Source organism: Leptospira tipperaryensis (assembly GCF_001729245.1).
Taxonomy (GTDB): Bacteria; Spirochaetota; Leptospiria; order Leptospirales; family Leptospiraceae; genus Leptospira; species Leptospira tipperaryensis.
Window position 1 is genome coordinate 1151030 of record NZ_CP015217.1, and the last position, 57671, is coordinate 1208700.

A 57671-nucleotide genomic window follows, 5' to 3' on the forward strand; every position below is an offset into this window, starting at 1 on the left:
ACAAGGTGTCGTCGCGGAAACTCTCAACCTGATGAACCTGGAAGGTTATACGACCGGAGGAAGTTTTCACGTTGTGGTAAACAACCAGATCGGATTTACTACCTTGCCGGACGAATCCAGATCCACGTTGTATGCAACCGATCTTGCCAAAGGATTTCAGATTCCGATCATTCACGTAAACGGAGACGATCCCGAAGCGGTTTATAGAGTTGTAAAACTCGGAATGGACTACCGTCAGACTTTCAAAAAAGACTTTATCATCGATCTCGTATGTTATAGAAGACTCGGCCACAACGAAACTGACGAGCCTGCATTCACACAACCTAAGATGTATTCCATCATTAAGAATCATCCTCCAACGGTAACTCTTTATGAAAAGAAACTTGTAGAAGAGGGAGAGATCGCCCAGGAAGATCTGGACTTTATCAAAAACGGTTCTATGCACGGATTGGAAGATTCTTTCCAGAGAGCAAAAGAACTAGACGTTAAGATCAGGGTCGATACGATGCAAGGTGTTTGGTCCAAGTTCTCCAAGGTTTCCTTGGATTCCGAACCTGCGACAAAACTTCTGAAAGAACAGATGCAGGGAATCGTGCAGGCATTGACTAACGTTCCACAAGGATTTACTCCCAATTCTAAACTCGTAAAACTTCTTCAGAGTAGAAGAGAGATGGCGGAAGGAAAAATTCCCGTTGACTGGGGTTTTGCGGAAGCTCTTTCTTTTGGTTCGATTTTGGAGAGTGGTTTTAGAATCCGTCTTTCCGGACAAGATTCTCAGAGAGGAACGTTTTCACACCGTCACGCCGTGCTCGTGGACACGAACACAAACGAGAAGTACATTCCTCTGAATCATATTTCCGCAAAACAAGCGAAGGCGGAGATTATCAATTCTTCCCTTTCCGAATTTTCGGTTTTGGGTTTTGAATACGGTTATTCTCTGGCGGATCCGAACGCACTCGTAATGTGGGAAGCTCAGTTCGGAGATTTTGCTAACAGCGCGCAGGTGATCTTCGATCAGTTTATTTCCAGCTCGGAAGTAAAATGGCAGAGACTTTCCGGACTTACGATGCTTCTTCCGCACGGATACGAAGGTCAGGGACCGGAACATTCTTCCGCAAGATTGGAAAGATTTCTGCAGCTCTGCGCGTTGAATAACATGCAGGTTTGTAATCTTACGACCGCGGCTCAGTATTTCCATTTACTCCGAAGACAGATGCTTAGAAATTACCGCAAACCTCTCGTGATCGTAACTCCGAAAAGTTTGCTCCGATTTCCGGCGTCTCTTTCTCCGGTGGAAGATATTCTTCAAGGCGCGTTTAGAGAAATTCTTGTGGATGATAGCGGTTCCAAGGCCGACAAAATCGATAAGGTGATTTTCTCCGCAGGTAAAGTATATTATGATTTAATGAAATACCGAGATGAGAATAAAATCAAAAACGTGGCTCTGGTTCGTGTAGAACAGATTTATCCTTTCGCCGGAAAAGAAATCGAGAACGCGGTCGTGAAAACTTTCAAAACCGCAAAACAATTCGTATGGTGTCAGGAAGAACCTAAAAACCAGGGCGCTTGGTTCTTTGTAAGAGAAAGAATCGAAGACCTGCTTCCTTCCGGTGTTCGTTTGACTTATGCGGGAAGACACGAATCCCCAAGCCCAGCGGCCGGACATATGAAACTACATTTGCAGGAACAAGACCAACTCGTTCTGGATGCGTTTCAAGCCTAAGAAAGAACCAAAATCGAAAGAAGAATTTCCGTGGTTCTTTGAAAAAGCCCGAGAGTAAAATCTTGGGCTTTTTCTTTTTAACGGCAAGCACTGTTTTGTCGTAGTTCCTACAATCCTCCGTAATACAAAAGCGCGCCCCTCCCTGATCTTGGGTGGAGGGGAGAGGTGGCGGGAAAAAGTGGGAAGTTCTCCTCTATCAGAAAATTATACTTTTTTCAAGTAAAATATTTCTCTTCGATTTTTGTAGGAACTCCGACAGACTTTGTTTTTTCAAAAATTTCATTTCAAAATACGTTTCTTGAGAATTTTGAATCGTATCTGAAGTTATTTTTTTCTTTACTGTAACCTTCCTTTGAATCTTTGGAATTCTATCATAAAGATTACGCGAAACGATCCTTAGATTCGAAGGCAGATACGATTTCGACAAAGAGGAACCGGTTACAAATGAAAATAAAACCGTACGAGGAAAAATTTCGAGCGCAGATGATTTCTCTCTGGGAGCGTTCGGTTCGAGATACTCACAAATTTGTTTCTCCGGATGATATAGAGTATTTTAAAACTTTGGTCGCAGGCATCGACTTTCGTTTGTTTCAAGTCTATTGTTGTGTCAACGAAGATGAAAATTTGATCGGATTTATCGGGGTGGCCGAAAATAAAATCGAAATGCTTTTTTTAGAACCGAGACAGATCGGAAAAGGAAACGGCAAAGTCCTCCTCGAATTTGCGATTCAAGATTTAGGGGCTACCGAAGTTGACGTAAACGAACAGAATGTGAATGCGGTTCGGTTCTATTCCAAATTCGGATTTAGAACCTATGATAGGACCGAACTCGATCCAGAAGGAAAAAAATATCCGATTCTGAAAATGAGACTTTCCCTTTCCTGAATTTAAGAACAAAAGAGGAGAAGCCCTGTTCTTCTTTACACTGAATTTGCGAAGTGTCTTCGATTAAAAAAACAATCGAATTTATTTGAGTTCTTTCGTTACCTTTTCTTCGTTTCCTGTAGAATCGTTTCCACAATTTCCGATCTATTCCCCAGGCTTTTGGCTTTTTTTGCATATCGAGCGGCGGAGGATGAATTCCTTAACTTCCAAAAAATTTCCGCGATGTTTGCCGGATAAATGGATTCTTCCGGCGACAACTTTTCGGCGTCCTGAAAGGAGCGGATCGATTCTTCCCATCTTCCCATTTCGTCTAACGCACATCCGACCAAATTGTGAAGTCGACTTCTACCTGCGTGATCGACTACGGCGGCAATGAGTAGATTTTTTTCCGCACGTTTCATTCCTTCTTCCGGTGAACCGGATTTCAACCAATGAAGTCTCGCATCCAAAAAGTGCGCCTCGGCGTCTCCGGGATAATCCAAGAAGATGGAAGCCAATATTTCCTCGACTTTCGAATATTCTTTTTTCTTAATGAGTTCCCAACCTTGAACCAGTCTCTCTACGATTTTTTTGTGTCTCGACTTGTGAATTTCACGATCCGAAAAGGTTCCACTCGGCATGGAAAGTATGAAGTTATCGATTTGGATAATCAGATTTGAAGCTAAGTCCATCGCTTTTCGGTTTTGTTTGAGCTTCGCTGCCAGCGGATCGTTGATGATCGTAAGAGCCCAATTCTTTGCGGTTTCGACGGAGTGTAATACTCCGATCGTATATTTTGGTATTTTAGAAATTTCTAAAATAGATTCCCATCGATTCGGATGATAGAGCAGGAGGGCGGAGATCAGACTTGCCCCGCCGGCATATTCCGGTTGTCTTTTATCCTTTTCCAGGAGATTCTGAAACGTTTTGAATCCGAAATCGGCCGAAACCCACGCGCAGATCTCCGCGGCTTCTCTTTCGTGATGAAAGGCGTTCTCGGGATAAAAATTTAGAATCCGTAGACATTTTTCTTTCCAGAGTTCTTCCTGGCTGGAATCCATTTTTCCCAGACGAAAATATACGTTTGCCAATGCGAAATAGGCATCATCCAGAGTGGAGACGTTAGGATGACGAAGGATTGTGGTCTCTTGTTGATTTAGGAATTCGTAAAGTCCTTCCTCTGAAATTTTTTCGACTCTTTTATCCAGGTCGTAAGGTATAAAATCAAAGGCATCCGAATATTCGTCCGGGCCTTCCAACGTCGAATATGCAATTTTATTTTTCCCTTCGTAACTTCCCCATTGCGCTTCGATAAAGGGGACTAAATCCGATTTCATACTCGTCCAAGTCTGATTCGGAAAAATATGGAGTTCGTCGTGACTGGAGTCCCAGGTTCCATAGAGTTGCAAACGGGGAAGCCAGACGAGTATTTCGGGATCTTCGTCATAAGCCTCGGAATTCTTGATAAGTCCGACTGAGTTTGTATAGTATTGACCTCTCTCTTCCTCTTTGAATGGTCCGATTTTTACGGAGCTAAAATGAAATTCCTCGACGGACGCGAGATCGAACCAACCTTGGGAATCGGTTTCGACTCTTCTTCCTACGCTCAAATCATCTACGAGATCTTGTGGAAGATTTAAAATATTCTGATTTTCTTTCATAGTTATTGTCTCCGATTCAATCGATCGGGTTCCTCTGTTTACCGAGTGTAATGAATCTTTTACGTTGATTCCAGTATAGAATCATCTGAGGAAAATTTCTTCTCCTATTATATTATGATATTCACAGATTCCCCGCGATAGCGATTGAAGCAGAAATTCATGCGGGTCGGACGGATGGTCGGCTTTAAAAGAGATTGAATCCCTTTCGTAAAATCTCGCGGCGTGAATTGGAGCGGAAAGCGCGGCCGCTCGCTTCCTTTGAAATGAATTTCCCGAGCGGATCGCCCAAATTATATTTCGATTTTTGTATATGCTAAAATTTTAAATTATCAGAACGGAATCCGAAGAGTCGTCGTAGTTCCGACAAGCTTTTCCGTGAAACTTGCGCGCCCCACCCTGATTGGGTGGAGGAGGCGGGATCGCGGGAGAAAATCGAGCGACTTTTCTCTATCACAAAATCATAATTCTATCAAGAATCTTTCGCGCCTTTGTTTTGTAGGAACTCCTACAAAACTAGCAGACTGTCATAAAATCGTTTAAAAGAATTTTTGAGAGGAAACGAGGGAGGTTTTGAAAATCAAACTCGCTCTAAAGATTAAGATCGCAATTCTTAGAACGAGTTTTTCGAAATTTTAGAGGATTCCGGTCTTTCTTGCGATCGCGTAAAAGTTTACGCCATATCCAAGGCCGAGAAAATTCTTTGGTGGAAAAAGGTCGTCCGTTTCAGGATTCCATACGTCTTTTACCAACGCTTCTACTGAGAAATCTTTCCCCACGGGGAGTCCTAAAATGCGATCGGGAAGTTGCGGAAATTCTGCCATGTCATACACCTTTTTTTGTAGTTTCAACGAGATCGTAAAATTTTTGAAAGAGATACCTGGAGTCGTTCGGTCCCGGCGCGCTTTCCGGGTGATACTGAACCGTTAGTAAAGGATAACCGGACTTTAATATTCCTTCCACAGTATTGTCGTTTAAATTGATAAACGAAACGGGCTCTTCGATCTTATGATCGTCGATCACCGCAAAACCGTGATTTTGCGATGTGATCTCGACTTTTCGAGTTGATAGATCCTGAACCGGTTGATTTCCACCTCTGTGTCCGAACTTCATCTTCTCGGTTTTTTTTCCGAGAGAAAGTCCTATGATCTGATGGCCGAGGCAGATTCCAAAAAGGGGATATCCTTTTTCCATAATCTTCTTCGTCGCGTCGATCGCGTAATCCAAGGGTGCGGGATCTCCGGGACCATTGGAAAGAAAGAATGCGTCAGTTCCTTCTTTCATAATTTCTTCGGCTGGAGTAAGAGCGGGATAAACCGTAACAGCAAATCCGGTCGTGTCGAGAAGGCGAAGAATGTTCGTCTTCACTCCGTAATCGTAAACCGCGAGTTTGTATTTTTTTCCGGTATTAGTTCCAAAGATATATTTGCTGGAAGTCGTCACAACCTTCGCGAGGTCCGCGTTGATGATTCCTGGAAAGGATTTCACCTTTTCTAAAAAGGAAGGAGAATATTCCGGAGCGATAAAAATCCCTCCGTTCGGCGATCCGTTGGTTCTGATAAAACGAGTCAGCTTTCGAGTGTCGATTCCCTGAATTCCTGGAATCTTATATTCTTTTAAAAATTGAGAGAGGGTTTTTTGGGATTTAAAGTTGGAAGGCCGATCCACGTATTCTTTTACGATCAACCCGCTTGCCTGGATCTTGGAGGACTCCATATTGTCCGGGTGAATCCCGTAGTTTCCGATCATCGGATAGGTCAGGGTGATGATCTGATTGCAATAGGAAGGATCCGTTAGGATCTCTTGATAGCCGGCCATGGATGTGTTGAAGACAACCTCTCCGACCGATTCCGCTTCATAACCGAAGGATTCTCCCTCGATGACCGTACCATTATCGAGAACTAAGAACGCTTTCATCTCATACAGCGTCGATAGGGGTTCGGGCATAGTCAAGGTTTTTCCCCCGCAAATGCAAATCGGTTGAAAAATATGTCCGATTTTCGCGAATGGAAAAGGGGGAAACCCCAATTTAGTTCCTGGAAAATAAAAAGAATGTATAGGCTGACACTGCCCGATCAATCCGTTAAGGAAATCGCCGAAGGTTCTACCTTCCGCGACTTCATCGAAAAAGAATTACCGTTTTTAAAAAACAAAGCGCTCGCTGTACGCCTTAACGGCACGGATATCCAGGACTTATCCCGAACGGTGACAACGGACGCAAAGATCGAAGTATTGACCTATTCCGAAAAAGACGGATGGGAAACCTTTCAACATTCTGCAGCGCATCTTTTAGGAATGGCTGTTCAGAATTTATATAAGAATGCCAATCTCACAGTCGGTCCCGTGATCGAAAATGGTCCCGGATATTTTTATTACGACATCGATTTTGCCGGAACCGTAATTTCACCGGAAGATCTTCCCAAGATCGAAGCCGAGATGGAAAAGATCGTAAAAGCGGATCATACGGTTTGGAGAAAGGTAGTTCCTAAAAAAGAAGCGATCGAGACGTTTCAAAAACTCGGTGAAAAATATAAGATAGAAATCATCGATCAGATTCCGGGCGAGGAAGTTTCCATCTACGGGATGGGAGAATGGTTCGATCTTTGTCGCGGGCCTCACGTTCCGAATTCTGGAATATTAAAATCTTTTAAACTAACCGCGATCTCGGGCGCTTATTGGAAGGCGAACAAAGACAACGCGATGCTCACTCGTATCTACGGAGTTGCGTTTCCTTCCAAAAAAGAATTGGATCAGTATCTCTTTCAAATCGAAGAAGCGAAGAAGAGAGATCACAGAAAGATCGGAAAAGAAATGGATCTTTTCTCTTTTCAAAAAGAAGGTCCCGGATTTCCATTCTGGCATCCGAAGGGAACCATTCTCTGGAACGCGCTTGCGGAATATCTCAGAGGAGAATGTAACAAAAGGGGTTATCAAGAAATCAAAACTCCCGCGGTGCTTTCTTCCGAACTCTGGAAAAAATCCGGTCACTGGGATAACTTTCACGAGAACATGTATTTCACGGACATCGACGAGGAAGACTATGCGTTAAAGCCGATGAATTGTCCGGGGTGTTCTCTCATCTACAAACACCATCTTCATTCTTATCGTGAGTTACCTTTGCGTTTTGCTGAATTCGGAAGTGTGCATCGTCACGAGTTACATGGGGTTCTTCACGGACTTTTTAGAGTGAGGGCTTTCACACAAGACGATTCTCATATCTACGCACCTCTCGAATTCTTAGAATCCGAAGTGATGGATATCATCGACTTTACGTTTACCGTATATAAGAAATTTGGATTTTCGGAATTTAAGACCTTCATCGCAACGAGACCGGAAAAATCTCAAGGAAGAGACGAGGACTGGGAATACGCTACCAACAGTCTCAAGGCTTCTCTGGAAAAAAGAGGAATCCCTTACGCGATCAAAGAAGGAGAGGGCGCTTTTTACGGACCAAAAATCGAATTCAACATCAAGGATTCTATCGGAAGACTCTGGCAGTGCGGAACCATCCAAGTGGATTTTTCCATGCCGGAAAGATTCGATCTGGATTATACGGATAGTGACGGTCAGAAAAAAAGACCGGTTATGATTCACAGAGCGATCTACGGTTCTTTAGAAAGATTCATCGGAATTTTGATCGAACACTACGAAGGAAAATTTCCGCTCTGGATTTCTCCAAACCAGGTAAGAATTTTGACGGTCACCGAAAAAGTAACCGACTACGCGAAAGAAGTCTATCGTGAGTTAGTCGATGCGGGGATCCGAGTGGAATTGGATACGAGAAACGAAAAGATCGGCGCGAAGATCCGGGATTCTATTCTGAAAAAGGCCAACTATCTTCTCGTCTTAGGGGAGAAAGAGCTGGAATCGGGGGCGATCGCGGTTCGAAAACTTGGTCAGGAAGAGACCAAAACCTTAACTCGTTCCGAATTCATTTTGAACCTTCAAGAAGAAATCAAGGCGAGCTGATTCTCAACAAGTTGTAAGGCAAGAAGGTAGGGAGGGGCGTTCACCTCTTGCTTTGTTATTCTTACTCAAAGCCGAGAAAGGTTTTTCGAATGAGAAGATTCTTAAGAGGAGTTTTTGTAAGAGTTCCTACTTTTCCAGACTTCGGTAATCATCTGCCTTCAAAAACTTCGTGTAGGAACTCCCATCTTCCTCGATTACAGAAAGACAATTCTCTGAAAGCTTGGAAAAGGGTAAAATTGAACATGCCAATCTTAAACTACACGGACTTCGAGCGAACTTCTCTAGGATATAGCAAGAATTGCCCTAAGAATGAGAGCTTCGGGAAAATCGGCTTGAAATAAAGCCCAATTCTCCCGAAATAGAGTCAAAAATCGCTTGAAAACAGGCCTAAGAATAAAATCTTGGAAATCTAGCCGGAGAATGAATGCAGAGGAAACCGAGTCAAAAGTCAGCAACTGATAAGCTTTTCAACCATAGGATTAATGAGAAGATCACTGGTGTATCCAGGGTCCGTTTGGTTTCGGATGACGGTGTTGAAATCGTCACTTTCGATGAAGCCCTTCGAAAAGCACGGGAAGAAAATTTAGATCTCGTGGAAGTCTCCGGAGATCAAGAAGTTCATGTTTGCAAGATCATCGACTACGGTAAGTATAAATTCGAGTTACTCAAAAAGAGTAAAGAAGCTAAGAAAAAACAACACGTAATCAACGTTAAAGAAATTAAGATCCGTCCTCGGATCGAAAGTCATGATTACGATATCAAAAAGAAACACGCACAAGAGTTTCTTAGCAAGGGAGACAAAGTAAAAGTAAGTCTCCGCTTCCGCGGTAGAGAGATGATGCACTCCGACCTCGGGATGAAAGTTGTTTATAGAATGGTAGAAGATCTGAAAGAATTCGGTGCCGCAGAAAGAGACCCGATTCAAGACGGAAAACAGATCGTTGTAATTATTAATCCGAAATAAGTTCCAAATAGGACCTAAAGGTAGAGAAGATGCCAAAGTTGAAAACGAACAGAGCCGCTGCAAAGCGTTTCAAGTTCACAAAGAACAACAAAATCAAACGCAAGAGTATGAATACCCGTCACATCTTGACCAAAAAAGGACCGAAGAGAAGAAGACGTCTTCGCGGTTTGACCCTGGTCAACAATTCTGACTGGAAATCAATCGTCAGATTAATGCCTTACGGAGTAAGATAATGCCTAGAGCAGTCAACGGAACAATCCACAAAAATAGAAGAAGAAGAGTCCTCAAGGACGCCAAAGGATTCCGCGGAGCTCGTTCTAAACTTTATAGAACGGCAAAAAGTGCGGTAATGAAAGCGGGCCAGTGGGCCTATCGCGACCGCAAAGCGAAGAAAAGAGATTTTCGTAAACTCTGGATCATCAGAATTAACGCGGCAGCAAGAGAAAATGGTTTGTCTTATTCCGTATTCATGAATTCCCTAAAGAAACTGGGAATTGACATGAATCGCAAGTCCCTTGCAGAGCTGGCTTTTAGCGACCGGGAAGTTTTCAACGCCCTCGTTGAGAAAATCAAAGTAGCCGGATAATCAATCCTGCTTGACCAGAATCGTCGGCCCTGTAAGTTTACAGGGCTTTTTCTGTTTTCAGAGAACGTTTTTTAAGGAGAATCAGGTATGCTCACTATGGAGACCATTGAAGAATTAGAAAGCAAGGTCATAAAAGCCCTAGAACTCATCAGTGACCTTCGCGCTGAGAATGGTCGCTTAGAATCTGAAAACGAAACTCTTCGCGCAGAAAATGACCAGATGAAACTGGCGATGGAAGAAAAGGAAAAAGAACTTTCCTCTCTCCGTGCACAACTTCAAAAAACTACTACCGAGCTCAACGAACTCAAAGAAAGAGAACAAAAACTCGAAGGAAAGATCAATCAGCTCTTGGGCAGATTGGATTCTATCCCTGCGAGCGGAGGAACTACCGCTTCTTCGGCTCCCTCTCCTTCTTCGAGCGCGGCTCCGATCGCCGCTGCGACTGCAGCCGCCGCAACCGTAGCTGCAGCGTCTAACGTGGACAAAGAAGGCGCTTCCGCAGAAGACGAGTTTGGCGAAGACGACGAAATCATTCTTTTGGACGAGGAAGACGACGATATTTCCCTCATCACCGAAGTCCCCGATAAGGACGAGGATATCATTGAAATTTCCGAAGACGACGAAGCGGTGGAAGACTTCTCCCCTCTTGCTTCCGGAGACGATGACGACGACATTATCATAGAAGATGACGACGACGCGATCAGCGTTTTTGACGCAGACGAAGACGATGATTTTCTGATCATCGAAGACGATCCTAAATCCTGAGTTGGTCGATGGAGCCCCGTAGGGTAAAAGTCAGAATCCTCGGTGAGGAATATACGATCCTCGGCGAAACGGGCGAAGACTATATCCAAAACCTTGCCGATCAAGTAGATCGGAAGCTCAGAGAGTTGGGGGCCGGTATGCCCGGCGCTTCCCGACAAAAATTAGCAATCCTAGCCGCGCTCAACTTTGCAGACGAACTCCAACAAGTGAAAGAAACCAAAAACGAACCTTCCTCCCCGACTACCACGGGAACAGGAGAAATCGAAGAAAAGACCCGCAAGCTGATTACGATGTTGGAAGAAGGAATCATTGGCGACCTTTGATTTTTCTCATTTTTGAAAATTGATCTCTTAGAAATTCTCCTTTGAAATTACAATCCCGAAACGCACTCAGAACGCTTCTTACTCTTTTGGAAGAAAGAGAACAGAAGGACCGCGAAATCCTTCGTATGTTAAAAGAAGTGACTGCGGACGCCAAGAAGATCATCGCCTATTCTCCCGATAAATGGGAAGTCAAGGTGGATCCGAACGTTCTCGGATGGAATTCTTCCGATAAGGAAATTTATTTCCCGAAGATGATGGATCAAAAGTTGGAGTTCCTATTACCCGAAGCATGGGAATCGGGACCTTTCGGAATTTCGGAGCCGGTGGGAACTAAGACATTGGATTTCCACGAAGCCGATTTGATTGTCGTACCTGCCTTAGGTTATGATGATCTTGGATATCGTCTTGGACGCGGCGCGGGCTTTTATGACAGAACTCTTTTCGATGTAAATCCGAGTAAATTAATCGGACTTACATACGAGGAACTCTTTCCGGCACACTTTGACAAAGAGAAGCACGACATAAGAGTGGGCCGAGTGATAACGGAGAAAAAAATCTATCAAATCGTCTGAAAAAGCGGTAAAATACTGTCTATTTCCAGATACGGTGAAGAATTTTTAGGTTTAGAGATTTCTTTCTTTCGAAATTTCTTGAAAAACAAATCGCACTCTGTTTTATATATTGATCCTGGATTTTGCATGGAGAACCATCTGGTAAATAATCATGGCCTCATTTGATAACCGACAATACCTCGAATCCTTGGAAGCGGATAAAACCACTGAGTCCCAAAAAGAATATTTAACGTTCAATGTGGAACAGGAGATTTTCGGAATCGATATTTTAAAGATTCACGAGATCTTAAAACCGGTTCCGATCACAAGAATTCCGAACGGTGACGATTATATTTTGGGAGTGATTAATCTTAGGGGAGAGATCATTCCGATATTAGATCTGAAACAAGTTTTCGGAATCGGTTACAGCGAAATCATTCCTTCCACTCGTATCATCGTCGTCGTGCACGAAGAAAAACGCGCGGGAATTCTCGTAGATACTGTGAAACAAGTAGTCAAGATTCAACACGATAAGATCAGTCAGGCGACGGACGACCTGACTCTCAATTATAGTTCTTTGATCGAATCCGTCAGCCAGGCGGACAACACTCTGATACTCAATTTGAATCTATCCGTCCTGATCCACTTTGAACAGGAGGCAAACTAATGGCTGGAATTCTCGGTGAATACACAGAACTCTTTTTAGAAGAATCCGAAGATCAGATCGAAGAGCTTAACGCAAATCTTCTCAGACTCGAAGCAGATCATAGAAATCTTTCGATCATCAACGATATCTTTCGCGCGGCTCACTCCTTAAAAAGTTCCGCTGCCTTCGTAGGTCTTTATAATCTCTCCGATCTATCTCATAAAATGGAGAATCTTCTTCAACTCGCAAGAGACGGAAAAATCGACGTCAAACTTCCTCTCGTAAATCTTCTCTTTCAGTGTTTTGATTTGATCAAGTTCGTGATTCGAAACGTTGCCGAAGGAAAAAAAATCGATACTCCGTTTACGGAGATGATTCAAAAATTAGACGTCTACGAAAAAGATCCCGCATCTTTTACCGGAGTTGCAAAAGCTCCCGCGACTCCCGCTTCCGTAGAAACAAAATCGGCTCCCGTTTCGGAAACTCCGGCTCAGCCGGTCGTAGCTCCGACTTCGGCACCCGCAAATGGAATAAAAGGAAATTCTTCCAACACTCTGGATGTTCAGTTGGAAGCGGAAGAAGCGAGAGAACTCGAAGAAGAAATTCGCAAGTCGGGAAAATGTCTGAAGATCTCAGTGACCTTGGGAAAAGATTCTCCGATGAAAGGGCTTCGTTTTTCTTTGATTCTCCAGAACTTAAAAAATCTCGGAGTGGTTTATAAATCCATTCCGGATCTTGAAGAATTGGAAAAGGGCGTCGACGTAACTTCGATCGCACTTTTATTCTTATCCTCCGAATCGACCGAGCAGATTCGTCAGGCGGCAAACGTGGACATGGTGGAATTTCTCGACGTCCAAGAATACGTTCCCGTCATTCAGGAAGAAACCGCAGTTTCGAGTTTCAAAATGGACGACGATATGGCCGCGTCCGAGTCCAGGGTTACATTAAAAAGTATTAAAGTATCTTCCGATAAACTGGATCAACTCATGAACAACGTGGGCGAGTTGATCATTACAAACTCCGGTTTTCAAAGAATCTACGACGACCTGGTTCGTATCTTCGGTGAAGATCAGTTGTTCAACGATCTCAAATCCAGAATCGATCTTATCAACCGCATTTCCAAAGAACTTCAATCGGGAATCATGAACATTCGTATGGTTCAGATTTCCACGGTCTTCCGAAGATTTTCGAGACTCGTTCGAGATCTTTCTCTGGAAACCGGTAAAAAAGTAAACTTAATCTTAAACGGAGAATCCACTGAGTTAGACAAGAAGGTCATCGACGCGTTAGGCGAGCCTTTGCTCCACCTTCTTCGTAACTCCGTCGATCATGGAATTGAAACTCCCGCGGAAAGAGCGGCCGCCGGTAAATCCGAAGTCGGAACCGTGGAACTCAATTCTTACCAAGGTGGTAGTAATATTATGGTCGAGATCCGCGACGACGGACGCGGTTTGGACTCGGACAAAATTCTTCGCAAGGCGATCGAGAAGGGACTGATCGGCGCGACGGAAGCCGGCAATCTCACGGAACAGGATATCTTTCAGTTTATATTCCAAGCCGGATTCTCCACCGCTGATAAGATCACGGATATCTCCGGTCGCGGCGTCGGTATGAACGTCGTCAACAATCTCATTCAAGAATTCAAAGGTAAGATTCTGATCAACAGTACGAAGGGGCAGGGAACTTCTTTCGTTCTTTCCTTTCCACAAGCGCTCGCGATCATTCCTTCCATCCTCGTTCTTATGGAAGAAGAAGTTTACGCGTTTCCTCTTTCCGAAGTCAACGAGACGATCAAAATTCATAACGACCAAATTACGACCCTCGAAGGAAACGAAATCATCAATCTCCGAGGAGAAGTCCTCCCGATCTACAGACTCAATCGTATCATCGGACTTCAAGACAAAACCGATCGCGAAGAATTCCCTGTGGTCATCGTTCAATACAAGGGAAGAAAGCTCGGCTTTATGGTCGACGAACTCGTCGGCAAACACGAGACCGTCATCAAATCCCTCGAGAAGAATTTTAAAAACGTCAACGGTCTTACCGGTGCTTCCATCATGGGAGATGGAACGATCATTATGGTCTTGGACATTCCAGGGATCGTGGAAATCGCTTCCGAACTCGAAGACTCCGATGCGGTCGTTCACTACCATCTCGAAACGATGCAAAGAATCAGTTCGATTCATTCTGCGGATCGGGAAGAAGAACTTTATATTCAAAAGACGACGAATCCTACAAACGTCTACAATCACAAACTTCACGAGATCACAAACCGCGAACGTCTGAAAAAGAAAAAAACGGAAAGATCTCGGGACACAAAACGGATCGGCGTAGAAAAAGAAGAAGTCCACCGAGAAGAAAAAGAATTGGCCGCGGCTCTCAGCGTCGAAATGAAAGCTCCGGTCGAAAGACAAATCCCTTCTTCCGAAATACCGGATTCTCCATTTACTCCGATCGCTCCTACGATCACTTCTTACTCCGATACGCCTTCTCCTTCCAAAAAACCGTTCGTTACTTCCGAAGAGGAATATCGTTCGCATATCACGGACATCGCCCTCGATCAGTCCGCGAGCGCCGAAGAACAAAAACGTGCGAAATCGATCATCGATAGTTTTTTAACTCAGAAAAAAGAAAGAACGATGTCCGTCGGTCCTTCCAAGGATTTCAAAGGCGCTCTTTCCAAAGAAGAACTCAAAAAACTGGAGAACGTAGTCAACACCGGAATGATGAACGCAGGTATGGTTCTTTCCCAACTTTTGAAAAAGAACATCGATCTTTTTATTCCTGAAATCAATCTGAACGATAGAGACGATCTCGCGGAAGAGATTCGTTTTTCGGAAGATCATTTCTACGGTTTGAAAATTCGGATGAACGGCGATCTCAACGGAAATCTTCTCATGATGTTCTCTCGTGAAAACGCGGGCAATCTCGCGCGGGAACTTCTTGGTTCGGAGCCGATTCCGGGAGAAGGTCTGAACGACGACGCTAAGTCCGTTTTGAGCGAAATCTCGAACATCGTTTGTTCTTCCGTCATGAACTCGATTTCAAACAAGGCGAAAGCTACCGTAATGCCTTCCGTTCCCGAATTTTTAGAAGGAACCTTTATGCAGGTTCTGGATGTTGTAAAACCGGAAAGAACGAAATTCTTAAGTATGCTTACCGAATTCAATCACGAAGGAAACGATCTTTTGGGAGTTCTTCTCTTCCTTCCGGATTTTGACGAACTGATCCAGTTGCTTCCGAGGTTCTGATTCAAATGTTATCCAGCCCGGTTCGCGCGGTCATTGTAGATGATTCTCTCTTGGTAAGAAATATCATCTCCGATCAGATCCAAAAAGATTCTAAAATTTCCATAGTCGCAACCGGTAAGACCGGAGTTGACTGCATAGAACTCGCGGAAAAATTACATCCCGATATCATCATTCTTGATGTGGAAATGCCCGTGATGGACGGACTTACCGCCTTGAGCGAACTTCAAAAAAAGAAGATGGGAATTCCCGTGATCATGCTTTCGGTTCTGACTCAGAACGGAGCCGAAGCCACGTTCAAAGCTCTTGAGTATGGTGCGATCGACTTTGTTCCGAAACCTTCGAGTGCGTTTCAATTCGATCCGGAAGAAATCGGAAATATTCTCAAAGCAAAAATTCTCGCGTATTTTGAAAGTAAGGTTCAAGTTCCTTCTCACGCGGGAATCAAAAAAGTTCCAGTCACCGTTTTGCCTTCCGGCGGAGTTGCGGGAAAAAAAACTCCGGTCCAAGCGATCTGTATCGGTACTTCCACCGGCGGTCCTCGTGCTCTTCAAGAAGTCTTTTCAAGAATTCCCGCCGATCTTTCTCTTCCGGTTCTTGTAGTTCAGCACATGCCCGCAGGTTTTACAAAAGCATTTGCGATGAGACTCAACGATCACTCAAAGATCAAAGTGAAAGAAGCGGAAGACGGAGAACCGATCGAGCCCGGAACCGGTTACGTCGCACCGGGAGACTCGCATCTTTCGATTCAATCTCGCGCTGGGAGGAAATGGATTGCCCTGAACAGGGAAGCTCCTGTAAATGGACACAGACCTTCCATTGAAGTTCTCCTAAACAGCGCGGTAGAAGAATATAAGAGCGGCATCATCGGTGTGATCATGACCGGGATGGGTAAAGACGGCTCGGCGGCGATGGTGAAAGTCCGAGAAGCCGGCGGTTCTACGATCGCGCAGGACGAACAAACTTCCGTAATTTATGGAATGAACCGTCAGGCCGTTGAAATGGGAGGCGTCGAATATATCGAGCCTGTTACTGAAATCATCAATAGGATCCAAATCATTTTGAAAGAGAGAGGAATTTAATATGGCCAGAATTCTCGTTGTGGATGATGCCAAATTCATGAGAACCATGGTAAAGGATGCGCTCACCCAAACAGGTCACGAGATCGTTGGGGAAGCTGAAAACGGAAATATTGCAGTCGAGCAGTATAAGTCTTTAAAACCGGATTTAGTAACGATGGACATTACCATGCGTGAAAAAGACGGAATCGAAGCTGCTCAAGAAATATTCAAGTTGGATGCGAAAGCGAGAATCATCATGGTTACCGCACTTGGACAAGAAGATCTTTTAGCCAAAGCCATTAAGATGGGAGTAAAAGACTTCGTTGTAAAACCGTTTTCACCCGAAAGACTTCAACAGGCGGCGGACAAAGCTCTCAATTCCTAAGGGTTGTCTTTGAATGGAGAATGAAGATTCCGGTAAGTCCTTTGTAGTTCAATGGAACAATTCCGAGGGAGGTTTGTCAGAGGGTCCTCTGTCAGTCCTTTGGAATTTGATCGAAAGTTACAAAGTAGACATCTTTGATGTTTCTCTCTCTCGCATCACCCGGGATTTTTTAAGCTTCTTACGAATCTCAGAGACCCTTACTTTAGAGCTGAGCGCGGAATACGCGCTGATGGCGGCCAATCTCATTTATCTCAAATCCAAGGCCCTTTTACCCGATCCTGGATTTGAAGAAGAAGACTACGAACCTCCGCTTCCCCCCGAACTTGTAGAAAAACTTTTAGAACATAAAAAATTCCAACTAACGGCCAAAAGACTTTCGGATATCGATATCACACAGGCCGGAGTTTTTAGAAGAGAATCAAACGTAACCCTGGACGACGACGAGAACTGGCTCGACGTTTCTCTTCTGGAATTGATTTCCGCATTCAACGAAATCTTAGAATCGAAAGTGGACGAGGCGGAAATTCCCGCGCTTTTGACTACACCTCACCGATTTACCGTTGAAGAAAAAATGGAAAAAATTCTCACTTCCCTTCGCGAAAAAAAGGAAGTCTCTTTCCCGGAATTATTCGAGAAGGAACATCCGGAAAAAGCAGAAATCGTTGCCACTTTTCTGGCATTGCTGGAACTAAGTAAGCAGAGGATTCTCCGGGCAAGGCAGCATAAGCTTTTCGGTGAAATCCGTTTATTTCTGATAGAGGGACAGTGGAACGGGACAGAGCAACACTCAAAGGATTGATTGAAGCATTACTTTTTGTTTCCGGTGAACCTTTAAAATTGGCGAGCGTAGCCAAGTCGACAGGAATCGAAAAGACGGAAGCCAGAGAAATCCTAGACGAACTCGTTTTGGATTATTCCGAAAAGAACGGCGGTTTTCTTTTAAAAGAAATCGGCGGCGCCTATCAGTTCGTCACCAACGAAAACTTTTCCGAAATCCTAGGAAACATCTTCAAAGAAAAAAGAAGAGAACAACTTTCCCGCTCCAGTTTGGATACTCTCGCCATCATCGCCTACAAACAACCGATCACACTTCCTGAGATCGACGAGATCCGAGGAGTTTCTTCTCGGGCTATGGTAACCTCCCTCATTTCCAAAAAACTCATCAAACCGATCGGCAACAAAGAAGTCCCCGGAAGACCGGCGCTCTACGGAACCACGAAAGAATTCTTGATTCATTTTGGATTGAATAAACTATCGGATCTTCCGGCTCCCGTGGAAGTCAAAGAGCTGAAATTCGAAAACTTGGATGATCTACTCGAAAATGAGTGACCTGGATCAAAAACTAAAAACCTTTCGGGATCAGATCGATTCCTTAGACAAAGAGATCGTAAAGTCGATTCAAGCCCGGGCGGAATTTGCGTCCAAGATCGGCGAAATTAAAAAAGAAAGAAACGAACCCGTCTTTCGTCCCGATCGCGAAAAAGAAGTTTATGAAAAGATAAAGTCTTTGAGTGAAGGGCCTCTTCCAGATAAGGTTCTTGTCGCGATCTATCGTGAGATCATGTCCGGTTCCATCTCGGTCGAGAAAGGATTGGAAGTAGGGTATCTCGGACCTGCTGGATCCTTTTCCAACCAAGCGGTGCGGACTCGTTTTGGAGCTTCTATCAAGGCTTTAGAATTCAATTCGATTCCCGACGTCTTTCGAGCTGTGGAAACCGATAAGATCGACTACGGAGTTGTTCCGGTGGAAAACTCGAGCGAGGGTCTCGTCAATTCCACGCTCGATCAGTTTTTGGTTTCGGATCTTCTCATCTACTCCGAACACTATTTAAGAATCAGCATCAGTCTTCTCGGATTCGAACACGATCTTTCCAAAATCAAAACTCTCTACGGAATCAAGATCGCAAACTCTCAGTGTAAGAATTGGATCGCGGCGAATCTACCTCATATCGAAATCGTGGAAACTTCTTCCACTGCGAAGGCAGCACAGATCGTTGCGGAAAAAAAAGAAGGGTGCGCGGCAATCGCCTCTTCCATCGCCGCGGAAATCTACGGCCTCAGCTTGATTCGAGAATCGATCGAAGACCTCGCTGACAACACGACTCGCTTTTTGATCATCGGAAAAAATCAGTGTCCTCCCACCGGAAACGATAAAACTTCCGTTGTCTTTTCCTGTCCCGATAAGCCGGGAGCTTTGTATCGAGTCTTAAAACCTTTCTTTGATCATCAACTGAATCTTACAAAGATTGAATCCAGACCTACGAGAAGAAATTCCTGGGAATACAATTTCTTTATCGATTTTAACGGTCATCAGAAGGACGAATCCATTCAAAAAGTTCTTTCGAGTCTGAAGGAAAATACCATCTTCTTAAGAGTCCTCGGCTCCTACCCGATGTCTCCTCAAATCCTGTGAAAACAGAATATTCTAATATTCTAATTTACGGATTGGGTCTTATGGGGGCCTCTCTGTCTCTTGCCCTCAAAAAAAAGGGAATCAAATCGCACGTAACTGGAGTCGTAAGTTCTTCCAAAAGCAAACAGTTGGGAGAATTTTTGAAGTCCGCCGATACGGTTCTGACTTCGGAGGAGTTTCATTCTTCCAAACACTGGAAAGATTACGATTTTATCATATTCGGAGTTCCGGTCGATCTTACGGTAAAGTTGATCCAGGAACTTCCTCTGGATTATTCCGGAATCATAACCGACGTCGGCTCCACAAAAAAAGAAATCATACAGGCGGTGGAAGCGCGTTTTCAAAGTTCCCATAATTATGTTTCCTCGCATCCGATGTGCGGTTCCGAAGAATCAGGACTCGAGTCCGCGAACGCTTCTCTCTATGAGGGAAGGCTTTGTATTCTTACTTCTCCCGAAAATGCAAGACCGGAAATCAAAAAGGATCTGGAGTTTTTTTGGAGACTGATCGGAATGGAAGTGGTCGAAATTCCCGCAGTCGAACACGATTCGATTCTTTCCTATCTATCACATTCTCCTCATATACTTTCTTCGATCATGGCGGACTGGGCGGCCAATCAGAAGATCGTAAAACAATACACGGATCTTTCTCCGATTCCTCTAAACGGAGGAGGGTTTCGGGACATGACAAGAATTGCGGGTTCCAATCCGAAGATGTGGTCCGCGATTTTTAATTCCAATCAGGAAGAAATCTACCGCTCTCTTTTGGATTTTCGGGAACGTCTCGACATTATATTAGAAAAATTGAATCCAAAAAACACTCTGAATTCGCAGGAATGGGAGAAATTTATGGAAACCTCCCGTAAATCCAGAGATTATATTTTGAAGAACCAGGATGATTCCAAGAAACACTAAACTCAAGTCCAAGGACATACAAGTTCCCGGAGACAAATCCCTTTCCCATCGTTCCGTTTTGTTTGCGGCCCTTTCCAAAGGTAAATCAAAGGTCACTGGTTTTTTAGAAGCCGAAGATCCTTTGAATACGATGTCCGCCTTTACAAAACTCGGTCTTATCGCAAAAAAAATCAAAGCAGGAGAATACGAGTTTGAAAGTCCAGGAAAGGACAGGCTCGTTTCGCCTAACGTAGAACTGGACTTCGGAAACGCGGGAACCGGGATTCGTCTTTCCGCGGGTTTGATCTGCGGTCTCCCCGGAGTGGACGCGGTTCTAACCGGGGACGATTCCCTAAAAAAACGTCCTATGGGAAGGATTATCAAACCACTTACGGCCATGGGAGCTTCCATCGTCGGACTCGGAGAAAAGGAAACGGCTCCGCTTAAAATCCAGGGAAAAAAACTTGCTTCTTTTCGATACGAAAGCCCGATCGCGAGCGCTCAGATCAAATCCTGCTTGATGCTCGCGGCGATTGCGTCTGAAACGGAATTGGAATATTCAGAAAGCATACTATCCCGAGATCACACTGAAAATATGTTTCGGTTTTTAGGAAACAAGATCGAATATCTTTCCCCTCTTCGTTTTAAAATTTCCCCTCCGTATTTTTTGAACGGGGGAGAATTTAAGGTTCCCGGAGATATCTCCTCCGCTGCGTTCTTTTTAGTCCTCGGAGTTTTGGCGAAAGAGGGAAATCTTCTGATTCAAAATATCGGACTCAATCCTGCGAGAACCGGGATCTTGACCGCGCTAAAACTGATGGGTGCCAAGATAGAAATCGAAAACCAACGAATCGAATGTGGGGAACCGGTAGGTGATCTGAGAACCTATCCATCTACTTTAAAAAAAGCGAATATTCCGGAAGAATTGATTCCTTCCATCATCGACGAAATCCCGATCCTTTCGGTGGCCGGTCTTTTTGCGGAAGGCGGTTTTGAAATCCGTCACGCGGAAGAATTGCGAGCGAAGGAATCGGACCGAATCCATACGATGGTTTCCAATTTCCGTTCGCTCGGAATCGAAGTGGAAGAATTTCCGGACGGATACGCGTTAGACGGAACCTCTAAAAAATCAAACGAGATTTGGACTTCTTTGTCTTCCGGAAAAAAAGTCCCCATTCTTTCCTTTATGGATCATAGGATCGCGATGAGTTTTTTGATCTTAAAGGCTCTTTCCGGATTTGCTCTGGAAATCGACGAAACTTCTTGGATCGAAACTTCCTTTCCCGGATTTGAAACCCTTCTCAAGGATTGTTTGTATGAATGAAAATGTAATCGCGCTCGACGGTCCTGCCGGTTCCGGAAAAAGTACGGTCGCGAGACAGATCGCGGAGAAAATCGGATTTAACTACTTAGATACCGGCGCCTTTTACCGCGCGCTTACTCTTTTTTTGTATCGTCTTTATGAAAAGACGCCTAACGCAGGGGAATTCTCCGATTGGGTGAAAACAAATGAGGCCGAAACTTCTATCTCTCACGCTCATATTCTCTGCGAATTCTCCGCAGGAAATGAAAATCGGATTTTCTTAAATAATGAAGACGTTTCTCTTGCGATTAGAACTCCTGAAATTACGAGAGAAATCAAACACATCGCGAACAAGCGAATCTATCGCGATTTTGTGAACAAGGAACTCCATTCTTTGGCGAAACTTCACAAACTTCTTATGGACGGAAGAGACATCGGGACCGAAGTTTTTCCGGACGCAAAGTTTAAATTCTATCTTACCGCTTCTTCCAAAGTCCGCGCCGAAAGAAGAACTCTTCAGTTGAAAGAACAGGGAATTTCCGCGGATCAAAACGAGATCGAAAGAGAGATCATTCTTCGCGATAAATCGGATATGGAAAGAGATATCGCACCTCTCTATCAGGCAAAGGACGCAATCCTGATTGACACTGATATACTCTCCAAAAATAGTGTAATTAGCAAGATCCTCGAGATTCTGGATCGATGACCCCCGACATCCAGCGGATCCCAGACTACCATTTTAGCCGAGTAACCTACGCCCCATGACAAACAAGGAAGAGAAGTCCACTTTTGCAGAAGTATTCAAACAGTGGGAACAATCAATACACGAAGAACCGGAACTCCGGAAAGATCAAGTCGTTGAAGGAAAAATCGTCTCTGTAGACAACGACTACGTTTATGTGGCAATCGAAGGGCTCAAACAAGAAGGCCGTATTCCAAGAGGAGATTTCGACGAAACTCCGGAACGCGGAAATTATGTCTCTGCAATCGTAAAAAGAAAGGAATCTCAAGATTCCGGATGTATTCTTTCTAAGAAAGAAGCCGACCAAAGAAAAGGTTGGGAAATCGTCAAAGAAGCTTTTAAAAACAGCTATCAAGTTACCGGCCGTTTGGTAAACGAAATCAAAGGCAAAGGTTATATCGTAAACGTGGAAGGTGTGGATCTTTTTCTTCCCGCTTCTCAACTCAGCTATAAATTCAAAGAAGGGGAAACCTTCAAAAATAAGGAACTTGAGTTCAAGATCATCGAACTCAACGATCGTACTCGTTCCGGGGTAGTCTCCAGAAAAAAACTTCTGGATGAAGTGAACGAGGAAAAATGGGACGCTCTTCTTCTCAAACTCAAAGTAGGCGATAAAGTTACTTCCACCGTAAGCAAGATCGCTTCTTTCGGAGTTTTCTGCGAAGTGGACGGAGTAACCGGACTTCTTCGTCAGAGAGATATCTCTTACAAAAAATACGCACCGTTCAAACAATACTTTCAGATCGGACAAGAAGTGGAACTTGTAGTTCTCGAACTCGACAAGGAAAACAACAAACTCGCGTTAGGTCTGAAACAACTCTACGAAGATCCTTGGGTCTGGGCGGAACGTTCTTTGGAAAAAGAAATGGTCATCCGCGGAACCGTAACTTCTCTTACGAAGTTCGGAGCGTTCGTAGAATTGAAAGAAGGTTTAGAAGGTCTGATTCACACATCGGAACTTGCATGGGCTAAAAAACCTCCTCAACCAAAAGACATCTTAAAAAAAGGTCAAGAAGTCGAAGCTCTGGTTTTGGACATCGATTTCAAAAACAGAAGACTTTCTCTCGGGCTGAAACAACTTCAGCCGAATCCTTGGGATCAACTCGGTCCTGAAATCCGCAGAGGAAATATCCTGGAAGGTGTGATCACCGGAATCACTAAATACGGAGCTTTCGTAGAAGTGGAAAACGGAATCGAAGGTTTGATTCACATCAGTGATATCACTTGGGACGAAAAGGCTTCCAACCCGACTTCACAACTGAAGAAAGGCGACACAGTGAAATACATGATCCTGGACGTAAACTTAGACGCACAAAGAATCTCTTGTGGTCTGAAACAACTCCTGGAAAACCCATACGAAATTTTCCGTAACGAACATCCGATCGGAACCATCGTAGAAGGAAAGATCAAGTCCATCAAAGAATTCGGAATCTTTGTGGAAGTGGCTCCCGGAATCGAAGGACTCGTTCATATCTCCGAAGTTCCAAACGGAAGAGAAACTAACATTCTGGAAGTTTACAAACCGGATGAAATCGTAAAAACCGCAGTCATCAAAGTGGATGTGAAGAATAAGAAAATTTCTTTATCCATCAAGGATTTCGACAAAGCACTCGAAAGAGAGGAAATGTCTAAATACCTCAAGACTTCGGATACTCCTTCTCGCGAAAGTTTGGGAAGTTTCCTAAACACTTCTCTGAGATAAGAATCCAAAGTTAAGGACCAAAGGATGAAACGGTACGAAGTCGGTCAGACCGCAAAAGAAGTCAAAGTCGATCCTTACGCGGATTTTCAAGGTAGTAAGCTCGAACTGGTTCTGATTAAATTTTTCAGATCGGTCGCGGCTCATATCAAAGAAGTTCTGATCGGGGTAGGGGTGATTCTCCTAATCATCCTTGCGATCGTTACTTACGTTCAATACCAAGAGTCCCAATTCGAGAAGGGAACCATTGCTCTGGAAGCTCTGGATAAAAAATTTCGACTCAATCCAGCGATTGATCTGAAAGAAAAGATCCAGGCTTTCGAAGAAGTTTCTTCTCAGTATTCTTCCAAAAAACTCGAACTCAGACTTGCAAAAATTCTTTCCGATCTCTACGCGAGAAACGGAGAATTTCAAAAGGCCGCAGACAAATTAGAATGGGCCGGCAAGAAGATCGACGAACCGACGGAAGTAAAGGCGTATTACTTCTATTTGGCGGGAAATCTTCGTGAGAGAGAAGGAAATCTCGCAGCAGCCGAAACCAATTATAGTACAGCGGCCAATCTTCTTACAAATACGAGAGAAGCGAACGGCTTCTTGGCTTGGAGTTTGTATCAAACCGGAAGACTCCAGGCAAAGAACGGTAAAAAACCGGAAGCGATCCAATCCTTAAAAAAAGTTTTGGAACAGGATATCAAAACTCCGGCTTCCGATTACAACACCGTAAAACAATACGCAACTTTTCTACTCGTTCAACTCAACCAGAAAGGCTAATGCTTACACTGGCCCTGCCAAAAGGAAGACTCGCTACGGAGAGCATCGATCTGATGATCTCCAGAGGCTGGCTTTCTTCCAAACCGGATCCCGAATCCAAAGAACTGATTTACAATGATCCTTTAGGAAGAATCCGAATTCTTCTCGTGCGCTCACAAGACGTGGCGACTTACGTGGAACAATGTGCAGCGGACGCGGGTATCAGCGGTTGGGACGTCTTAAAAGAAGGCGGCTACGACCTCGCGACTCCTCTGGATTTGAAAATCGGAAAGTGCAGACTTTCTCTTGCGGCACCTGAGGGATATACGCTCGAAGCGCGTCATCGTAAGATTCGCGTAGCGACTAAATATCCAAACTTAGCCAGAGAATTTTTCTTTCACAAAGGTTTATCCTGTGAGATCTTCAAACTCTACGGAAGTATCGAACTCGCTCCTCTCGTCGGACTTTCGGATTGTATCGTGGATCTTGTTTCGACCGGCGGAACCTTAAAGGCAAACGGGCTCAAGGAATTGGACATAATTTTAGAATCTTCCGCTCGGCTGGTGTTCAATCGTTCCTCTCTTTACGGAAAAAGAAAGGAAGCGGTCGAATTTATGGATTCTCTTTCTAAAATCTGATTCAATCTTCAACTTACATTAAATAATGGTTGAGGAATACCAGCCTCAAAAAATTATAGTTTAACAATTCATTTTCCCAAGAGGAAATCAATGGCAGTTCCCAAAAGACGCAAATCGAAATCAAAAGTAAGGACAAAACGGGCCCATCATGCCATCGGAAAACCAAATTTGGTTCCTTGTCCTAATTGTAATTCTTACAGACTCCCTCATAGAATCTGCCCTACTTGCGGGTTCTATAAAACCGGAATCGTTTTAGAGCCGAAAGTCAAGAAGGCAAAAGAAGATAATTAACTCCTATGATGTGGGTCGCCGTCGATGTAATGAGCGGCGATTACGGGCCGGAGAAGATTATTGAAGGTGCCGTAAATGCCGTTAACCAGGATGGGGCTCACGTCGTCTTGGTCGGCAGAGAAGAAGAGATTGGGGAGATCCTCCTCAAGTTCGATTACGATACAACTAAAGTAAGAATCCAACACGCATCGGAAATCATCGATATGAATGATTCTCCGTCCATAGCCGTGCGCACTCTACAGGATTCTTCCGTTGTCCAAGCCACACAACTCGTAGCCGATAAAACCTGCGTTGGAATGTTTTCTCCCGGAAACACGGGCGCGACGATGGCGTCCGCGCTTTTGTATCTGGGAAGAGTTCCCGGAGTTTTACGTCCTCCTATTGCAGCTCCGATTCCACAAGAGAACGGACCTCCGATGCTTTTGTTGGACGCGGGAGCTAACGTGGATTGTAAACCCGATTATCTCGCGCAGTTCGCCGTGATGGGTGAAATCTATTCTAAACTTATATTCAATATTTCTAATCCAAAAGTCGGAATTCTTTCCAATGGGGAAGAAGATAAAAAGGGAAACACCGTTTCTTTAAAAGCCTTCGAGATGATCAAAAAGTTGCCTTTCAACTTTGTGGGTAATGTGGAAGGAAGAGATCTCTACGGAAGCGGCAAGGACGTGGACGTGGTCGTATGCGACGGTTTTACCGGGAACATAGTACTAAAGGCGACGGAAGGCCTTTCCAAGTCCATCTTCAACGTATTAAGAGAAAGTATCAAACAATCCAGCCTAGCGCAGACCGGCGCTTTACTACTCAAGCCGACTTTTGCCGCGATCAAAAAACGTCTCGACTACGCGGAATACGGCGGCGCACTTTTGTTGGGAGTGGACGGAGTATGTCTGATCGGACATGGATCGTCTAACGCGTTGGCGGTTCAAAGTGCGATTCGAGTTGTGATCGAATGTGCAAAGCACCAAATCAACGATCGAATCGCGACCGATATCAAAAAATATAATATCTGATTCGAAAAGGAATCAAAAAAAGATCCGGCGCTTGTAGAGAAATGTAAGACTACGAAGCAGGATCGGATCTCATGTTTGATGTGCAGAAATTAGCCAATTTTGCTCTTTCCGAAATTGAAAAATTCTCCAAAGAACACCCTAACGAAACTTTTTATACATTTGCGATCGACTCGAGTTTGCTGTGTATGAATTCCATAGAACATTTCGAAAAGTCTCTGAAGGAATTTGCCTCTAAATCTCCGAGATACTATGATTCTCCGGATCAGATTCGGAAGTTAAGAGAGAGCCCGAAGGCGTGGGCTTACAACGGCTTTGTTTGTTTCCGCAGTTTGAATGTTCCGAACGGTTCCGACTCAGGGCCGTTTGATGAGAATCTTTATAAAGAACACTGTGACTTGGACAGAGAGGCTCAAGAAAAGAGCGCTTACGCGATTGCAATGGATCAGGTATTGGAGATCCTAAGACAAAAGGACGCATTTCGAGTTTTAAAAAAGATAAGTGATTTTAGAATTCTGAGCGCGATACATCCGTCCTGAGGTTTTGTTTTCGGATTTTTCTTCAAAAAATTTTCGCAGAAGAATCCGGACGTTTAGACTTTATCCTATCGAAATTCTGATTTCGAAATTTGCTCGCTACCGAGCGTTCTTATCGGAAAGTTAAAAGAAGACGGAGCCGTGATCTTGAGAGGAGTGATTGTCGGAGTTCCGACGATGGGAATTTTTCTTGCAAAATTATGATTTTGTGATAGAGAAAAGTTTCCGGAATTTTTCCACCCCCCACCCCTCCGCCCAAAAAAGGGAGGGGCGGTAAGTTTCACGGAGCGTTGTCGGAGTTCCGACAGATTGATTCTTCGATTCAAACAACTTGTGGGTTCAGAATCTGGTTTCTGAAAAGATGGATTTTCGATACGATTTCTATTCTACAATTTCTTTTGGCCCACCTATGAGCATTTTCCAAGTAAATAAACTGATTCGATTCCAGCACTGCGATCCAGGCGGAGTGGTCTTTACTCCCCAATATTTTAATCTATTTACGGAAGTTATCGAAGATTGGTTTGATCAGGCTTTGGATTTTAGTTTTTCCAAAATGGTGGTGGAGCAGGGGTTTGGAATTCCCGCGATGAAAATTGTAGCTAAGTTTTCGAAAACTTCTTTTCTCGGCGATCACCTCAACTTTCAACTCCGCGTCAAACGTTTGAGAAAGAACAACGTGCTTTTGCAAATCACCGGCTTCTGCAAAAATGAAAAACGTTGTTCAGCAGATTTTCTTTTAGGTTTCGCTTCCGTTGAAACAAAAAGTTTAACCGATTGGCCGGATCCTATTTTTCAAAAAATTCAGTCCCATTTCGGATAACGTGCTTTGTGCTGCGACGTTCTGAATTCTAAAAATGGAATTCAGGATCCATTTTGTACAAAATATTCTAAGAGATCCGTCCAGCTTCATCGTATTAAATCTCGAGAACGCGAATTCTTTCTTTGTTAAGAAGATTTAGAAAAATAGAATATTCCATCTGAAATAAAGGACTCAAAAAAAGAAGTTTCAATTGTAGAATGATGTAGTCGGTTTCCGGGACTAAAACTTGAAAGACGAAGAAGGTTTCGTCGAGGCCCTTTTGGCAACTTTGTATGAGCATGACTACGCGGATAAGGAAGCTCAAAAAAATACGACCTACGCAAAAGCGATGGAAGAGATTCTTGAGATACTAAAAAAGAGAAAATGTATTCCGTCTTCTGAAGAAGAGCGCTGATTTTACAATAATGAGAGTAGAGCATAATTACTGAACGTATGAATCATAAAACAAACGAAGAACAAAACGGCGCGGCGAAAAATACCGGCAAAATCATCGGTTTAGATTTGGTTTTTGTCTTTCTGACTTATCTGATCGGACTTTCTATGAATCGTTTTTTGGGAATTGTAGGAGATCCTGAAAATCCGGAAAAATTCAATCCCGTCAATTTATCTCTCGGGATCTCGACATTTTCATTTCTCTACTTTGCGTCCATCGACGGTCTTTTGATTTTGGATAAAAGAATCGATCGAAGAATTTTGATTTTTTCCGGAATTTTGGTTTTTCTGGTTCTTGCTTCGGAGCTATTTTCGATTTCGAATTGGATTCTTTTCTTTTACAAGATGTTTTGGAAAACGACCGCGGAATTAGAGGCGGATCATCTCGGGGGAGTTGAGAAAATTCAATCCGAAGTGCAACAGATCCTTTCGGCCTCTTTGTTTCTTTTTGCGATTGTAAAAACGATCGTTAGAATCATCTGGAATATCTTTTGGATAAAGGCAATTCTTGCGCAGCAGAAAGTTTCGGATTCTTCTTTGAACTGAATTCTTTTGTTTAAAGTATTTTCATAAGAATCGAAGAGCTCGTCGGACAAAGCGTCGTAAACTCTTCGGTTCCTCTGATTTCTCTCGGAAGAGAATCTCTTTCGATCTCCTGATATCCCAGTCTTAGAAAAAATTTTCGGGCCGTTGTAGTTATAAGAAATAATTTTTTTACTTGTAAGAGGCGGGCCCGCTCTTCGATTTTATGAACCAGTTGAGTTCCGATTCCTTGTTTTCGAATCGAATCCTTTACAGCAAAGGAACGCAACAACGCGGATTCCCCGCGTAGCTCCAAACCAACGATCGCTCCGAGTTCGGATTCGTCCCCGTAGCCGATAAAATTATTTAGATCCTGAGTTTTGAGATCTTCTATCGGAAGAGCATTGTCTTGAAGAAGGTTCAAAACATTCTCAAAATTCGGATGAAAGAAAAAATCCAACTTAGACACGGAGTTCCCTTTTTCTAAAATTCAAAAGAAGATTCTTGACTTCTTTATCGTATAATTACGATAAAGAATATGGTCGTCAACAAAAAAGTGAAATTTACGAAAGACACGATCCTTCTTGCTGAATTTGCGAAGGCCTTTGCGCACCCGGCCCGCTTATCGATTTTGCAGACGATCGCCGAAAAGAACGAATGTATCTGCGGCGAAATTGTGGAAGTGCTTCCTTTAGCTCAGGCGACCGTTTCTCAACATCTCAAAGAATTAAAAGAGATCGGACTTATCAAGGGCGAGGTGGAAGGAAATAAGTCCTGCTATTGTATCAACTGGTCCAGAGTGAAGAAATTTCAGGAAGAATTGAATTCGTTTTTTGAAAGTTTAAATCAATCTAAAGAATCACAAAGTGAGAATTGTTGTTAATGAAAAAGCCGAATATACTCGTACTCTGTACTGGGAATAGCTGTAGAAGTCAAATCGCGGAAGGTTGGTTACGCTACTTTACCGGCAATCGCGCCGTCATTTACAGCGCGGGAATCGAAACACACGGAGTGAATCCAAGAGCGATTCAGACGATGAAGGAAGTCGGAATCGATATTTCGAATCATACATCCAATCATATCGACGAATACAAAAATATAGAATTCGATTATATTCTCACTGTCTGCGATCACGCGAAAGAGAATTGTCCTTACTTTCCTTCCAAAGCTGTGAGGTTTCATCATAACTTTCCGGATCCCGCGAAAGCAAAAGGAACAGAAGAGGAAATTTTAGAAGAATTTAGAAAGGTTCGCGAGATGATTTGTCTCTATTCACAAAACTGGATCGAAGAATTAAAACTGGACTCCGTGGCTACAAATGATTGAAACTCTGACAAAATCAAAATTGAGTTTTGTGGATCGCTATCTTACTCTCTGGATTTTTCTTGCGATGGGAGGAGGAGTTCTTTTTGGAAAATTGATTCCGGGTGTTGAGGCCGGATTTAGTCGTCTTTCGATCGGAACTACGAATCTACCTTTGGCATTCGGTCTGATCCTGATGATGTATCCTCCTCTTGCAAAGGTTCAATTCGAAAGAATGAGGGAAGTTTTTTCCAACGTAAAAGTTCTTGTGATTTCCCTTTTTTTAAACTGGGTCGTAGGACCTTTGTTGATGTTCGGTTTAGCGATGTTCTTTTTAAAGGATTATCCCGAATATAGAATCGGACTTATTTTGATCGGACTGGCAAGATGTATCGCGATGGTCATCGTCTGGAACGAGCTGAGTGAAGGAAGTCGTGATTACGCCGCCGGTCTCGTTGCTCTCAACAGTATCTTTCAGATATTCTTCTATAGTATATACGCATACTTTTTTATTTCGGTTTTACCTCCCTATTTAGGATTTTCCGGAACTGAAATCAATCTTACAATCGGGCAAGTTACGGAAAGCGTTTTTATATATCTAGGGATTCCTTTTTTTGCTGCGATTTTAAGCCGAGTCATTTTGATTCGTTTGAAAGGTAAGACTTGGTATGATAAAAAATTTATTCCAACCATTTCTCCGATCACATTGATTTCGCTTTTGTTTACGATCTTCTTTATGTTCAGTTTAAAAGGAAATTTGATTTTTGAAATTCCTTTCGATGTTCTGATCATTAGTATTCCTTTATTGATCTATTTTATTCTGATGTTCTTTGTCAGTTTTTGGATAGGAAAAATCATGAAAGTTGAATATTCTAAAACCGCATCGATCGCCTTTACTTCCGCCGGAAATAATTTCGAGCTCGCGATCGCGGTCGCCATCGGAGTTTTCGGCATTTCGAGCGGCCAAGCCTTTGCGGGCGTGATTGGTCCTCTTGTGGAGGTTCCTGCCTTAATTCTTCTTGTAAGAGCCGCTCTTGAAATGAGGAAACGATGGTTTTAAAGTCCAGCAGTAAAGGAAGCCTAAGATGACGACCGTTTCAAAATTATTTAACAGAGAATGTCAGTGTATTACGATCGAAAAGGAAGTTTTGGATAAGAGCTTTGTTGAAAAGATAAGGGCTTCTATGAACGCGGAGAATTCGGATCTTGCGTCTTTGACGGATCGATTCTTCGCTTCCAGCGCCTCCTTTTTGGATCCGAGTGATTTTACAAAGATTCAAAAGACAATTCAAGTAATTCAGAAAATTCTTAAAAACGAAAAGGTGAGAAAGGAAATTCTTAAAGAATTTCCGGAGAACTTGAAAGGACGTTTTTCCAAGGGTGGAGTTTTTTTGAGTTTTGATTTTCATCTCGCAGAAGACGGTCCGAAGTTGATTGAAATCAACACGAACGCGGGCGGCGCCTTTTTACAGACAAAACTCGTGGAAGCTCAGAAAGAATGTTGTCCGGAGGTGAGGGAGGCTCTTGCGAGTCCGGAAGAAATTTTGGCGATCGAAAAGCGATTCTTTGAGTCTTTTTTGGAAGAATGGAGATCCACCGGAAAAGAGGGAGTTCCTACATTTGTTGCGATCGTAGACAAAAGTCCGAAGGAGCAGTTTCTTTATCCGGAGTTTCTTTTGTTCCGAGAAATGTTTTTATCCAAGGGAATTCCTTGCGAGATCGTAGAACCCGAGTCTTTGACGTTGGATGAAGACGGTTCTCTTTTCTTCGAAGGGAAGAAAGTGGATCTCATTTATAATCGTCTTACTGATTTTTATCTTTCAGAATTGGAGAATCAAAAGATTCGGTCTTCTTGGGAACAGGAAAAGACGGTCGTAACTCCGAATCCTCTTGATTACGAACTTTACGCAAAGAAGACGAATTTGGTTCTTTGGAAAAAGGAGGAGTTCCTACGCGAGGCCGGTGTGGAAGAGTCGGATCTCACGATTTTGGCCCAGTCGATTCCTCTGACCGGAATCGTAAAAAAAGAAAATTCGGAAGAACTCTGGAAGGAGAGAAAGAAATTCTTTTTTAAACCCGCGTCGGGCGGCTATGGAAGTAAGGCCGCTTACAGAGGAGATAAACTTACCAAAGGAACGTTTCAAGAAATCTTAGAAGGAGATAATATCTTTCAAGAGATCGTTCTTCCTTCGGAAAGGATTCTCCTTAAGGATGGGGAGAAAGTTCCTTATAAGATGGATCTTCGGACCTATGTTTATCAGGAGGAGATCCTACTTTTGGCCGCGCGTTTGTATCAAGGACAGACGACTAATTTTAGAACTCCGGGCGGCGGTTTTTCTCCCGTTTATGTTCTTGGTATGGAATCCTCCGTTGCCTAAACTGATATCCTTTTACCTTCCAGTAAAGTAGGAGACTCTAAACGATTCTTGAGAGGTTGTTTGTAGGAGTTCCCACAAAAAGTGAGAGAGGGCTTTTCTACTTGCAAAATGATAATTTTATGATATAGGAAAGTCTCTCGCTTTTGTCCCGCGGACCCGCCTCCTCCACCCAAGATCAGGGTGGGGCGCGCGACTTTTACTGAGGATTTTGTCGGAGTTCCGACAAGAACCGATCAAGACTGATTCCTTGTTAAGCAAAAGAGGGGAGTTCCCACATTCTTAAAAACTTCAGAATATCTCGAATCAAATTGAATCGAATTTCTTCCGTATTCTCGAAAAGTGTGAGTTCCTACTTTTCTAAATCTCACAATAAAACTCATCTTTCCAAAGTCCTGAAATGAATTCCGACCAAAGCAGAACGTTCGTTCTGTCTCATAGTCTCAAAAGCTGGAAAACTCCCTTGACCCGGTATTTGAGCAAAATACCTTAGCCGCAGAGCACCCGAAAGGAAAGAATTATGATCGATTTAAAAGGTAAAAACGCTGTTATCACCGGAGCCGCACGCGGAATCGGAAAATCCACAGCCCTCGTTCTTGCAAAAGCAGGAGCCAATATTGTTATCGCAGACCTCAATGAAGAATCCAGTAAGGCAACTGCGGAAGAAATCGCAAAACAAACCGGTGTAAAAGCCATCGGAGTAGGAACCAACGTAGCGGATTCGGAATCTGCGGCAAGTGCCATCAAAGCCTGCGTGGAAGAATTCGGTTCCGTTGATATTCTCGTAAACAATGCGGGAATCACAAAAGACACTCTTCTTATGAGAATGAAAAAAGAACAGTGGGACGCGGTTATCGCCGTAAACTTAACCGGAACTTTTAACTGCACGCAAGCCGCTGTCAAATATATGATGAAGAATCCGAACGGCGGATCCATCATCAACCTTTCTTCGATCGCGGGTGTGAACGGTAACGTAGGACAAACCAATTACTCGGCTTCGAAAGCGGGTGTGATCGGATTTACAAAAGCAGTCGCACTGGAAATGGCGTCTCGTAAGGTTCGTTGTAATGCGATCGCTCCGGGTTTTATCGCCACTGAAATGACCGATGCAATTCCTGAAAAAATCAGACACGCAATGGTTGCCGCAATTCCCCTGAAAAGAGCCGGACTTCCGGAAGATATCGCGAACACCATCGCATTCTTAGCTTCCGACATCTCTTCTTTCATCACCGGTCAGGTGATAGAAGTGAACGGCGGAGGATTTCTTCCAGGCGTAACCGAATAATCATTTAAGAAATGTTCTTCCATTCCGAAATCGGAGTGGAAGAATCTCTCATTTTTTTATTTCCTTTAATTCGTTCGAAAAAAAAGAATTCTCACTCAATTCTTCTTACCTCTCCGTACTTAAATTCAACTTTTTACTTTTTTAGAATTCCTTTTGGGAATAAAATTCAAAACGAGGAACGCTTTTTCTTTGAATGTGATTCTAATGAGACAAGCTCTTATCAAAATCCACGCCTTCTTTTTATCGTAGAATGGATTTAAAGAACAACTCCGGGCATTCTAAGTGACCCGATGAAATCGCGATCAATGAATTACACTCGAATCCATGAGACCGGATTCTTATGAATTTTTTCCTGCGATACATCCGATCTTTTTGAATTGAAAAATCCGATTTGAAAAACGAAACCGAATCATAATTTAAGGGAGTTTTTTTCTGAAAAAAAGTATATTGGCTTGCCAAATATTTTCGGAATTAAATCTATAAAATTCGGTGGATTTTATATCCACCTGACTAAATCTAACAAAAAATCATCATACCACAAAATGTGGTACGGAGGAAACAATGGCAGACTTTGAAAAAGTTAAATCTATCATCGTAGAACAACTTGGAGTGGATGAATCTGAAGTTACACCTGAGGCTCATTTTATTGACGACCTCGGTGCAGATTCTCTGGACACAGTTGAATTAGTAATGGCTCTCGAAGAAGAATTCGGTATCGAAATCTCTGACGAAGACGCTGAGAAAATTCAAACTGTTGGTGACGTAACAAAGTTCATCGACAACCTCAAGTCCTAATCGTTTGAGACTTTCCGGGTTCTTCACGGAACTCGGAATTCTTTTTTCCCTCCTTTGATCTTTAAAAAATCACAATCTCCTTCTTCACTCAAAAACCCCGAGCGGGTCAAAACTCTACAGAAACTTTCCAAAAAAATCGGAATCAAATTTTCCAATCTAGAATTTTATAATACCGCATTCATACACAGTTCTTATAAAAATGAGAATCTGGAAATTCCGGAGGACAACGAACGTCTGGAGTTCCTCGGAGATTCCGTCCTCGGTCTCGTAGCGGCGCGTTTTCTCTTTCAAAACTATCCCAGAGCCGCAGAGGGAGAATTATCTCGAATTAAGTCGAGAATCGTCTCTACGCCGATTCTAAACACCATCTCGGAGAAGCTGGGTCTTTCCGAGTATCTTCTTTTGGGAAAAGGAGAAGCGAGTTCTCAGGGAAAGGGACGTCGAAAACTTTCAGCGAATCTTTTTGAATCTTTGGTCGGCGCGATCTATTTGGATCTCGGATTTGAGGCTTCCGAAAAATTCATATTGAAACACTTAATAGAATTTGCGGAAAATCCTGAAAAAGAAGAATCTGTCAGAGATTATAAAACTCAACTCCAAGAATACGCTCAGAAAAATTTCAAGGTTCTTCCCGTTTATCGCATGAAAGGAGAATCCGGTCCCGATCACGCGAAGGTCTTTCAAGTTTCCGTTCGAATCCGTGATCAGTGGGAAGCAAGCGGCACCGGAGTGAGTAAAAAGGCCGCGGAACAAAACGCAGCAAAAGAACTTTACAATCGAATTAAAAGAGGGTCTTAGAAGAAAACGTTCCTCGCCAAATCAAGATTCAACGAATGAAAGGACGACAATCAAGATAGTATGGATTTTTTCTTTAAAAAGAAGGGATTGCGAGTAAGGGTCGCTGCTCTTATATTCAATTCTCAAAATGAAATCCTTCTCATTCAGCAAAAGAAAAAAGGTTCTTATTATTGGCTTTTGCCGGGCGGTGGAATCGAGTTTAGCGAAAGCGCCGAAGACGCTCTCAAAAGAGAATTGAAAGAGGAACTTTCTTTGGAAATGAAGTCGGCCTCGTTTTTACTTTTAAACGAATCCATAGAACCCGGCGGAAAAAGACATCTCATCCAACTCGTATTTTTAGTGAACGTAAAAAAGGAAGTTCCCGAACTCAATCTCAACGAAAAGGCGATTACCGGCTTTGGATATTTTAGTCCGGCCGCGGTTCGAGAAATGGATCTAAGACCCGATATCAAAACCTTTCTCTTTGAAGGAGATTTGAGTCCGGCGCCCTTTATCAAAAGCACCTGGGTATCAGAAAAAAAATGAGTCACATCGAAACTATACAAGTGAACACGGAACACAAGATGATTCCCGTTCAACTTCACACGGACCTTAGCGGTTTATCGGAAGAGATCGCAAAACTTCCCGGAGTTACTTCGATCTTCTTGATCACGGAAAGATCGATCCATTCTATCTACACAAAATATTTAGAGAAAGAACTCTTGCCTCTGGGAATTCGTTTTCAAGAGATCTATATCAAGGGCGGAGAAAAAGCAAAACATATCGAAAAGACCGGAGACGTCTACAATCAACTCATCAAACACGGAGCCGATCGTAAGTCTTTGATTCTTGCGTTCGGAGGCGGAGTGGTCGGCGACTTCGCGGGTTTTATCGCTTCCACTTATCTGCGTGGAATTCGTTTTGTTCAGATTCCCACAACTCTTCTCGCTTGTGTGGATTCTTCGGTGGGAGGAAAGGTCGCGGTCAACGCGGATCTCGGTAAGAATATGATCGGTTCTTTTTATCAGCCCGAATTTGTATTCGCACCTTTGTTCGCTCTTTCCACACTTCCGGATCGGGAATGGAGATGCGGTCAGGCCGAGATTATCAAACATTCTCTTCTTTCCGGCGGAGAATACTGGGAAAAAGTAAAAGCACATTCATTCCAAGATTTGAATGTAGATTCTCCCGTTCTTCCTTATATGATCGCGGAGTCGGTTCGTTTTAAGGCTTCAGTCGTTTCGAGCGACGAAAAGGAAACTGGTCTTCGAAAAATTCTCAACTTAGGACATACTACCGCGCACGCGATCGAGTCAGTTACGAAGTATAAAAAATATTCTCACGGAGAAGCGGTCGCGATCGGACTTGTTACCGCACTTTTGATCAGCGAGGAAAAATCCGGTTTGGATCCGGTCACTACGAAAGAAACTGTCGAGTCCTTAAAAAACTATCAGCTTCCGTTTCAGACAAAATTGAAATCGAAAGAACTCGCCAAACACATGCTTCACGATAAAAAGAACGTAGGCGGTTCGATCCGTTTTGTCCTTTTGGAAAAACCGGGTTCCCCCGTTTATGATATTCCCGTAGATTCCCGAGATATCATCTTAAACATTCGAAAACAAAAAGGTCTTGGATGAATTTCGAATTCGATTTTTTTAAATCAATCAATCCTTTGATCCTTCTAAAAGTGAAGGAGAGAAGTCTTGCGGAAGAATTGATCCTGGTCGTTTATTTTATTTTCTTTCTGATTGTTTCTTATCGAGTGATTCTTTTCGTTCTGGATTTTTTTCGACCTACGATAGACGTAACCGCGCGTTACAATCGAAGAAAGATGGCTCGGATGTCCTTTGTCATCGTGGGATTGATCATTCTTCTTCCCGTCGTTTTCTCCGGGCTTTCTTATCTTCCAACGGTGATGGGCCTTGCGGGAGCGGGGATCGTGATTTCTCTGAAGGACATCACTCTCAACTACGTGGGTTGGTTTTTTATTCACGGAAGTAACGGCTTTGAGGTCGGTGATAGAATCGAAATCGAAAGCGTTCGAGGGGACGTGATCAATATCGGGATGAATCGTTTTACTCTCATGGAAATTTCTTCGGACCCTAAGTCGGATCAATCCACAAATCGTCTCGTTCACTTCCCGAATCACTACGTCATCTTGAAGCCCATCGTCGTCGTAAAGGACAAGATGAACTACGTCTGGGACGAGATGAGAATCAAAATTCCTTACGATTCCGATTTTGAAAAAGCGGAAGAACTTTTAAATGGAATCATTCAAAACAACGCCGTGATCGATCAGGAAGAAATCGAATACACACTTCAGGAACTTTCTAAAAACTATCTGGTTCGTCTCGGTAAAACTTCTCCGATCGTCTATCTTTCTCTCGAAGAAGGCGGGATTCTTTTTTCCCTTCGTTATCTGACTCACGTTCGCGAAAGAAGGGATATGAAAACAAAAATCGCTCATACGATCTTGAAGGAATTCAAACTCTTCCCGGGTATAAGAATATTATAATATTCGGGACATTTTTGTCGCGTCAAAGAAAATGAGTATTCTTTTGTCCTCGGGTTCGCTCCGAGAATTTTTAAACCGACGTTAAAAAGAAAACCCATGTATAGAACCAGATTTCAAAAGGAGATCGTAGCAGAATTTCTGCCTCCGAAACGAAAGATCAAAACACAAAGATTGATCCTTCTCTGCGACGGAATGCCTTCGATTCCAAAAAAGCAAGGCCTTGTTGAATTTCTTTCTTCAAAAGGATATTGGGTGATCTATCCGAGATATCGCGGCGCCTGGGAAAGCGATGGAGAATTTTTAAAGAATTCTCCACACCTCGATATTTTGAATATCATCGATGAAGTCCTTTCTTCCAAAAAAATTAAAGAGAATTCTTTTTATCAGAGTTTTGATCTATTTCCGTCCGAAATTTTTGTGATCGGCGGGAGTTTTGGAGGAGCGACGGCGCTTCTGTCTTCCTTGGATTCTCGAGTTAAAAAGGTGATCGCAAATTGTCCCGTCGTGGATTGGAAAATTTTAAAAGAAGAAGAATCCGCCGAGACCGCAAACCCAAACTATGTTTCTTATCTGAAGGATACTTTTGGAAACGCGTATCGTCTTTCGGAAAAGAACTGGAAAAAACTTTACGACGGTAAATTTTTCAATCCGATCTTTCACGCAAAGGAATTAAATCCGAATAAGATTCGTATGTTTCACGCGATGGACGATCCTTATATCCCTGCGGGAGTTGTTAAGAGTTTTGCCGATCTGACAAAGATCAAGCTCAAACTTCTGAAAAAGGGCGGACATCTGAGTACGGATTGGATCGTAAAAAAGTATTGGAATGAGATTCATCGATTTTTTATCGCGAATTAAAACCGATTCTTTCAAACTCGTTTTTATTTTAGAATTTTAGTATGATTTTTGGATTGATCTCTCGAAGGAAATAACTGCTCGGAAGTAACGACGTATGAAACGAAAAGTCATCGGAATATTCTTAAATTTGATCTTTCCACCCTTTGGTTTTTATTATTTAAAAGACCGTCTGTTTTTTTGGATCTTCTACGGATATACTTTGTTTGCGGGGTTGCTCGTTTCCGTTTTTACTTATATCCTTTTTGAAAACCGTTCGGGGAAAGCTGCGTTATTCTTTCTTGTCTTCGCCCTTTTGACAAATTGGGGGATTCTCATTTTTGCGAGTCTCGTTTCCGAAGCAAAAAAGTTATCTTTGAGTTCCGGGCGTTTTCCTTCTCCGTATTGGTTTTTGCCGGTGAGCGTTCTTTTTCTTTTGTTTTTCGGAATCGCAACCGACGAACTTGTAAAAGACAGAATTCTAAAAGGAAAGGTTCAACTTTCCTCCGGAATGATTCCGAGCGTAAACGTGAATGATTTTTTCTATATTACGGAATTGTTTTATAAGAAAGAGTTAAAACGAGGCGATATCGTAGCTTTTCGAAACGAAGAATCAGGACGTCAGTCGCTTGGTAGAATCGTAGGTCTTCCCGGAGAAAGTATTTCGGTCGTCGAGGAAAGGACGACGGATCGTTTCGAAGTGACTCGAATCCTTGTGAACGGAGAAAAAATTCCGCAAGAAAGATCGGAAAAGAGAAGCGGAGACTTTCGCTCCGGCTTGGATTCGCAGGAACGAATCGTCCTGATAGAAGCCCTCGGAGATCGTCTCGTTCCGATTTTGGAATCAAAATCCAATTCGGGCCTAGTCTACTTTTCGAAGGTGAAACTCGCTGAAGACGAGCTCTTTCTCGTGGGAGACAACCGAGACGGTTCCATCGATTCAAGAATGCTCGGTCCGATTCGTTTTGATCAGTTGATCGGAAAATTCGCTTTTACGTATTTATCTTCCAATCAAGACAAGGTCCCCACGAAAATCTGCGAGGGAGATCAGGATTATTTTTGCTCCGTAAAACGATTTTATAAAATTCTAATGCTTGGAAATATTCGCTGGAGTTATTTAGGTTTTGATAATGCAGCGGTGAAAAAGTGAATTAGTATTTTTGAATATTCTCTCTTAAAAAAGATTTTTTAGAAACAAAAAAGATTTTTGTAGGAGTTCCGACGAGCCAGGCTTTTTAGAAAAAGGCTTGCAAACGGGCTTTAAGTCCGTTTGCGTTAAAATCACGGAAAAAACCGCCTCCACAAGATTCTTAAAAAGAAAAACTTTAGAGGGAAGGACGTTTTTTTTAAGATCAATGGATCTTATAGATCTGTAAAAAGTCCACGCTCCGAACGCTGGTTCCCGGAGCGCCGGAAAGAATCACAACCTTGTCCCCCGGAAAAAGAAACTCGTCTTCTTTGAGTTTTTGATTCATATAAGCGATCATATCTTCGAGCCTTGTGAAGAACGGCATCACAAAAGGAATCACACCTCTGTAGAGTTTCATCTTTCTCGCCGTAGTTGGAAACGGAGTAAAGGAATAGATCGGAACCTTCGGTCTCATCTCCGAAGTGATCAAAGCGGAGTAACCGCTTCTCGTAAAGTTAACGATCGCCTTTGCATGAATCCCGTGCGCGATTTCTCTCGCGGCGTTTCCAAGCGCGGTCCTTTCCGATTCCAAAAACGTCTTCTTGATGTTCCAATGAATCTCATAGATATGATCGATGGTTTCGGTTTCTTGAATGATCTTTGCCATGATCTCCACGGATTCGACGGGGTAGTGGCCGCTCGCGGATTCCGCTGACAACATCACAGCGTCCGTTCCATCCATCACCGCGTTTGCAACGTCGCTTGCTTCCGCGCGTGTCGGTCTTGGATTTTCTATCATCGATTCCAACATCTGAGTCGCGGTGATTACGGGTTTGCCGGCTTGGTTGAGTTTGTAGATCAATTCTTTTTGAAGAATCGGAACTTTCTCCGTTTCGATCTCAACGCCGAGATCTCCTCTCGCGATCATGATTCCGTCAGCGCGTTCTATGATCTCGTCTATGTTTCCGATCGCTTCGGGTCTTTCGATTTTTGCGATGAGGCCCGTGTAAGTTCCTTCCAGAAGAGATCTGGCTAATTCCAGATCGGCTCCGGTTCGAACAAAGCTGAGAGCAACGTAGTCCACGCCCAATGCGAGTGCAAACTTGAGATCGTCTATGTCCTTTTCGGATAACGCGGGCGCGGAGATCGGAGTTCCCGGAAGATTGATTCCTTTGTTGCTCCAGAGAATTCCTCCCACGATCACTTTTAACATAGCGGAGTCCGAAGTTTTGGAAATGACTTTGAGAACGAGCTTCCCGTCATCGATGAGAATCTTGTCTCCTTCTTTGATGTCGTGGATCAGATTCGGATACGTACAACCGATTGTCTCCTCGTCTCCTTGGAGTTCCGCGTCGGGGACAATTTTGATTTCCTGGTCCTTATGGAGTAGAATGGAGTTGAGTTTTAATTTTCCAGTTCTGATTTTTGGGCCTTGGAGATCGGCCATGATTCCGAGTGGAAACCCGGATATTTGCTCACATTTTCGAAGAGTTTCGTAAACTCTTTTATGCGATTCATGAGTTCCGTGTGAAAAGTTCATTCGCGCGATGTCCATTCCGGCCTTGAGAATGGAGAATATGGTCTCTTCCGAAGAGGAAGCCGGGCCGATGGTGCAAACGATTTTGGTTTTTTTCCCGTTTAGGGTTTTCATGAACGGCAATTGTAAAGAAATGCCTTCCCTTGTTCCAGCGAATATTTCCTCTTTACGAACGGAAAGACGAAAATAGAATGAACCAAAAATAGGCGTCCTCTCCTTGGAGAAGCAGTTAGAACGAATTGGTTTGGTTTATCATCCGGATTATAACATGGATCTGGGTCCCCACGTATTTCCGGCAAGGAAATACCAGATGGTTTATAATCTCGTAAAACAAGATCCTAAACTCGCGGATCTCTATGTTCACAAACCGGGTCCGGCCAAAGATAAAGAATTGGCTCTGGTCCATACAAAAGAATTCTTAAAAGATTTTTTTTCTCTCAAACTCACAGAAAGAACTCAGTACTCCGAACTTCCTCTTACAAAACAAATCGTCCAAAGTTTTGTGCTCGCGGTCGGAGGAACGATTCTCGCTATGGAACTCACTCGAAAGTATAGATTTGTCTATCATATCGGCGGTGGATTTCACCACAGTATGCCCGATCGTGCGGAAGGTTTTTGTTATCTGAACGACGCCGCGATCGCAGGCAAATTATTTCTAAAAGAACATCCCGGTAAAAAAGTTCTCTTTATCGATCTGGATCTACATCAAGGAAACGGGAATTCTGTGGTCTTTCAAAACGATCCGAACGTGTTTACGTTTTCCATGCACCAGGAAAACCTCTATCCCAAAAAAGAAAAGTCCGGAATGGACATAGCCCTTGCGGAAGGAACCGATGATAAAAAGTATCACGACCTTTTGGAAGAATCTCTAAACAAAATTTCTTCTTCCTTTCAACCGGATCTTATCTTTTATATCGCGGGCGCGGATCCTTTTGAAGGAGATTCTTTAGGAGATCTTAAACTTACCTTCCAAGGTTTGAGAAAGAGAGATAAGATCGTCAAAGACTTCGCACTTCGCGTCAATGCTCCTACCGTGATTCTTCCTGCCGGCGGATACGCAAAGGACTTCCACGATACGGTGACGATTCACTACAATACGATCAAGGTATTTGCGGCCGATTAACGTTATGGGAATCTTCTCCGATTCGGATAAAAATAAGGGCAATCCCGGTTTTTTGGACGGTCAAGAACTCGGGATGATCGACATCTCCCGCGAATTTCAGACTTCTCTTGGAATCGAAAACAGTCTCTTCAATCGATTTACCATCGAAGAAGTAAGAGTCATGATGGAAGAAGCGGGAATGTTTCGGATTCTTGAGGCGAGAGGATATTCCGATTTTCAGATTACCCTAGACGGGATTTCCGATATGGACAATCGGATTTACATCAAAGATCCCTCGGGCGGGATCTTGGTTCACATGCGTTTAAAATTTTCAGACTTTCAGTTTAAAAAGCTGGATCAATCCTACAAGCTCGTTTATATTGACTGGCTCCTGACTCAGAACCTAAAAGCAAAAACGATGAATGTTAAAAAGAAGCTCCATCAAGGTCAAGAATATCCTGGCCTCAGCGTGATGAACGAGATCACCGGTTTTATTCGAATCCTTGCTACTAAAATGGGTGCATACGGAGCTTTTAATATTCCGGAATACTTTCACGATGCGGTTCTATTTCACAAATCGTTTCAGTTTGTGGATCCGGAGAAAGAAGGAAAGTTTCGTGCGATCCTTCAGTCTTTTAGCAGGACCAACTTGAGAGAACTCAGCAACGAAATTCACGGGGAAAAAATCTGTGATTCCGCAACCGGAGACGTTTATATCTGGAAGTATGGAGAGATGGTCTCTTGCATCAATACTTATCTTGAATCGACGCTTTTCGACGAAGAATATTATAAAAAAGTGAAAAAGATTGTTTCAGGGACCCATTACATAAGGAAAGTCTAATATGGCAGAATTTTCCCTAAGACCGGAAATTATCATTCTCGACGACGATAGAGACGTTGGCGAGACGCTGGAGCTCATTCTTACAAAGCTGGGTTACCAGAGCGTATTTTTTGATTCCGTAGAACAGGGAAAACAGTATTTCGAAAAGGAACTCAATCCGATCGTCTTTCTGGATATTCACATGCCCGGAAACAGCGGACTCGAAATACTTCCTTACTTTAAGAATTTAGAATCTAAAACTCAGGTCATCATGATGACCGGAGAACGCGACATCAACAATGTAGTAACTTCCTTGACCAACAAGGCGAGTGACTTTCTTCTCAAACCATTCTCCATCCAGACCGTGCAGATCGCGATTCAAAGGGCTTATGATTATTATACGATCCTAAAGGATAAGGATCTAAGAGACGAAGTGATCATGAGAGACCTTCGCCTGGCTTCCAGGGTTCAGGGAAAAATTTTTTCCATCCCGGATCTTTCTCCGTTTCGTGTCGAAGCGGACATCACTCCCGTTTCTTTTGTGAGCGGAGATTTTAACGTAATTCTTAAAAAAGAAAAATCAATTCTACTTCTTTTGGGGGACGTGGAGGATCACGGAGTCACTTCGGGTTTGATCGCTCTTTTGATGACAACCCTGGCGCGGGAAGAATTTAAGAATTCCGATAACCCTTCGGAGATTCTTAGAAAGATGAATTTCGAACTCTGTTTGAATATCGGAACTCATAGTATGACGGCGGCTTGTGTGATTCTTTTTCCGGAAGAGAAAAAACTCGTCTATGCGAGGGGCGGGCATCCGTTTCCGGTTCATTTTCATAAGGAAGGTTTTTCTTTTCTGAAAGAAAGATCGGGACAACTTATGGGAATTTTGGAAAACGTTGAATTTCCAAGTCATGAGGTCTTGGTAAGTTCGGGCGATGTCATCTTTCTTTTTACGGACGGGATCATCAATAATCTCAGCCATCCTCTGATTTCAGAGTTGGACCAAATCCACAAATCCGGTCAGGATACAATGAAGAGAATGAAAAATTCTCTCGATACCTATGTTCGTTCCGCGATTCCTGCGAGAGAATACAGAGACGATGCCTCGTATATCCTGTTGGAAATTCCTTGAACCGTTTTGATTTTTTTTTCGAATTTAGAAAGTGTGATTCGTGTTTTTCTAAAAATTTGAAAAGTAGGAACTCATACTTTTACGGAAGTTTATCCTTTGTCGGACCAAATATTCGGTGGAAATTTCGGTTTACTTCAGCGGGGGATGTTCCAAGGCGCGGTTTGGTTTGGTTCGATATCGATCAATCTTCTTCTTGAAACTGATAGAGTTCTTTCGGTAAGTCTTTCATTTCTACGTAAGGGAATGTTCCTTTTCGAATATTAAAAAAAATGAATTCAGGCAAACTAAAAAAGGCGGATTGAAATCCCTTTTGCAGACGTTCTCCCTTGTCGAGTGGAAGACTGAAGATTCCAGCCGCGGTCAAGCCCACTCCGGCGGAAAAATTTACGATTCCATAGAGAGGTCGTGCCCAGAAGACGTCGTCCGTAAAAAGAGGAAAAAAATGATCTTCTCGATTGGATTTATAAAGCGAGGAAGTTTGTGTAAAGGATTCTTTTAAGAGTGTTTTGAGTCCGGGTTTGTTTCTTAAAACCTCTTCGAGTTTTTTTCTCCGATACGAAAGAAAGATCGTATCACCGGAGTTTTTCCACCGTTTGGAAACGGAGTAGGAAGCGTAAAAAGGAATGAGCGAAGGCGAAAGTAGAAGTTTGATTTTTTCTCCCGGAAAGGATTGTTCCTTTGTATCAAAATTGGTTTGAACACTCCGTAGAATTTCAGTCGTACAATTCTCGGAAAGAAGATGAAACGGATAGAGTTTTTTCAAACGAGAGTGATATTCCGATTCTCTTTCTCTGGAAATTTTCGAATATTCCCGGAGCTTAGAATTTTCCGGAAGAAACATCGGAATCAAAAAATAATTTTCTCTTTGTGGAATGAGTTTTCCCGCGGCCATTCTGACTGGAATCGCATTGGCAAGGCCTTCCTGGAGTTCGAAAGCACGATTGGTCGCGTCTTCCCAGATCTGATATTCTTTTTCCGTAATGGAGTTTAGATTGGAAATTTTTTCTCGAGCCAAAGAGACGATCGAAGAAGTTTCTCCGCTGATATGCCGTACCGCTTCTTGATCTCGCGCGGCTTCTTTGTAGATCAACGGAGAATCTTCCGGAAAACTGGAAAGAAAAATCGGAAAACCCGATTCTAAACTTTGTTGAATCGCCTGCATCCTTCCAAGAGCGACTAACGCGCTAAACGCCCAACCCGGATCTTTTTCCTCCAGGATTTGCAAGAGAGATTCTTTTTGTCTTTGAAAGAAAGTTTTTAAGAGTTCGATTTCTTTTTCGGAAAGAGCTTTTTTCGGATCGTCGATCAGAAGTTCAGAGTTTAAACCCCATTCTTCTTTTAGAATCTGACAGAGTAAAATCCCTTCGAGTGTATCACGGATTTTTAAATACGGTCCTTGCGAAAAAAAAGGAAACCGATCCGCGGCCATTCTTTCCGGCAGGGAAGGAAAACGAACTTCGGAAAGTCCGTTCTCCGAAGAAAGAACTTCTTCTTTGAGGCGATTCTCCAATTCAAAAAGAAAAAGTTTTCCGAATCGGGATTCCAATTCTTTTTTTAGATCCTTTGTAATTTTAGAATTTTGTTTATTCGTAAAGTAGGCAGTCGCTCGAAGTCCGATTTTTTTTTCCGGAGAATTCAATTCCTCGAAGAACTTAGATTCTTTTTTGAGAATTTCCCAGTTCTGCAAGTGTTTGAACTGAACGAGATAAAGGTGGTTGAGTCCGGATTCTAAGATTGAAATTTCTTTCGAGTTCCAATCCAGTCGAGTGAGGACGCTCGTTCGATTGGAAAGAATATTATAACTGAATGCGAAGTCATCGTAAGATTCTCTCACAAGATGAAATATATCGTCCGGAAAATATTGGTAGTGATAGACTTTGTTCCCGACTCGGATTCCGGTATGTCCTCCGCTCGATTGTCCGGTGTTTGCGTCTACGTAAATAAAGTCGGCTGTGGTGGGCGTGGAACGAAGCCCCGCCGGAAAGAGCAGGGCTATCGACAAGAGGAAAAAAAATCTCAGAGCTGAGTAAATCCTTTTTGGATGGATTCTACGATTTCAGGTTTGGATGTTCCTAATCCTTGCACGAAGGTTTGAAATCTTTCGTCGCTCACTCCGGCTTTTTTCAACCCGCTTCCGATTCCGAGATACGTTACGCGCAACGACTTCCAGTTTGTTAGTCCGTTTTGAAGAGCGAGGGTCGTGAGATCGTTTTTGAATTCGATTTCTTGAAATCCGTTTTCTACGTGCATCGCAGTAAGATCGCGAACGTCTTTTAAATAAGCTTTTTCTTTTTTCTCATCGTCGCTTGAAGAAGAAGAGAAGATGGAACTTACGGAACCGGAGATCGCTTTGATCGAACCGGAAAGACTTTGTAAAGAATCCGAGGACTTGCTGAGTGAGTTGATTCCTGCAGAAATCGATTCAGAAATAAAACAGTGATTGAAGCTGAGTATGAAAAGGCCTAATACCAATGCCATAAGTTGTTTTTGAGTGCGTTTCATCAGATTGGAGTCTCCGTGTGGTTTGTTTTTTCGGTTGGAATTTTATCCGGGATTGAATTCCAGTCAAACAACTTTTCCCGTTTGTAAAATTACAGATCCGAACGCGGGGAGTTTCAATTTGAGAATTCCTGTTTTTGGAGAAAACTCGAGCGACTCCGGAACCTTCCCCGTCCAGAAATCGGGAAACTGCTTTTGTTTGGTCGCGAAGGGAGCTTGGATTTCGATCGTGTTTTCTTCTTCGGTCGGATTCCAAATTCCTAAAAAGCCTGCCGGATTATAAAGAGCCGGAGGAAATAGACCGGAAGTGATTCCTACTGGAATCGGAGTTTTGCTTCTGCACTTCGCTCCGAGTTCCAAGGTTTTTTTCAAAAGAGAAAGTCTTTCTTCTCCGATCAAGGCGAGGTCGTCGCTCACAAGAATCATTCCTCCGCTCACAGCCATCACGCTCGCCATGAACTGAGTCTGAGCGGGAGTCATCTGATTTTTACTTTCTCTTACGAGAAGACAATCCGGATCGTTGTACCATAAATTTCTGTGCATGGACGCCCGCGTAATGTCGTTGATCAGGGCTCTTTCTGTGCAGAGTGCGTGTTTGTCTTTGATAATAATTCTTTTCTTTTCTCTTCCCCAGAAAGGAGCTACGTCGCAACTGATTCTCATCGCGTCAAAAAGTCCGATCGAAGGATAGATCGGCGCACCACATCCTAAAAGAAAGACGTCCTTGCCTACGACCTTTCTGATAAAACGAATCGTGTCCGCATAACGTTTGTGAGGCGAGACTCCTCGATCATACGTCCATCCCGGGAGCAAGGCAGCGAACAAAAAATCCAATTTGAGATAAGGATATCCTTGTTCTTTTACAAGAGTTCGAAACACGTTTTCTAAGAAGTCGCGTGAAGTCGGGTGGGTGACGTCGATACAATATGTGTAGTCCATTCCCCAGACCGGATTCCAGAGAGCAGGGACGGGTTTTCCGTCTCGGTCTTTTAATACTGCTTCCGGATACTTTTGAAAGAATTCGGATTTTTTCCGTACCAAAAAGGGAGCGAGCCAAAGTCCGGGAGTGAGTTTTTCTCTTCGGATTTCTTCCGCTAAAAGACGCATTCCTCCGGGGAATTTGTCGTTCGTGGTAAGCCAGTCTCCGATTTCTTTTTGATAACCGTCGTCGATTTGGAAGAATTGAATCGGAAGTTTTTTCTCCTTCACGAGCGCCAGATTCTTCAAGATGATCTTTTCCGAAATTTTGGTGTAGTAGTGATACCAAGAACACCATCCGGTAGGAACCTGAGTCGAAGAGAGTTTTACTTTATGAGCTTTTCCTAATTCGCTAAAATACTTTTTGAGATAGGCTTCCGGGCTCGTTGAAAAACGAACAACGCTGATCGGAGTCAGAGAAAGTTTATTTCCTCTGAAATCTTCGTAACGATAAAAATCGTAGATCAAAGAAACTCCCGAAGATGGAAACCAGGATTTTTTCTTTTCGTCTTCGAGTTCCTGTTTTCTTTCCGCAGAAAGCGCTCGGAACTTGATTCCTTGATCTCCGGGCCCGGTTGCGCCCGCGAAATAATGCGGATCCTTGGAAGAGGATACGAGAAGAATCATTCCTTCGCTGTGCCAGTCGCCGCTCACTCCGGAATGTTTTGTGTAGATATTCTCCTCCGTGTATTGAAGAAATTCGAGACGAGGGGATTCGTCGATTTCGCTCAGAGAATGAACTCCGGTAAGACTCCAAGACTGATATCCGTGCTGAAAGATTTTAGGTTCGGTAAGCGAATGCGGAGGAAGTTCGATTTCCAAGGTGAGAATTTCGGTTCCCGCTTTGGGACGGAGTTCTCCGATCCATTCGAGAGTCGGTTTGTAAACGCTGTTCTTTCCCGTTTTTTTATAACCGAGGGCAAGGGAGAAGTTTCCGCAATCGCTCTTGCTCTTCAGTTCTTTTCCTGAAAATTCAAAAGAGGAAACGAAGGTGTCTTCATAGACTTTGTAGTTTAATATGGCTCTCATTTTTGTTGTTCTATCGCTTTCAGCTCGCCTTTTGTTTTTTTAAGAGGGAACTTTTCTAAAATTCCAGCGGCCTTGTTTTGTATTTTTGGTTCCCGAAACCACGCGGTACGGATTATTATGAAATTATGCCTCCAAAACGTTCAACTATAAAACCGGAGCTTTTTCCCGGGGATCTGACACAAAAAAGATTCGAAGAATATCTGGCCGACGATCGTTTGGCCGTCGACTGCGAGATGATGGGACTCAATCCGAGAAGAGACAGACTCTGCGTGGTTCAGATCTGCGATTCTTCCAATAACGTGAGTTTGGTTCAGATTCTTCCGGATCAAAAAGAAGCTCCGCATCTCAAGTCCTTATTCGAAAATCCCGAGATCGTAAAAATTTTTCACTTCGCAAGAATGGATACTCTCTTCCTTCGTTATCGTTTAGGAATCGCGATGCAAAATGTTTTTTGCACGAAGATCGCGAGTAAACTTGCGAGGACATATACGGACAAACACGGACTCAAAGATCTCATCCGGGAATTTTATGACGAGACCTTGGACAAAAAGAATCAATCCTCCGACTGGGGTAAAAAAATTCTTACCAAAGACCAAGTGGACTACGCAAGCGGCGACGTGAAGTATCTGATTTCTCTCGAACAAAAGCTCACTGAAATTCTCGTGAGGGAAGGAAGAGAATCTTTGGCAAGAGACGCGTTTCGTTGTCTTCCCGTATTCAACCAGATCGATTGGCTTGAGATGCCCGCGCTTTTCGAACATTGAAAAAGAAACTCACTCGAAACTTTGTCTGTCAGTCTTGTGGTCAGGACTACGCTCGCTGGGCCGGAAAGTGCGAGTCCTGCGGAAACTGGAATACGATCGTGGAAGAGGTTGGCGGGGAAAGATTCGCCGCTTCGAACGGAAATTCTCAGAAGAATAAATCGTATAAGGAACCCATTTCTCTCGATAAGGTGGAAGAAGAATCTCTCAAAAGAATGGGAACGGGTTTGAAAGAACTCGATCTCGTTTTGGGAGGAGGACTCGTTCCCGGTTCCTTAACCTTGATCGGTGGAGAACCCGGAGTCGGGAAGTCCACGTTGGTTCTGGAAGTTTCCCGCAATCTGACAAGCTCTAACAAAAAAGTTCTTTATATTTCGGGAGAAGAATCTCCGGCTCAGATTCGGATGCGCGCCGAAAGAATGGGGATTCGTTCTTCGAATCTCTTTCTTACTTCGGAAACCTACGCCGAAAATATTTCGGCGATGATCGAAGGAGAAAGACCCGCCGTTGTTTTTGTGGATTCGATTCAGACGATCGCGAGAGAAGCCCTTCCGAACCAAGCGGGAACCGTTACACAACTCAGAGAATGTACTCAAGTGTTGCTTGAGACCGCGAAGAGATCGGGGATTCCGATTTTGATGACGGGTCATATCACAAAGGAAGGTGCGATCGCGGGTCCGAAAGTTTTAGAACATCTCGTGGACACGGTTCTTTATTTTGAAGGAGATCGTCTCAATTACTATCGTTTGTTGCGCGCTGTGAAAAATCGTTTCGGCGCGGTCGGAGATCTAGCGATCTTTGAAATGTTTTCCGGTGGTCTCAGAGAAGTCGGAGATCGAAATCAGGTTTTTATCAGCACGGGAGCCGAAGAGAGAAGCGGTTCCGTAATCAGCGCCGTTCTAGAAGGGAGCCGCGCTTTGACCGTGGAAGTCCAAGCTCTCGTGAGCAAGTCCGGTTTTTCACAAGCGAGAAGAATGGCGGAAGGTCCGGATACGCGCCGTTTGATTTTACTCGCGGCCGTGATTGAAAAGTATCTCAAACTTAAATTAGGAGAATGTGATATATTCAGCAATCTCGCGGGAGGCCTCGACGCAGACGAACCCGCGCTCGATCTTGCGATCTGCACTTCGATCATCTCGAGTTATCTCGATCAACCTCTTCCGAAAGGAACCTGTGTTTTGGGAGAAGTGGGTCTTTCCGGTGAAGTCCGGAGTATCGGCCAGGCGAGTTTAAGAATCAAGGAACTCGCCGGTGTCGGTATGAAGAAGGTGATCGTTCCCGAAGGAAACGTAAGCGAGATCGATAAGAGTCTGGACATTCAAATCCAAGGGATTCGTTCCTTAAACGATTTGCGTTCTCTATTCCCCGGTGCGAATTGACTTCCCTGTGAGAGAAGCTTTGTAATGAAGGCGGATTTTGCCGAGCATCTTTGATGCGGACTTGAAGTCCGATTTCAAGTAAAAAAAAATCAAGGTTCGTTTGTCGTAATTACTACAAACGAACGATCTGGATTCTTTTTTTATTTTTGGAATGAGGTTGATTCGAAAAAACAATGTAGGAACTCTCACAAAGGTTGCTTCGAAAAACGATGTAGGAACTCTCACAAAGGTTGTTTCGAAAAACGATGTGGGAACTCTCACAAAAGTTGATTCGAAAAAACAATGTGGGAACTCTCACAAAGGTTGTTTCGAAAAAACAATGTGGGAACTCTCACAAAGGTTGCTTCGAAAAAACAATGTGGGAACTCTCACAAAGGTTGCTTCGAAAAAACAATGTGGGAACTCTCACAAAGGTTGCTTCGAAAAAACAATGTGGGAACTCTCACAAAGGTTGCTTCGAAAAAACAATGTGGGAACTCTCACAAAGGTTGTTTCGAAAAAACGATGTAGGAACTCTCACAAAGGTTGTTTCGAAAAAACGATGTAGGAACTCTCACAAAGGTTGTTTCGAAAAAACGATGTAGGAACTCTCACAAAGGTTGTTTCGAAAAAACGATGTAGGAACTCTCACAAAAAAGAATTCTATCAAATTGTCCTACGAAACACAAAACAAGGATATACAAGTTGAACCAAGGAGCTGGAAATCTTATGAAAAAAAATATCTGGATTCTATTATTCTCATTACAGATCGGATGTGCGAGCACCGGTTATGACCGCGGCCCCTTACCGGAAGTCAATCCGAATAAAATCGTAATCGATTCCGAGGAAATCAAACACTATCTTTCTCTCAAACCTCAGCTTCGTCTTCCGTTTCGTGTGGGCGTTTATTTTTTGGATCCGGAAGGATCCAATTACAGAATCGATGCAAAGAATAAATCCGCAATTCTTACGAGCGAAGAAAATTTAAAAGCTGAGAAAATCGTATCACAGATGTTTCTTATTTCCGCTTCGGTCTATGACTTGGATTCCGAAAGAGAGGAGAGCCGTTTTAAAAATTATTATCCGAACAGAACAAGAACCTTGGATGGAATCAAAAAAATTAGAATTCTCGCGTCTCGTTACGGTGCGGATGCGGTTTTAGTCATCAAGTCGACCCCGCGTTACGAACAAAAACCGAATATCTTAAGTTTACTCTACGCGACGATTCTCGGAATTTGGATCGTCCCGGGCTCGCATGGAGAATCTACTTTTACTTTCGAAGGAACACTTTGGGACGTAAGAAACGAATATCTTTATCTCACGACGGAATCGGAAGCCTCTTCATCCTCGACAAGACCGTACGGATGGATCGACGAATACTCGATCGTCGCCGAAAGCAAAGAGAAGGCGATTCGGGAATTTTCCGACGAACTTTTGAAACGTTTTAAGAGTATGAAATAAATTGAAAAAGCTCCTCGGGTATATTTACGAATATTTTCGCGAAGACATTCGATACGGCCATTTTGTCTTTTCAATTCTTTTCGTATTCGTTTGTCTGTTATTGAACTATACGTTTCAGATCCGGCCTACGTTTACAAAAATGTGGAAAGGGACGTTTGCGATTTATGTGTTTCACTTTTTCTTTTATGGTCTGTCTTTGTTCGCCGGTTTCGGTTCCTATATGTTCGCCTACAAACGAGGTGATCTATTAAGAAGAAAAGAATTTCTTTTGCTAGTTTTTTCTATTTGGATGACTTTGATTTTTATCAGTTCGGTTCGTTTCGAAGATCTGAACCTATTCGGTTTTTTGCCTGAAGAATTACGGTATCTTTCTCTTCTTTGTTTGAACTATGGAATCAACTCCTTTATTTATTTAATACTTCCCTTTGTTTACTATCTAATCAAAAAACCGGAAGTATCTCTGGGATTGAATACAAAGACCGATTTTATGCCTTATTGGATTCTTTTGCTCTTGATGATGCCGATTGTCTTTTTTGCATCCGGCTCCGCCGTTTTTTTAAAAGTATATCCTCGGTATTACGACACGGCTGCCTCTCAATTCTTAGGAATTTCACCTTACTGGACCTTCAGCCTATTTGAGATTTTCTATCTGACCAACTTCATCGCACTCGAATTATTTTTCAGAGGATTTATGATTTATCCTTTGGTGAAATATTTAGGAAAGGGTTCGATACTTCCCATGGCGATGACGTATTGTTTTTTACATTTCAATAAACCGTTTGGAGAGGCCTTCGGCTCTTTTTTCGGAGGATGGATTCTCGGAATTCTATCCTATCGAAGCGGATCCATTCTGGGTGGTATCATAGTTCATTTGGGCGTGGCGGCTACTATGGAAGTTCTGGCTCATTTCGCAAGAGGGACTTTCTGATCCGAAAAAAACCGGAGAAGGACTTTTTGTTCAAAAGAAAATCTGAATTTTAGAATATTCTAAAATATCCGGAGCTTCCTCTGCATTTTTAAAATGTAGGAACTCGCACAGAAAATTAGAATTTTTTAATTTATTCCTCTTAGATTCTTGAAGTAGGTGATTTTCTAAAATGTAGGAACTCATACTTTTTCGGGAGTCAAGGACCGATTTGAATTCTTACGGAATCCTCCATGAGACTTAATTTGTAGGAACTCACACGAGAAATTAGGATTTTATAATGGTTCCCCGTAGATTCTTGAAGTAGGTGATTTGCTAAAATGTAGGAACTCATACTTTTTCGGGTGTCAAGGACCGGTTTGAATTCTTACAGAATTTCCTATGAGACTTAATTTGTAGGAACTCACACGAGAAATTAGGATTTTATAATACGCGATTCTTGTTGAAACTCCAAAAAAACTTTCAGTAGATTTCGATCGCGTAACCGCCCGTAGCTCCGACCCCGGTGAATGCGGGAGTGTTAAAGCTCAGGTTTCCGCTCGAGTCGATAATCCTATACATGTAGACGATGTTCCCCGAAGATTCGGTCGAATAGGCGTATTTTCCGCTCGGGTCCACGACGAAGTTTCTGGTGCCGAGACTTGGTGTGAGGGGACCTCCGACCGGGGTGAGAAGACCTGTTATCGGATCTAACAAGCCGATGCTTACGTTTGTTGTCGCCGAGGCGTTGTTTGCGACGTAGGCGATTCTTCCCTTCGGATCGAAGTGAATGCTCCAAGGCGCAGTGTTCGTGCTGAAAGCTCCGGCTAACGTGAGTACACCGAGGGAATCCATTTGAAAAATACTGACCGTATTTCCGGTATTATTAGCCCAATAGAGAAATCGACCCGAAGGATCCATGTTGATACCGGCTGGATTTATACTTCCCGGTGTAATCGAAATCGCATTCAATAATCCTGAAGAATCGATCGAGTAACTATTCACGTTTCCGCTTGTATACAAAGTTGCGAACGCGTATTTACCGGTCGGATCGATCGTAATGTCTCTTGGATTTCCGAGCGCCAATATCTGAGATACCGTGTTTGGAGTGAGGGCTCCGGTGAGAGGATCGATTCTATATTCATAAATAACGTTCGTGGGATTCGCCGCGGTTGCGAATGCAAAATTTCCGGATGGATGGATTTTGAAACTTGTCACATCCGCCGCCCCAATCGCATTGATTAAGGTTAAGTTTCCTGTCGTTGAGTCGATCGAATAGTAATAGATCGATCCGGATCCCTGATTGGCGCAGTAAAGAAATTTTCCGGAAGGATGGACCGCCAAAGAAATGGGACTTGAGGCGGCTGCGATCGTTGCCGGTGTGTTGTTGATCAGAACACCGGTTGCCGGATCGATCGTAAACATCCAGATATCGCCCGTCGTCGCATTGGTAACGTAGGCCCAAGAGCCGTTTGTAAAAAATCCGGTCTCCGAAGTGTAGACGTTAGCCATACTTTCTCCGGAAGAATTGAGAACGTCCGTTGTAACTCTTATCTTATAGTTGACGCCTCCGCCGAGGATCTTTGACGGAACGATTTGAATTTTGGGATTTGTGATAAAGTTGATGGATCCGCCGATACAAGAAGCAAAATTATCCGAACTGATTTGGATGGAGCCGGAACAAACCCCCGCGCTTGACTGAACGGTTAAACTACTGGCGTCCATCAATTCGCTGAACGAAAATTGAATTACGGATCCCCTTACAACCGAGGAAGCTCCTTCCACAGGACTCGTGTCGATCACCTTTAGATTGGCGCTGACCTTTCTTCCAAGTCCGCAGGTAGCGGTCTTATCATTGAGAGCCGCTTTGATCATAAAAATCGTATTGAAGTCCTTGTTAAAAGGATCACAAGTGTTTTGATACGGTAACGGATCACAGTCTATCAGGAATAAAAAAAGAAAAAGAAAACAAGAATAAAAAAGGAAGAATGAAATAGAGGAAGAATTCTTTTTTCGAAATCCTTTTTTTGTAAACAAGGACGCTCGCTTTCGAACGGGTTCGAGTCGGTCTTTGAAACTCGGACAATAATTTTTTTCCATCCTTCAAGCCTTAAAATTGAAAAACACGCTGTCAAGAGGATCGGGCTTTTTCGAACCGAATGAAAAATTGTAACTTATAAATGAAGTATCGATAGAAAATTAGGAAATCCTAATTTGTTTTTAAACTACCGATTGTTTTGTCTGTGGTTGATATTTTGTTACAAAGGTTCGGATAAGAATTCAGTTTTGTTTATCGACTTGGACTTTCGAAGACGTCGGATTCTTCCGAAATTGTATCTCGAACGGACTTTAAGTCCGATTGCAACCTTTTTTCGATAAAATTTTTGTCGGAACAAATCGGAGGATTTAACTTTCGAAATCTTCGAAGAAGTCTTTCTAAAAATCCCAGTTTCATAAGGATTCACTTTGGATTCGAAAACCCGAACTCTAAAATCAAATCCATCGTTGGAAAAGAAGTGGAAGGCGAGACGGAAACGTTTCCATCTTTCAAGAAAGTTGAATGACTAAAAAGAAAGAGAATGAAATCTAATCACTCGTGGCGTCGTTCTTTCAACATGTTCTCTTTTTTTTGTTTCTCTTGGGGAACCTTTCTTTGTTTTCACAAACGGATTCATTACTTCGAGGTTCCTGGTATGAGGATCAGGAAAAGAAGGAAGAGGTCCTTTACAATCGAGTGATGAAACTCTTTCGACCGAACTCCCATTTTGTATGGAAGACGGATCTCCACGGAAGGAACTACAGATTCTACAAAGACGGAAGAGTGGAGTTTCTCATCGATCGCGATTACAAAGAAGTTTTTCCGGACGTCTCCGAACTTGACGTTCACAGAAGCGAAGCCGTCGCGTTGGCGGAACACGGAGAACCGTATTCTGCAATTCGTTTATTAAAAGGAATCGGACTTTGTTATCGGATTCAGTTCGGAAAACTAGTTCCCGAAGGATATCAAACTGCGACGGAAGAATTGAGTCGAATGACGAAACACATGGCTCATAAAAATAAGGAAGTTTCCGATCTCACGGATCCTTACGGATGTTCCAAAAAGAATATTCTAAAAATTGAAAGCGCTCCCTTTCGTTTTTCATTGGAAACAACCGCGGATTGGAAACACTACTTTCCCGAACTCGAATCTCCCGAGAGCGGAGTAGAGGAGGATCATCTCTGGAAGGTTCGCCGATTTTATAAAACCTTACCTACCGATCTCAATCTAGAAGAATGGGAAAAGGTTTATCAGTCCCAGTCTCAAAAATTTCTCCAATACAAACCGGATCGAATTTTATTTACGATCGGATTGTCTTATCATCCGGTCGCCGCGGTATATACTTCTAAGAATTACTTTCAACTCTGGGATCTCAAACGTGGAATCAATCCCCGAACGATCAAGGAAATGAACTTTCGAAGAAAAAAAGAAGAGGACGCCTATGTATCCCGCTTTAACTGGATTCATCCGGATGGAAGACAAGTTCCTATGGTGGTTTTGGAAAAATATTATTTACGGGAGAATCGAGGACTTCTGTTTTCGGTCTCCGGTCCGGAAAAACAGATCGACCAGGTCAGGCAACACTGGTTACAATTGAACCAAAAGTTAACCGTAGAATGAAGATATGATTTTAGCTTTGGTAAAATCCGGAGATCGAACTCCACAGCCTCCTGGCCCTCCTTCACAAAATTCTCACTGGAAACTTCTTTTCGTGGGCTTTTGTCTCGTGGACGGAATGGCTCTTCTTTTTATTCCACTGGGAATCTACGGATCCGTTTTGGTCACCGCGGCCTTGCTTCTTTTTCTCTTTCTTCCGCTTCTTTTTCTCGTAATCCGTTTGAGTTCCCGTTTTGGAAATTTATTGTATGTCGCATTATTTTTGAGTCTTCTTTCGGCGGGAGTTTCCTCGCTTTATATCAGTCATAGCATAGGATTCTTCTTGGGAATTCCTATGGGAAAAAATACGGACCTGATCGAGAACACGGAACTCGGTAACGATCGAATTCTTGTTTTCCGTGGTGTGAAAATTCTTACCAACTATGTCTCTTCTAGATCCGGGAAAACCGGAAAGGGTAAAATATCGTCTAAGCCGACGAAGACGATTTACTTTCACGTAGCTCCTCTCGTTTCCACGAGTTGGAAAGAGGGAGATCCGATCCATGTCTGGGTAGCTTGTGAAAGAATGGAACTTCCGAACTGCCAATGGGGGGATTCCGTCTTCTTTTGGGGGGAAAATCTCAAGAATCAT

Annotated in this window: 60 protein-coding genes (2 of these 60 running past the window's edge); 50 read left to right on the forward strand and 10 right to left on the reverse strand. The window is 43.2% G+C overall.

Features of this window, described 5'->3' with window-relative positions; translation table 11 throughout:
* On the forward strand, positions 1 to 1723 hold the 3' portion of the coding sequence (locus tag A0128_RS05475) for a 2-oxoglutarate dehydrogenase E1 component (RefSeq protein WP_069606584.1). The gene continues 1055 nt to the left of window position 1, outside the view; 1723 of the gene's 2778 nt are visible here — the last part of the coding sequence; the start codon falls outside the window, past its left edge; its stop codon occupies positions 1721 to 1723.
* A gap of 444 nt (positions 1724 to 2167) precedes the next feature.
* Complete coding sequence (locus tag A0128_RS05485; protein WP_069609143.1) at positions 2168 to 2608, forward strand: GNAT family N-acetyltransferase; 441 nt, start codon at positions 2168 to 2170, stop codon at positions 2606 to 2608.
* 98 nt (positions 2609 to 2706) lie between these two features.
* On the opposite strand, the gene A0128_RS05490 is transcribed toward A0128_RS05485, so the two are convergent.
* The 3 genes from A0128_RS05490 to carA form a co-directional block, all read right to left on the reverse strand.
* The gene (locus A0128_RS05490; RefSeq protein ID WP_069606586.1) at positions 2707 to 4248 is read right to left on the reverse strand and encodes a tetratricopeptide repeat protein; all 1542 of its coding nucleotides are present in this window, start codon (positions 4246 to 4248) and stop codon (positions 2707 to 2709) included.
* Positions 4249 to 4880: 632 nt separating this feature from the next.
* The gene (locus tag A0128_RS05495) at positions 4881 to 5069 is read right to left on the reverse strand and encodes a hypothetical protein (RefSeq protein ID WP_069606587.1); all 189 of its coding nucleotides are present in this window, start codon (positions 5067 to 5069) and stop codon (positions 4881 to 4883) included.
* 1 nt (position 5070) lies between these two features.
* Positions 5071 to 6162 (reverse strand): glutamine-hydrolyzing carbamoyl-phosphate synthase small subunit, encoded by a 1092-nt coding sequence (gene carA, locus A0128_RS05500; protein ID WP_069609144.1) that lies wholly within the window; start codon positions 6160 to 6162, stop codon positions 5071 to 5073.
* Between the two features lie 135 nt (positions 6163 to 6297).
* Here carA and thrS point away from each other — a divergent pair, with 135 nt between their 5' ends.
* The 26 genes from thrS to A0128_RS05630 all read left to right on the forward strand — a co-directional run bounded on the left by thrS (position 6298) and on the right by A0128_RS05630 (position 28816).
* Complete coding sequence (thrS, locus tag A0128_RS05505; RefSeq protein ID WP_069606588.1) at positions 6298 to 8214, forward strand: threonine--tRNA ligase; 1917 nt, start codon at positions 6298 to 6300, stop codon at positions 8212 to 8214.
* A gap of 424 nt (positions 8215 to 8638) precedes the next feature.
* On the forward strand, positions 8639 to 9178 hold the full coding sequence (infC, locus tag A0128_RS05510; RefSeq protein ID WP_069606589.1) for a translation initiation factor IF-3: 540 nt from the start codon (positions 8639 to 8641) through the stop codon (positions 9176 to 9178).
* 29 nt (positions 9179 to 9207) lie between these two features.
* Entirely contained in the window at positions 9208 to 9411 is a 204-nt protein-coding gene (gene rpmI, locus A0128_RS05515) for a 50S ribosomal protein L35 (RefSeq protein ID WP_002765180.1), read from the forward strand.
* A complete protein-coding gene (rplT, locus tag A0128_RS05520) occupies positions 9411 to 9764 on the forward strand; it encodes a 50S ribosomal protein L20 (protein ID WP_069606590.1) in 354 nt (117 codons plus the stop codon). Before rpmI ends, rplT begins: the two co-directional genes overlap by 1 nt.
* Positions 9765 to 9851: 87 nt before the next feature.
* On the forward strand, positions 9852 to 10529 hold the full coding sequence (locus A0128_RS05525; RefSeq protein WP_069606591.1) for a coiled-coil domain-containing protein: 678 nt from the start codon (positions 9852 to 9854) through the stop codon (positions 10527 to 10529).
* 8 nt (positions 10530 to 10537) lie between these two features.
* Positions 10538 to 10852, forward strand: coding sequence for a cell division protein ZapA (locus A0128_RS05530; protein ID WP_069606592.1), 315 nt, complete (start codon positions 10538 to 10540; stop codon positions 10850 to 10852).
* A 41-nt stretch (positions 10853 to 10893) separates the two neighbouring features.
* The gene (locus tag A0128_RS05535; protein WP_069606593.1) at positions 10894 to 11424 is read left to right on the forward strand and encodes a 5-formyltetrahydrofolate cyclo-ligase; all 531 of its coding nucleotides are present in this window, start codon (positions 10894 to 10896) and stop codon (positions 11422 to 11424) included.
* A gap of 151 nt (positions 11425 to 11575) precedes the next feature.
* Entirely contained in the window at positions 11576 to 12070 is a 495-nt protein-coding gene (locus A0128_RS05540) for a chemotaxis protein CheW (RefSeq protein WP_069606594.1), read from the forward strand.
* Positions 12070 to 15300, forward strand: a complete 3231-nt coding sequence (locus tag A0128_RS05545) for a chemotaxis protein CheW (protein ID WP_069606595.1) — start codon at positions 12070 to 12072, stop codon at positions 15298 to 15300. Before A0128_RS05540 ends, A0128_RS05545 begins: the two co-directional genes overlap by 1 nt.
* Positions 15301 to 15305: 5 nt before the next feature.
* Positions 15306 to 16379: a protein-glutamate methylesterase/protein-glutamine glutaminase gene (locus A0128_RS05550; RefSeq protein WP_069606596.1), complete on the forward strand. Its 1074-nt coding sequence runs from the start codon at positions 15306 to 15308 to the stop codon at positions 16377 to 16379.
* 1 nt (position 16380) lies between these two features.
* Positions 16381 to 16743, forward strand: coding sequence for a response regulator (locus A0128_RS05555; RefSeq protein WP_004458304.1), 363 nt, complete (start codon positions 16381 to 16383; stop codon positions 16741 to 16743).
* Positions 16744 to 16756: 13 nt separating this feature from the next.
* On the forward strand, positions 16757 to 17542 hold the full coding sequence (locus A0128_RS05560; RefSeq protein ID WP_069606597.1) for a segregation and condensation protein A: 786 nt from the start codon (positions 16757 to 16759) through the stop codon (positions 17540 to 17542).
* A complete protein-coding gene (gene scpB / locus A0128_RS05565) occupies positions 17509 to 18072 on the forward strand; it encodes an SMC-Scp complex subunit ScpB (protein WP_069606598.1) in 564 nt (187 codons plus the stop codon). Before A0128_RS05560 ends, scpB begins: the two co-directional genes overlap by 34 nt.
* Positions 18065 to 19156 carry a prephenate dehydratase gene (gene pheA, locus A0128_RS05570; RefSeq protein WP_069609145.1) on the forward strand — a complete coding sequence of 364 codons (1092 nt, stop codon included), beginning with the start codon at positions 18065 to 18067 and terminating at the stop codon, positions 19154 to 19156. Before scpB ends, pheA begins: the two co-directional genes overlap by 8 nt.
* Positions 19153 to 20070 (forward strand): prephenate dehydrogenase, encoded by a 918-nt coding sequence (locus tag A0128_RS05575; RefSeq protein WP_069606599.1) that lies wholly within the window; start codon positions 19153 to 19155, stop codon positions 20068 to 20070. Before pheA ends, A0128_RS05575 begins: the two co-directional genes overlap by 4 nt.
* Entirely contained in the window at positions 20051 to 21373 is a 1323-nt protein-coding gene (aroA, locus tag A0128_RS05580; protein ID WP_069606600.1) for a 3-phosphoshikimate 1-carboxyvinyltransferase, read from the forward strand. Before A0128_RS05575 ends, aroA begins: the two co-directional genes overlap by 20 nt.
* Positions 21366 to 22058, forward strand: coding sequence for a (d)CMP kinase (gene cmk / locus A0128_RS05585; protein ID WP_069606601.1), 693 nt, complete (start codon positions 21366 to 21368; stop codon positions 22056 to 22058). Before aroA ends, cmk begins: the two co-directional genes overlap by 8 nt.
* Before the next feature lie 55 nt (positions 22059 to 22113).
* Positions 22114 to 23796 (forward strand): 30S ribosomal protein S1, encoded by a 1683-nt coding sequence (locus tag A0128_RS05590; RefSeq protein ID WP_069606602.1) that lies wholly within the window; start codon positions 22114 to 22116, stop codon positions 23794 to 23796.
* 24 nt (positions 23797 to 23820) lie between these two features.
* On the forward strand, positions 23821 to 24564 hold the full coding sequence (locus A0128_RS05595) for a tetratricopeptide repeat protein (protein ID WP_069606603.1): 744 nt from the start codon (positions 23821 to 23823) through the stop codon (positions 24562 to 24564).
* The gene (gene hisG, locus A0128_RS05600; RefSeq protein WP_069606604.1) at positions 24564 to 25181 is read left to right on the forward strand and encodes an ATP phosphoribosyltransferase; all 618 of its coding nucleotides are present in this window, start codon (positions 24564 to 24566) and stop codon (positions 25179 to 25181) included. Before A0128_RS05595 ends, hisG begins: the two co-directional genes overlap by 1 nt.
* Before the next feature lie 90 nt (positions 25182 to 25271).
* The gene (rpmF, locus tag A0128_RS05605) at positions 25272 to 25472 is read left to right on the forward strand and encodes a 50S ribosomal protein L32 (RefSeq protein ID WP_069606605.1); all 201 of its coding nucleotides are present in this window, start codon (positions 25272 to 25274) and stop codon (positions 25470 to 25472) included.
* A gap of 5 nt (positions 25473 to 25477) precedes the next feature.
* Positions 25478 to 26485, forward strand: a complete 1008-nt coding sequence (gene plsX, locus A0128_RS05610) for a phosphate acyltransferase PlsX (protein ID WP_156781776.1) — start codon at positions 25478 to 25480, stop codon at positions 26483 to 26485.
* A 71-nt stretch (positions 26486 to 26556) separates the two neighbouring features.
* Positions 26557 to 27021, forward strand: a complete 465-nt coding sequence (locus tag A0128_RS05615; protein WP_069606607.1) for a DUF4303 domain-containing protein — start codon at positions 26557 to 26559, stop codon at positions 27019 to 27021.
* Positions 27022 to 27427: 406 nt separating this feature from the next.
* The gene (locus A0128_RS05625; RefSeq protein WP_069609146.1) at positions 27428 to 27838 is read left to right on the forward strand and encodes an acyl-CoA thioesterase; all 411 of its coding nucleotides are present in this window, start codon (positions 27428 to 27430) and stop codon (positions 27836 to 27838) included.
* Between the two features lie 226 nt (positions 27839 to 28064).
* Entirely contained in the window at positions 28065 to 28232 is a 168-nt protein-coding gene (locus tag A0128_RS22020; protein ID WP_156781777.1) for a hypothetical protein, read from the forward strand.
* Positions 28233 to 28270: 38 nt separating this feature from the next.
* Entirely contained in the window at positions 28271 to 28816 is a 546-nt protein-coding gene (locus tag A0128_RS05630; protein WP_069606609.1) for a hypothetical protein, read from the forward strand.
* Positions 28817 to 28826: 10 nt separating this feature from the next.
* Here the strand turns inward: A0128_RS05630 and arsN2 are convergent, their stop codons facing one another.
* Positions 28827 to 29261 (reverse strand): arsenic resistance N-acetyltransferase ArsN2, encoded by a 435-nt coding sequence (gene arsN2 / locus A0128_RS05635; protein WP_069606610.1) that lies wholly within the window; start codon positions 29259 to 29261, stop codon positions 28827 to 28829.
* A gap of 69 nt (positions 29262 to 29330) precedes the next feature.
* Between arsN2 and A0128_RS05640 the strand changes: the two genes are divergently transcribed.
* The 12 genes from A0128_RS05640 (at position 29331) to lepB (ending at position 39825) form a co-directional block, all read left to right on the forward strand.
* The gene (locus A0128_RS05640; RefSeq protein WP_069606611.1) at positions 29331 to 29675 is read left to right on the forward strand and encodes an ArsR/SmtB family transcription factor; all 345 of its coding nucleotides are present in this window, start codon (positions 29331 to 29333) and stop codon (positions 29673 to 29675) included.
* Positions 29675 to 30118, forward strand: coding sequence for an arsenate reductase ArsC (locus tag A0128_RS05645; protein WP_069606612.1), 444 nt, complete (start codon positions 29675 to 29677; stop codon positions 30116 to 30118). Before A0128_RS05640 ends, A0128_RS05645 begins: the two co-directional genes overlap by 1 nt.
* A complete protein-coding gene (gene arsB, locus A0128_RS05650; RefSeq protein WP_069606613.1) occupies positions 30111 to 31154 on the forward strand; it encodes an ACR3 family arsenite efflux transporter in 1044 nt (347 codons plus the stop codon). The genes A0128_RS05645 and arsB overlap by 8 nt, the downstream gene beginning before the upstream one ends.
* 25 nt (positions 31155 to 31179) lie before the next feature.
* On the forward strand, positions 31180 to 32472 hold the full coding sequence (locus A0128_RS05655) for a circularly permuted ATPgrasp domain protein (protein ID WP_069606614.1): 1293 nt from the start codon (positions 31180 to 31182) through the stop codon (positions 32470 to 32472).
* A gap of 517 nt (positions 32473 to 32989) precedes the next feature.
* On the forward strand, positions 32990 to 33754 hold the full coding sequence (gene fabG, locus A0128_RS05660) for a 3-oxoacyl-[acyl-carrier-protein] reductase (protein WP_069606615.1): 765 nt from the start codon (positions 32990 to 32992) through the stop codon (positions 33752 to 33754).
* 561 nt (positions 33755 to 34315) lie between these two features.
* Complete coding sequence (acpP, locus tag A0128_RS05670) at positions 34316 to 34549, forward strand: acyl carrier protein (RefSeq protein ID WP_000753030.1); 234 nt, start codon at positions 34316 to 34318, stop codon at positions 34547 to 34549.
* A 54-nt stretch (positions 34550 to 34603) separates the two neighbouring features.
* A complete protein-coding gene (gene rnc / locus A0128_RS05675) occupies positions 34604 to 35347 on the forward strand; it encodes a ribonuclease III (protein ID WP_069606617.1) in 744 nt (247 codons plus the stop codon).
* A 60-nt stretch (positions 35348 to 35407) separates the two neighbouring features.
* A complete protein-coding gene (locus A0128_RS05680; protein ID WP_069606618.1) occupies positions 35408 to 35872 on the forward strand; it encodes an NUDIX domain-containing protein in 465 nt (154 codons plus the stop codon).
* Complete coding sequence (gene aroB / locus A0128_RS05685; protein WP_069606619.1) at positions 35869 to 36963, forward strand: 3-dehydroquinate synthase; 1095 nt, start codon at positions 35869 to 35871, stop codon at positions 36961 to 36963. Before A0128_RS05680 ends, aroB begins: the two co-directional genes overlap by 4 nt.
* Positions 36960 to 37841: a mechanosensitive ion channel domain-containing protein gene (locus A0128_RS05690; RefSeq protein ID WP_069606620.1), complete on the forward strand. Its 882-nt coding sequence runs from the start codon at positions 36960 to 36962 to the stop codon at positions 37839 to 37841. Before aroB ends, A0128_RS05690 begins: the two co-directional genes overlap by 4 nt.
* A gap of 96 nt (positions 37842 to 37937) precedes the next feature.
* Positions 37938 to 38699, forward strand: coding sequence for an alpha/beta hydrolase family protein (locus A0128_RS05695; RefSeq protein WP_069606621.1), 762 nt, complete (start codon positions 37938 to 37940; stop codon positions 38697 to 38699).
* Positions 38700 to 38793: 94 nt separating this feature from the next.
* Positions 38794 to 39825, forward strand: coding sequence for a signal peptidase I (lepB, locus tag A0128_RS05700; RefSeq protein WP_069606622.1), 1032 nt, complete (start codon positions 38794 to 38796; stop codon positions 39823 to 39825).
* 202 nt (positions 39826 to 40027) lie between these two features.
* Here the strand turns inward: lepB and pyk are convergent, their stop codons facing one another.
* The gene (pyk, locus tag A0128_RS05705; protein ID WP_069606623.1) at positions 40028 to 41455 is read right to left on the reverse strand and encodes a pyruvate kinase; all 1428 of its coding nucleotides are present in this window, start codon (positions 41453 to 41455) and stop codon (positions 40028 to 40030) included.
* Positions 41456 to 41558: 103 nt separating this feature from the next.
* Here pyk and A0128_RS05710 point away from each other — a divergent pair, with 103 nt between their 5' ends.
* The 3 genes from A0128_RS05710 to A0128_RS05720 are packed head-to-tail and all read left to right on the forward strand — an operon-like array spanning position 41559 to position 44395.
* Positions 41559 to 42464: a histone deacetylase family protein gene (locus A0128_RS05710; RefSeq protein WP_156781778.1), complete on the forward strand. Its 906-nt coding sequence runs from the start codon at positions 41559 to 41561 to the stop codon at positions 42462 to 42464.
* Positions 42465 to 42468: 4 nt separating this feature from the next.
* Positions 42469 to 43284: a hypothetical protein gene (locus A0128_RS05715; protein WP_069606624.1), complete on the forward strand. Its 816-nt coding sequence runs from the start codon at positions 42469 to 42471 to the stop codon at positions 43282 to 43284.
* A 1-nt stretch (position 43285) separates the two neighbouring features.
* Complete coding sequence (locus A0128_RS05720) at positions 43286 to 44395, forward strand: SpoIIE family protein phosphatase (protein ID WP_069606625.1); 1110 nt, start codon at positions 43286 to 43288, stop codon at positions 44393 to 44395.
* A 181-nt stretch (positions 44396 to 44576) separates the two neighbouring features.
* On the opposite strand, the gene A0128_RS05730 is transcribed toward A0128_RS05720, so the two are convergent.
* From A0128_RS05730 to A0128_RS05740, 3 genes are all read right to left on the reverse strand, one after another.
* Positions 44577 to 46391, reverse strand: a complete 1815-nt coding sequence (locus tag A0128_RS05730; RefSeq protein WP_245667231.1) for a hypothetical protein — start codon at positions 46389 to 46391, stop codon at positions 44577 to 44579.
* A 20-nt stretch (positions 46392 to 46411) separates the two neighbouring features.
* The gene (locus tag A0128_RS05735; protein WP_069606627.1) at positions 46412 to 46897 is read right to left on the reverse strand and encodes a putative lipoprotein; all 486 of its coding nucleotides are present in this window, start codon (positions 46895 to 46897) and stop codon (positions 46412 to 46414) included.
* Between the two features lie 63 nt (positions 46898 to 46960).
* Positions 46961 to 48901 (reverse strand): glycoside hydrolase family 36 protein, encoded by a 1941-nt coding sequence (locus A0128_RS05740; protein WP_069606628.1) that lies wholly within the window; start codon positions 48899 to 48901, stop codon positions 46961 to 46963.
* Between the two features lie 125 nt (positions 48902 to 49026).
* Here A0128_RS05740 and A0128_RS05745 point away from each other — a divergent pair, with 125 nt between their 5' ends.
* The 5 genes from A0128_RS05745 to A0128_RS05770 all read left to right on the forward strand — a co-directional run bounded on the left by A0128_RS05745 (position 49027) and on the right by A0128_RS05770 (position 53409).
* Positions 49027 to 49665, forward strand: coding sequence for a ribonuclease D (locus A0128_RS05745; protein ID WP_069606629.1), 639 nt, complete (start codon positions 49027 to 49029; stop codon positions 49663 to 49665).
* A complete protein-coding gene (radA, locus tag A0128_RS05750) occupies positions 49662 to 51041 on the forward strand; it encodes a DNA repair protein RadA (protein WP_069606630.1) in 1380 nt (459 codons plus the stop codon). The genes A0128_RS05745 and radA overlap by 4 nt, the downstream gene beginning before the upstream one ends.
* Positions 51042 to 51198: 157 nt before the next feature.
* The gene (locus A0128_RS05760) at positions 51199 to 51588 is read left to right on the forward strand and encodes a hypothetical protein (RefSeq protein WP_069606632.1); all 390 of its coding nucleotides are present in this window, start codon (positions 51199 to 51201) and stop codon (positions 51586 to 51588) included.
* Positions 51589 to 51749: 161 nt separating this feature from the next.
* Positions 51750 to 52481 (forward strand): hypothetical protein, encoded by a 732-nt coding sequence (locus tag A0128_RS05765; protein ID WP_069606633.1) that lies wholly within the window; start codon positions 51750 to 51752, stop codon positions 52479 to 52481.
* A 1-nt stretch (position 52482) separates the two neighbouring features.
* Entirely contained in the window at positions 52483 to 53409 is a 927-nt protein-coding gene (locus A0128_RS05770; protein WP_069606634.1) for a CPBP family intramembrane glutamic endopeptidase, read from the forward strand.
* A 196-nt stretch (positions 53410 to 53605) separates the two neighbouring features.
* Here the strand turns inward: A0128_RS05770 and A0128_RS22440 are convergent, their stop codons facing one another.
* Positions 53606 to 53740, reverse strand: a complete 135-nt coding sequence (locus A0128_RS22440) for a hypothetical protein (protein WP_282433221.1) — start codon at positions 53738 to 53740, stop codon at positions 53606 to 53608.
* A gap of 128 nt (positions 53741 to 53868) precedes the next feature.
* On the reverse strand, positions 53869 to 55485 hold the full coding sequence (locus A0128_RS05775; RefSeq protein WP_069606635.1) for a lactonase family protein: 1617 nt from the start codon (positions 55483 to 55485) through the stop codon (positions 53869 to 53871).
* A gap of 529 nt (positions 55486 to 56014) precedes the next feature.
* On the opposite strand from A0128_RS05775, the gene A0128_RS05785 reads away from it, so the two are divergent.
* Together A0128_RS05785 and A0128_RS05790 are read left to right on the forward strand one after the other, a co-directional pair.
* Positions 56015 to 57043, forward strand: coding sequence for an LIC10775 family protein (locus A0128_RS05785; RefSeq protein WP_245667232.1), 1029 nt, complete (start codon positions 56015 to 56017; stop codon positions 57041 to 57043).
* A gap of 4 nt (positions 57044 to 57047) precedes the next feature.
* Positions 57048 to 57671, forward strand: the 5' portion of a protein-coding gene (locus A0128_RS05790; protein ID WP_069606638.1) for a hypothetical protein. 213 nt of this gene lie beyond the right edge of the window; 624 of the gene's 837 nt are visible here — the first part of the coding sequence; it begins with the start codon at positions 57048 to 57050; its stop codon lies off the right edge, out of view.

What these genes read in the sequence shown, in the direction of transcription:
- A0128_RS05485 (WP_069609143.1), top strand. Translation starts at nt 2,168, where the DNA reads ATGAAAATAAAACCGTACGAGGAAAAATTTCGAGCGCAGATGATTTCT.
- A0128_RS05490 (WP_069606586.1), bottom strand. Translation starts at nt 4,248, where the DNA reads ATGAAAGAAAATCAGAATATTTTAAATCTTCCACAAGATCTCGTAGAT.
- A0128_RS05495 (WP_069606587.1), bottom strand. Translation starts at nt 5,069, where the DNA reads ATGGCAGAATTTCCGCAACTTCCCGATCGCATTTTAGGACTCCCCGTG.
- carA (WP_069609144.1), bottom strand. Translation starts at nt 6,162, where the DNA reads ATGAAAGCGTTCTTAGTTCTCGATAATGGTACGGTCATCGAGGGAGAA.
- thrS (WP_069606588.1), top strand. Translation starts at nt 6,298, where the DNA reads ATGTATAGGCTGACACTGCCCGATCAATCCGTTAAGGAAATCGCCGAA.
- infC (WP_069606589.1), top strand. Translation starts at nt 8,639, where the DNA reads ATGCAGAGGAAACCGAGTCAAAAGTCAGCAACTGATAAGCTTTTCAAC.
- rpmI (WP_002765180.1), top strand. Translation starts at nt 9,208, where the DNA reads ATGCCAAAGTTGAAAACGAACAGAGCCGCTGCAAAGCGTTTCAAGTTC.
- rplT (WP_069606590.1), top strand. Translation starts at nt 9,411, where the DNA reads ATGCCTAGAGCAGTCAACGGAACAATCCACAAAAATAGAAGAAGAAGA.
- A0128_RS05525 (WP_069606591.1), top strand. Translation starts at nt 9,852, where the DNA reads ATGCTCACTATGGAGACCATTGAAGAATTAGAAAGCAAGGTCATAAAA.
- A0128_RS05530 (WP_069606592.1), top strand. Translation starts at nt 10,538, where the DNA reads ATGGAGCCCCGTAGGGTAAAAGTCAGAATCCTCGGTGAGGAATATACG.
- A0128_RS05540 (WP_069606594.1), top strand. Translation starts at nt 11,576, where the DNA reads ATGGCCTCATTTGATAACCGACAATACCTCGAATCCTTGGAAGCGGAT.
- A0128_RS05545 (WP_069606595.1), top strand. Translation starts at nt 12,070, where the DNA reads ATGGCTGGAATTCTCGGTGAATACACAGAACTCTTTTTAGAAGAATCC.
- A0128_RS05550 (WP_069606596.1), top strand. Translation starts at nt 15,306, where the DNA reads ATGTTATCCAGCCCGGTTCGCGCGGTCATTGTAGATGATTCTCTCTTG.
- A0128_RS05555 (WP_004458304.1), top strand. Translation starts at nt 16,381, where the DNA reads ATGGCCAGAATTCTCGTTGTGGATGATGCCAAATTCATGAGAACCATG.
- A0128_RS05560 (WP_069606597.1), top strand. Translation starts at nt 16,757, where the DNA reads ATGGAGAATGAAGATTCCGGTAAGTCCTTTGTAGTTCAATGGAACAAT.
- pheA (WP_069609145.1), top strand. Translation starts at nt 18,065, where the DNA reads ATGAGTGACCTGGATCAAAAACTAAAAACCTTTCGGGATCAGATCGAT.
- aroA (WP_069606600.1), top strand. Translation starts at nt 20,051, where the DNA reads ATGATTCCAAGAAACACTAAACTCAAGTCCAAGGACATACAAGTTCCC.
- cmk (WP_069606601.1), top strand. Translation starts at nt 21,366, where the DNA reads ATGAATGAAAATGTAATCGCGCTCGACGGTCCTGCCGGTTCCGGAAAA.
- A0128_RS05590 (WP_069606602.1), top strand. Translation starts at nt 22,114, where the DNA reads ATGACAAACAAGGAAGAGAAGTCCACTTTTGCAGAAGTATTCAAACAG.
- A0128_RS05595 (WP_069606603.1), top strand. Translation starts at nt 23,821, where the DNA reads ATGAAACGGTACGAAGTCGGTCAGACCGCAAAAGAAGTCAAAGTCGAT.
- hisG (WP_069606604.1), top strand. Translation starts at nt 24,564, where the DNA reads ATGCTTACACTGGCCCTGCCAAAAGGAAGACTCGCTACGGAGAGCATC.
- rpmF (WP_069606605.1), top strand. Translation starts at nt 25,272, where the DNA reads ATGGCAGTTCCCAAAAGACGCAAATCGAAATCAAAAGTAAGGACAAAA.
- plsX (WP_156781776.1), top strand. Translation starts at nt 25,478, where the DNA reads ATGATGTGGGTCGCCGTCGATGTAATGAGCGGCGATTACGGGCCGGAG.
- A0128_RS05615 (WP_069606607.1), top strand. Translation starts at nt 26,557, where the DNA reads ATGTTTGATGTGCAGAAATTAGCCAATTTTGCTCTTTCCGAAATTGAA.
- A0128_RS05625 (WP_069609146.1), top strand. Translation starts at nt 27,428, where the DNA reads ATGAGCATTTTCCAAGTAAATAAACTGATTCGATTCCAGCACTGCGAT.
- A0128_RS05630 (WP_069606609.1), top strand. Translation starts at nt 28,271, where the DNA reads ATGAATCATAAAACAAACGAAGAACAAAACGGCGCGGCGAAAAATACC.
- A0128_RS05640 (WP_069606611.1), top strand. Translation starts at nt 29,331, where the DNA reads ATGGTCGTCAACAAAAAAGTGAAATTTACGAAAGACACGATCCTTCTT.
- A0128_RS05645 (WP_069606612.1), top strand. Translation starts at nt 29,675, where the DNA reads ATGAAAAAGCCGAATATACTCGTACTCTGTACTGGGAATAGCTGTAGA.
- arsB (WP_069606613.1), top strand. Translation starts at nt 30,111, where the DNA reads ATGATTGAAACTCTGACAAAATCAAAATTGAGTTTTGTGGATCGCTAT.
- A0128_RS05655 (WP_069606614.1), top strand. Translation starts at nt 31,180, where the DNA reads ATGACGACCGTTTCAAAATTATTTAACAGAGAATGTCAGTGTATTACG.
- fabG (WP_069606615.1), top strand. Translation starts at nt 32,990, where the DNA reads ATGATCGATTTAAAAGGTAAAAACGCTGTTATCACCGGAGCCGCACGC.
- acpP (WP_000753030.1), top strand. Translation starts at nt 34,316, where the DNA reads ATGGCAGACTTTGAAAAAGTTAAATCTATCATCGTAGAACAACTTGGA.
- A0128_RS05680 (WP_069606618.1), top strand. Translation starts at nt 35,408, where the DNA reads ATGGATTTTTTCTTTAAAAAGAAGGGATTGCGAGTAAGGGTCGCTGCT.
- aroB (WP_069606619.1), top strand. Translation starts at nt 35,869, where the DNA reads ATGAGTCACATCGAAACTATACAAGTGAACACGGAACACAAGATGATT.
- A0128_RS05690 (WP_069606620.1), top strand. Translation starts at nt 36,960, where the DNA reads ATGAATTTCGAATTCGATTTTTTTAAATCAATCAATCCTTTGATCCTT.
- A0128_RS05695 (WP_069606621.1), top strand. Translation starts at nt 37,938, where the DNA reads ATGTATAGAACCAGATTTCAAAAGGAGATCGTAGCAGAATTTCTGCCT.
- lepB (WP_069606622.1), top strand. Translation starts at nt 38,794, where the DNA reads ATGAAACGAAAAGTCATCGGAATATTCTTAAATTTGATCTTTCCACCC.
- pyk (WP_069606623.1), bottom strand. Translation starts at nt 41,455, where the DNA reads ATGAAAACCCTAAACGGGAAAAAAACCAAAATCGTTTGCACCATCGGC.
- A0128_RS05715 (WP_069606624.1), top strand. Translation starts at nt 42,469, where the DNA reads ATGGGAATCTTCTCCGATTCGGATAAAAATAAGGGCAATCCCGGTTTT.
- A0128_RS05720 (WP_069606625.1), top strand. Translation starts at nt 43,286, where the DNA reads ATGGCAGAATTTTCCCTAAGACCGGAAATTATCATTCTCGACGACGAT.
- A0128_RS05735 (WP_069606627.1), bottom strand. Translation starts at nt 46,897, where the DNA reads ATGAAACGCACTCAAAAACAACTTATGGCATTGGTATTAGGCCTTTTC.
- A0128_RS05740 (WP_069606628.1), bottom strand. Translation starts at nt 48,901, where the DNA reads ATGAGAGCCATATTAAACTACAAAGTCTATGAAGACACCTTCGTTTCC.
- A0128_RS05745 (WP_069606629.1), top strand. Translation starts at nt 49,027, where the DNA reads ATGCCTCCAAAACGTTCAACTATAAAACCGGAGCTTTTTCCCGGGGAT.
- A0128_RS05765 (WP_069606633.1), top strand. Translation starts at nt 51,750, where the DNA reads ATGAAAAAAAATATCTGGATTCTATTATTCTCATTACAGATCGGATGT.
- A0128_RS22440 (WP_282433221.1), bottom strand. Translation starts at nt 53,740, where the DNA reads ATGAGTTCCTACATTTTAGCAAATCACCTACTTCAAGAATCTACGGGG.
- A0128_RS05775 (WP_069606635.1), bottom strand. Translation starts at nt 55,485, where the DNA reads ATGGAAAAAAATTATTGTCCGAGTTTCAAAGACCGACTCGAACCCGTT.